A 57671-nucleotide genomic window follows, 5' to 3' on the forward strand; every position below is an offset into this window, starting at 1 on the left:
AGTGTACACCTTCACCACTTGACGAGGATGGTGAATTTGCGTTGACGATGTCAACGTGGTAGTCGGGCTGATGAGGTCGGCAGGCATGCGAGCAAGGGGCGACGGTTTGCGGCCATTGCGCAGGCGGATTCCGCACGGCCTTCCGGAATCCGCCACCCGGCGCGCGAGACCTTCCACCGAAGTCCCCCGTCCCGCACCCGTCCCGCCCCCGTCCCGCTCGGCGATCGCCGGGCACCGGGCTCGTCGTCCCGCACCGTCGTGGGCGCGGCCGGCGCGAACTCCCGGGCGTCCGGGAGGAGTTCAGGTGAAACAGTCCGGCGCGGGCGGCCGTCTACCGGCCGCCGTCCGCGAGCTGCTGCTCCAGTTTGCGGACCCGCTTCACCACAGCGGGCTTGACCCGGCGGCTCTCCAGGGTCCGGGCGAGACCTCTCACCAACCGCGTGGCGGGCTCGCTCTTGCCCTGCCGGTCCAGCGACCGGGCGATGTGCTCGATGTCGCGGGTCAGACGGATGTGGCCGAACGTCTCGGCGGCGGCGTCCAGATCCCCGTACGCCTGCTCGGTGCGCCGCCACCCCGACTTGAGGTCGGCCGTCGTGAGCTCCAGGCGCGGACTGCCGCCGTCGCCACCGTTCCGCACGACCTTGCCGGGGACGGTCTCCGCCAGCGCCAGGCAGGCGGCGGCGTGCCTGGCGACGGCCTCGTCGGGAATACGGTCCACGACGTCGCGCAGCACGTCGTTGGCTCCCCGCAGCACCCGGCTTCCGCCCAGCGCCAGCACGCGTCCCACGGCGTCCGTGCAGACGTCGTCCGCCAGCCGCTCCTGCTCACGGCCGGCCGGGCGCTCCACCCGGAGCCTGAGCGGCGCGGCCATGACCTGCCCCGTCGAGGCGCCGGCGGCGGCCGTGCGCAGCGCGGCGTACACGCGGTACGTGCCGGGTTCGGCCATCTGCCAGCCGCCGAGTCCGGAGCTGAGCACGATCTGCCCGTACAGTGCCTCACCGGGCTGCAGCACGACGGGTTCGGGGCGCATGCAGTACTTCATGTACGGCCGGTGCATCCGGGCTTCGGTCTCCCCCTCGCGCTGGATGACGACGCCGAGGTCGTCGCCCATCAGCTTGTTGCCGTCGACCATCACCGGGTCGGTGGAGGTGTTGGCCAGCTTCAGCTCCCCGATCACCGGCTCCAGCATGCCGTAGCGGTACGCGCCCTGGTGGTCGGGATCGCGGCCGGTGCGGAGCGAGAGCGTCAGGGGGCCGGGGACGGAGTACTGGCGGACCTGCTCGAAGGCGTGGTGGTCGAACCAGGGGATGCTGCCCATCTGCACGAACCGCTCGGGTGCGTGCCGCAGGAAGCGCAGCTCGTTCTCCGAGAAGAAGTACGAGAAGTCGCGGAAGAACGCCTGCTCCCCACCGTGGACCAGGAACGGGTAGTTCATGAAGCTCCGGGACTCGGGCTCGTCGACGAGGGGCATCCAGGGAGTCCCCTCCGCCTTGTCCCAGGCGTGCGCGAGGTTGAAGCAGTGCCCGATCTCGTGCACGGCCGTCCAGAAGCGCATCCGGCGGGCGAACGCTTCCGGCGCGGGGTCGTTCGGCGGGAGCTCGGAGATGAACGAGTCCGAGAAGATCGCGCAGCCCTGCCGCTGGGCGGTCCCGATGTCGTCGAACATGATCCCGCCGAGCTTTCGGCCCATGTCGTGCAGACCCGCGAACAGGGTCCACACCTGCCACTGGGCGACGCCCTGCCCACCGGGCCCCGGCCTCCACTCGGACCAGTGCTGCTGCATCGCGTCGTGCATCTCGATGTCGGACCACTTGTCGTCGACCGAGGCCGAGCGCGGGATCACGTTGCTGCCGCGGGTGCGGGTGACCTGGATGCCCTGGCGGGCGTAGGCGTCCTCCACCGTGAGGGTGATGTCGGGAAGGCCGGCGGGCCGGACCGGGTGGTCGTGCAGCGCGTACGCGTCCGTCTGCTCGGCCCCCTCGACGCGGTCGAACTCGATCCCCACCTCGCGGAACGCCGACCGCGCGAAGGTGTAACCGAGGACCAGGTCGGCCGCGCCCGGGCGGCTGAAGGTCACCTGCGCGGCGAGCGGTTGCAGTGGCGGGCGGCCGGAGAGCCGCACGCGGACCGAGGTGGCGGGGCGCAGGGAGGCGTTGCCGTCGCGGTAGCCGATCGGGCCGGCGTACGAGCCGTCCGGCTGCTCGGTCACCTTGGCGATCCAGGTGAGACCGCCGGTGACGAGCCGCCAGACGCGGCCCGAGACGGTCATCGTGGGGGCCGGCCCGTCCACGTCCACGCGGAGTTCCTCGAACAGGCCGAGGGCGGCGCCGGGCGGGATCGTCTCCGCCGGCGGCCGACCCGTCCGGGACCGCTCCACCGCGATCGCGCTCTCCTCGGGAAGAGCGCCCCCCGGCACCGCCGCACCGGTCGGCCGCATCTCCGGCGCGACGACCGCGACCACGCCGGACACCGGCGGTACGTTCTGCACGACCTGCGCGCCGTCGGGGACGGGGACGGGGACGACGGGCAGGTCGGTGCGGACGTACACGCCGCTGCGCTGGACCAGGAGGGCCGCGTCCCGCACTCCCGACTGAGCGCCGGCCGTCATGTCCCCGCGGTCCCGCACACCGTCGGCGTACGGTCCCGATCCGTACCCGGCCCGGGACCGGCCGTCACCGGCGAGGCGGGAGATCTCCTCGACGACGGCACGGACGAGTTCGTCGATACCGGTCGGCGGGCGGTGCTTCTGTGTGGTCATGCCGGCCTCTCCTCAGCCCGGGCTCCGTCGCCCGTGCGTGGTGGTGCAGCGGAAGGGGTGGGTGTCCGGCCGCTTCGGGGCGCGCGGCACGCGGCGCGCGGTCCGCGGTCTGCGGGCGTTCGGCCCGGCGGCACGGCCTGCCGCGTCAGGGCGGGGCGCCGCAACCGTCGGTATGTCCGAGCGGGACGCGGACGGCTGCCGAACCGGTCCGGAGCGCGCACCCCGTCCGGTGGTGCCGCCGAGCGCACACCCCTGCCGTGGGAAGGCCGGACCGCCGTGGGAAGGCCGGACCCTTCAAGTGGAAGTCCGACCACGCCGGGTCGCAATTCGACCGCACCCGATCGAGCCCGTCCGCGGAGCGCCTCGCCCGGCGGACGTGCCGGTCACACGTAACCGGGGAGGTCTCCTCGCGCGCGGAGGGTGAGGCCGTCGTCGGCGCCGAGGCCGACCAGCACCGCCTTGGTGACGGTGGTGTCGATCTCCACGCTCTCACGTGGCCCTCCCCGGACCGAGACCTCCACCGTGACCCCGCCGTCCCGTACCGGAACCTCGAGGAGGCGGGCCAGGCCGATCTGCCGTCTGGTGCGCACCGAGGGGTCGTCCAGGACGACGGTTCCGTCCACGGCGACCACGACGTGCTCGCCCTGGAAGTCCTCCTGCAGTGCGATGTGGAGCACGCTCATGGCATCCGCCTCACGTCGTCCCCCCGACAGGCTTCCGGCACCCCGACGATACGGCGGCCGGCCCCGTACGGCGCCACGACGCCGACCGGCCCGGCGACGGGAAGCCCCGCGACCACGCGAAAGCATCCTCCGGCGTGTCCGTGGTGTGGTGAGCCGATGTCGCGTCGGCCCCGGCGATGAACGGTCAACCGCGGAGCGTGTCCCAGTGGACGGTGCGGTCGCACCAGCGGTCCAGGAGGGTGCGGTCGTGGCCGACGGCGAGCAGGCCCGCGCCGGTGGTGCGGCGGTAGTCCTCGACGGCCGTCACGAGTGCGGCGGTGGTGGAGGCGTCGAGCATGGCGGTCATCTCGTCGCAGACGAGCCAACGGGGGCGCAGGACGAGGGCGCGGGCGAGGCAGGCGCGTTGGAGCTGGCCGTCGCTGACTTCGTGGGGGCGTCTGGCGAGCAGGTCCGGGGTCAGGCCGACGGTCGCCGCGAGCTCGGTGACCCGCTCGGGCCGTCGCGCGTCGTGGTGGCCGGTGGCGCGCAGGGGTTCGGCGATCAGGTCGGTGAGCTTCAGCCGGGGATCCGCGGAGAGCCTGGGCTGCTGGAAGACGACGCCGAAGGCGGTGCGTTGTTCGCGTGGGGCGCGGTGGCGCCAGTGGCGTACCGGTGTGCCGTCGAGGTGGACGGTTCCGGAATCGGGGCGGTGCAGGAGGGCGGCGACGCGGGCCAGGGTGGATTTGCCGCAGCCGCTGGGACCGAGCAGGCCGACGGCTTCGCCCGGCTCGACGGTGAGGGAGGCGCCTCGGACGACGGGGGCGTTCCTGTCGTATCCGGCGGTGATGGCGTGCAGTTCAAGCACGGGCGTCCTCCGTGACGTGCGGGTGGTGACAGGCGACGGCGTCGGTCAGCGCAGGGACGGTGGTGCAGGTGTCGGTGGCGCGGTCGCAGCGTGGGGCGAAGGCGCAGCCGTCGGGGAGGTCGCCGAGTTCCGGGGGCATGCCGGGGACGGGTGTGAAGGCGCGGTCGGGCAGGGCGTCGAGCAGGCCCCGGCTGTAGGGGTGGCGAGGGCCGGGAACGCCGAAGAAGGCGGCCGCGTCGGTGATCTCGACGATGCGGCCGGCGTACATGACGGCGACGCGGTCGGCGATGTGCGCGGCGGCGGCGAGGTCGTGGGTGATCATCAGCAGGGCCCGGTCGGCGTCGTCGATGTGACGTCGCAGCTCGTCGACCGTGTACCTCACCAGGTCGCGGTCGAGTCCGGTGGTCGGTTCGTCGGCCAGCAGGAGAGGCGCGTCGCCGACGAGGGCGAGGGCGGTGGCGGCCCGCTGGGCGAGACCGCCGGAGAGTTCGTGGGGGTGGCGGTCGAGGTGGTCGGCGGGGAACGCCGTACGCTCCGCCGCGGCCTCGGCGGCTTCGCGTACGGCCGCGCGGCCTCGTACGCCCGTCAGCGCGGCGACCGTCTCCTCCAGTTGTGAGCGGATGGTGCGCACGGGGGTGAGGTGCGCGGCCGGGCTCTGGGGGACGAGGCCGATGCGGCGGCCCCGGACGGTACGGGCGAGGGTGCGCTCGTCGGCGGTGAGGAGTTCGAGGTCGCCGAGGCGGGCCCGGCCGGCGGTCTGGGCGTTGGCGGGGAGCAGGCCGAGGAGGGCGGAGACCAGGACGGACTTGCCGCAGCCGCTTTCTCCGATCAGGGCCAGGCACTCGCCCGGCGCGACGTCGAAGCGGGCGTCGGTGACGGCGGCGATGCGCCGGCCGCCGGGCATCAGGAAACGCACCGACAGGCCGCGGACCGACAGGACTGGAGGCCGTTCGGTGGAAGTCACAGCATCAGCTCCGATCGGCGGCGGGGGTTGATCCGTTCCCGCCAGGCTCCGGCGAGGCCGGCGACGGCGAGGGTGGGGACGATGATGAACAGGCCGGGGAAGAGGGTCGGCCACCACTGCCCGGCCAGCAGTGAGCCGCGCGCGCTCTGGACGAGGTTGCCGAGGCTGGCCATGTGGGTGGGCAGGCCGAGTCCCAGGAAGGACAGGGCGGACTCGTGCCACATGGCGTGCGGCACCATCAGGACGGCGGCGAGCGCGGCCTGGGGCAGCACACCGGGCAGCAGGTGCCGTACCGCGACCCGCCACCGGGAGGCACCGCCGGAGACGGCGGCGTCGATGTACGGCCGGGAGCGCAGGGAGAGCACTTCGGCGCGCACGATGCGGGCGGTCGACAACCAGTGGGTGAGCGCGACGGAGACCACGACCGGCCAGACGCCGGGCCGGAACATCGCGACGATGAAGATGCCGAGCAGCAGGTGGGGAACGGAGGAGAAGGTGTCGACGAGCCGCATGAGGGCCCGGTCGGCCCACCCTCCCAGCGCCCCTGCGGTGGCCCCGACGGCCGTGCCGATCACGGTCGCGGTGAGGGCCGCGGCCACCCCGACGAGCAGGGAGACCCTGAGGCCGTAGACGCAGCGCAGCAGCAGGTCCCGGCCCACGTCGTCGGTGCCGAAGGGGTGCGCCCAGGAGGGCGGCAGCAGCTTGGCGGACAGGTCGACGGCCTGCTGGTCGAGGTGGACCAGCGGCGGTACGAGCAGCACGGCGAGCGCGGTCGTCGTCACCAGGACGACCGAGGTGCGCACGCGCAGGGTGCGGGTCGAGCGGCGGTTCGTGCCGGGGGAGCGCCACACGGTCCCGGGAGGCTTTTCGGTCTCGATCGTGGCCTCAGCCATGGGAGTCACATTTCACTGAGTTCCACCCTCGGGTCGAACAGTCCGTAGAGGAGGTCGGCGAGCAGGTTGCCGACGAGGACGGCGGCGGTGGCCAGGGTGGTGAGGGCGGCGAGCAGGGGGAAGTCGACGGCGGTGGCCGCCTCGACGGTGGCCGCCGCGATGCCGGGCCAGCTGAAGACACTCTCCACCAGCAGGGCGCCGGTGATGAGTTCGGGGACACGGGAGCCGATCAGGGTGAGGACCGGGAGGAGTCCGGAGCGCAGGGCGTGCCCCAGCAGGACGGTGCTCTCGCTCAGTCCCCGTGCGCGGGCTCCGCGCACCGGGTCCTCCGCCAGGGCGTCGCCGACCCCCTGGCGCACGTAGAGGGTGAACCAGGGGATCTGGGAGACGGCGAGCACGCCGGCGGGCAGGACGAGGTGGCTCGCGACCTGCCCCGCGGTGACCCGCTCGCTCGCGGTGTCGGTGAGACCGCCCGCCGGGAGGACGTCCCACTGGAGCGCGAACAGCCAGACGGCCAGCAGGGCGATCCAGAAGACCGGCGCCGCCTCCAGGGTGTAGGCGAGCGAGCTGACGATCCGGTCGAGCCACGATCCGGGGCGGCGGGCGGCCAGCACCCCCAGCACGGTGCCTGCCAGCACGGCCGCGACGAACGCGACCGCGCACAACAGCGAGGACCACACCAGGCGTTCACCGATGACCTGCGTCACCGGCTGCCGTAGCACGCTGGACTGGCCCAGGTCGCCGCTGAGAGCGGAGGTCAGCCACTCCCACCAGCGGGCGGTGAAGGGCCGGTCCGCGCCCAGGTTGTCCCGCAGCCGGTCCAGGGTCTCCTGGTCGGCGCCGAGGGCGGCCGTGCCCGCGTAGGCCTTGACGGGGTCGAAGGGGGAGGCGGCGGCGATGGCGAACACGCCGAAGGTGACGACGAGGAGGAGGGGGACGGCGAACAGCGCCCGCCGCCCCGCCAGGCGCGCCATCGCCCCCCAGGGCAGGGACCTGGTGCTCACTTCTTCGGCTGCCAGTCCTCGATGTTCCACCAGGGGCCGCTGGCGAAGCCGTGCTCGTGCGGTTCGAGCTGCGTGGTCAGACCGCTCCAGCGGTCGGCGAGCACGTAGAGGTGGTCGATGTGGGTGAGGAAGGTGTAACCGGGGTTCTTCACCAACTCGCGCTGGAGCGTCTCGTAGGCGGCCTTCCGGGTCGCCGCGTCCGAGCTGCGGCGGCCGGTGTCGAGGGCCTTGTCCACGACCGCGTCGTCGTAGCGGGCCATGTTGTTGAAGCCGTCGCCGGCGAGGGAGGAGTGCAGCAGGGTGTGGAGCCCGAAGTCGGGGTCGCCGGTGCTGCCGAAGCCGGCGAGGACGGCGTCGTCCTTCATCCGGGGCTCGATGACCTCCCAGGTGGCGCTCTCCACCGTCACGTCGATGCCGGCCTTCCCGGCGTCGGAGGCGTAGGCGAGGGCGTGGTCCTGGCGGACCTTGTCGCCGGAGGGGTAGAGCAGGGTGAACGCCGCCCGCCGTCCGTCCTTGGCGCGGACGCCGCCCTCGCCGGTCTTCCAGCCGGCCTGATCCAGGATCCGCTCGGCCTTGGTGAGGTCCTGTCCGCGCTCGATGCCCTTCGCGTACCACGGGTCGTCGACCGGCAGCGGCCCGTAGGCCGGTCGGCCGGCGCCGTCGAGGATCTTGTCGACCATGGCCTCGCGGTCCACGGCGGCGTCGAGGGCCTGCCGTATCGCACGGTCGCCCGTGACCTCGCCCGCGGTGGGGAGGGTGACGGCGCGGAAGTCGTAGGACTTCGCGTCGTACGTCTTCCTGCCGTTGTCGCTCTTGAAGGTGGCGGCCAGGTTGGGCGGGAGGACGGCGCCGTCGAGGTCACCCGAGCGCAGCCGGGTGGCGCGCACGTTGTCGTCCGCGATGACGGCCATGGTGAACGTCTTCACCTTCGGTTCGCCGCCCCAGTAGTGCGGGTTGGCCTTGAAGGTGAGCTTCTCGCCCTTGCGCCAGGCGGAGAGCGTGTACGGGCCGGTGCCGACCGGTTCGGTGTTGAAGGATCCGGTGTTGGGGTCCTGCTTGCCGGCGATGTGCTCGGGGACGATCGGCAGGACGGTGCGTCCGGCGAACGGGGCGTAGGGGTACTCGAGGGTGAAGACCACCTTGTCGTCGCCGTCCGCGCGCACGTCCTTGACGGCGTCCAGTTCGCTCCGGGCGGTGTTGTTGGTCTCGGCGTCGAGGATCGTGTCGTAGGTGAAGACCACGTCGGCGGCGGTGAGCGGCTTGCCGTCGCTGAACTTCACGCCGTCGCGGAGGGTGTAGGTGTAGGTGAGCCCGTCGGCGGCCACCTCGGGAAGGTCCTTCGCCAGGGCCGGTCTCAGCTTCAGGTGGGCGTCCCGGGCGAGGAGGCCGTCGAAGATCTTCGAGTTGCCGTCCTTGCCGTAGCCCAGCAGGGGGCTGAGGGTGTCGGGCTCCGAGGCCACCCCGATCACGACCGAGTCGGTGGAGTCGCCGCCGCTTTCGTCATCGCTGGGCGCGGAGCAGGCGGTGACCCCGGCCACCATCGCCGCCACCGTGACGGCGGCACCTCGTATCCGACGGGTCGTCATGAGCCTCACACCCTTGTTGCTTGTGAATCGTTGTTGCACATTATGTGCGATTGAAGGACTGCCCGGGCACGCCGCGCATCAGTCCGTCACCGATGAAGCCCGGGCGGACGTCTTGCCGGCGGCAGGCGGAGTTCCGGGGTGGTCATAAGGACAGCGCGGCAGCCGTACGGGCCGGATGATCCGGGCCTAGGAAGACCGCGATGCCATTGCCCCGCGGAGAGGGATGGGTGGCCTGGGCCCAGCCCTGGCGGCGGTAGAAGGAGGTGGCCCGGGGCGCCCCGACCGAGGTGAGAAGCCAGCTGCGGCCTTCGGGGGCGTCGGCGGTGACGGCCTCGAGGAGCGTCGTGGTGAGGCGGGTGCCCTGGGCGGAGGGGCGGACGGCGAGTTCGTCGACCTCGAGGGCGCCGCACAGCCAGTCGAGGGTGCGCTCGGTGCCGAGTCCGGCGGCGGCCTGCGGGTGGCAGCGGTCATCGGGGAAGGGTGTGGGGGTGGTCCAGGCCGTGGCGAAGCCGAGCACCTCCCCGTGGCTCACCGCGGTGACGGCCGTGAAGCCCGGACGCCGTACGTTCACCGGCAGCCGCCCGACGAACTCGACGGCCTTCTCCTCGTCCTCGTTCCACGGCGGGGCGAGGAAGGCGTCGACGTACACGGAGCGCAGGGCCTCGACGTGCGCGAGCAACTCGGCGTCCTTGAAGACGCGGATGTCCATCAGGCCGCCACCGGCCAGGGTCTCCGCACCGTAATCGGCGCAGGCCGCCACCGCCCACGCCACCCATGCCCCGGCAGCCGCCCGTCGCGGATCAGCCCGGCGCCGGTCTCGTCACAGGAGGACTCGATGCCGGGAACGATCGGAGGACCCATCTCCGCCCTTCCTGCAATCGAAAAGCTATTGCAAGTATTGCGCAATAACTCGGCACTGATGTGTACCCCCTCAGGGGCGCGCAGGTCACCGCCGTGAACGTGCGGGTCCGTTGACGGCACCCGAACGCCCAGGCGCCGAGCGGTGACCCCCATGCGCCCCGTCCCGCCCGGCGCTGCGCCCGCCGCCGCCGCGACCGCCGCTGCGACCGTCGTCGGGGCCGGCCCGAACGCCGGACGCGGTGTTCATCGACGGGCGTCTCGCCGCCCCTGGCCTTCCTCGCGCCTGGTGGGAGGCGCTGCTCGCCGATGCCCACCGGCGCCATGAAGGCCCGATGGATCGCGGGTCTCTCGCGCCGGTGGGAACGCCCCCCGGGTCCACGACGCGACCGCGGTCCTGGGGCCTGTGCCTGATCGGCAATCAGTCTCATCTGCTGCTAACGTGCAACTGCGCATCGGTTGCAATTATGGCGGAGGACGTTGGACATGGCGGTTTACACGCTCCCGGAGCTTCCCTACGACTACGCGGCGCTCGAACCGGTCATCAATCCGCAGATCGTCGAGCTGCACCACGACAAGCACCACGCGGCCTACGTCAAGGGCGCGAACGACACACTGGAGCAGCTGGCGGAGGCCCGGGACAAGGAGCAGTGGGGCTCGATCAACGGCCTGGAGAAGAACCTGGCCTTCCACCTCTCCGGGCACATCCTGCACTCCATCTACTGGCACAACATGACCGGCGACGGCGGTGGCGAGCCGCTGGCCGCCGACGGTGTCGGTGACCTCGCCGACGCGATCGCCGAGTCCTTCGGCTCCTTCGCCGGCTTCAAGACGCAGCTCACCAAGGCCGCCGCGACGACCCAGGGTTCGGGTTGGGGCGTGCTGGCGTACGAGCCGCTGAGCGGCCGGCTGATCGTCGAGCAGGTCTACGACCACCAGGGCAACGTCGGGCAGGGCTCCACCCCGATCCTGGTCTTCGACGCCTGGGAGCACGCCTTCTACCTCCAGTACAAGAACCAGAAGGTCGACTTCATCGACGCCATGTGGGCCGTCGTCAACTGGCAGGACGTGGCCAAGCGCTACGCCGCCGCCAAGGAGCGCGGCGACAGCCTGCTGCTCGCGCCGTGACGCCGTGACAGCGTCCGCACAGACGTCCTGCTCGTGATCGTCTTCTCAACCTTCACTTGCAGGCGGTGATACGAAGGGCTCCCGCGAGGACGTGACTCGCGGGAGCCCTTCGGGTTCCGTGCCGGAGCGGAAGCTGTCCGACGAGACGGGCGGGTGCAGCCGGAAGGTGGACGCCCTGACCGGCCGGCGACGATGCGCCCCATCCGAATGAAGCGGCCTCCGGCCGCGGGCCGAAAGCCGCTGAGACGGATGTGGCCTGGAGCGCACGTTCCCACCCTCCGAGCCCGGCCCTAGACTGCGACCGCTCCGAAACCGGCGATCTTCGGGAGGGTGTGCAGGATGAACCGAGCACTCATGACCGCATTGGCGGCATTGGCGTTGGTCACGTCCGGGGGCGGTACCGCCTCCGCTTCCGATGCCCCGCCGCGAACCACACACGGCCCCTGCCGGTACGCCCAGACCCCGGACGAGCCGGCAGCGCGGCCGGTTCCCCTGCCGCCCGACCCGCGACACACCCCCAGCCGCGGTGCGGTCGACATGGCTGTCCCGACCAGCCAGGGCCCGCTCCCGCTGCACCTGGACCGGGCGAAGGCGCCGTGCACGGTCCAGAGCTTCGTGCACCTGGCGCAGCACCGCTTCTACGACCGTACGGTGTGTCATCGGCTGACGGCGTACCCGACGCTGAAGGTCCTGCAGTGCGGCGATCCGACCGGCACCGGCGAGGGCGGGCCGGGGTACAAGTACAAGGACGAGCTGCCGGTGGACCTGCCGCCGGCGCCGAGCGACCCGACCGGCGTCCGTCGCCTCTACGGACGCGGCCTGCTGGCGATGGCCAACGCCGGTCCGGACACGAACGGTTCGCAGTTCTTCGTCGTCTACGGCGACTCCGCGTTGCGACCGAACTACACGGTGTTCGGCACGGTCGGCGCCACCGGTCTGGAGACGCTCGACAAGATCGCAGCCGGCGGTATCGAGCCGACCGCGCAGGACCCGGCGCCTGTCGACGGCACGCCCGTGCTGCGGCCCCAGCTGCGCAGCGTCCGGCCGTCCTGCCGCCCCTGACGAACCGTGGCGCGGTCAGCGCGGTCCGGCCACGTGACTGGTCGTGCCACGGTGAGGCCGGACACGGTGACAAGGGCGTCGGCGGTGGCGGGCCACGGGCCGCGAAGGAGGGAACGACCGGCCGGAAGCACGCCCCGAGCGGTCCTGCGCTCGCTGTGTCTCGGCCTGCTCGAAGCCCACACGCTGTCCGGTTCACATGGGCCTCGCCCTCGGCACCGGCGTCCTTCTCGATACCGAGAGCGATGCCGCAGCGACTCCACCGAGGCGACCTCCGCATGACCTGCTGTGTCATGATCGCCTGCGTCCGCGAGCCAGGTTGGTCCTGGGAGGGCAGGGCAGCTGGCTGCTGCGCCACCTGGAAGGGCTGCAAGGGTGGGCCACATGATGCGCTATGCGCCCACCGGGTGAGGTGTCCGAGGGGGCGGGCGGCGCCCGCCCCGTACGTATGACGGGGGCAGCATCCGTCATGCCGCCGCCTCCCGGCAGTAATACTGGACGTATGGATGCGACGATCACCGTCGCCCGCGCCGAGGTACTGCGGGACCGCTACCGCAGCCGACTGCCCGAGCGCTTGCAGGAGCTGGCCGGCCCCGTCGAGGGCAGCGTGGACCTGCCGCTCCACATCGTCTGGTCCGGGCGGACGAGCTACAGCCTGGACCGTCCGAAGTCCCGCATGACGCTCTACCGGACCGTCCTGGCCGAAGGACTGAGTGAGGACCTGGTGGCCCTCCTGCACCACCGGCTGCTCGCCGAGCAGTGGCCCGTGCTGCGGCGCTTGATCAGTCCCTACATTCGCGAGGTCTGGGAGGACGCCTTCCCCGAGCTGCTCCGCACCGCTCCGGCCGGCGCGACCGCCGCGTGAAGCTCACTCCGCTCCACGAGTCTCCTCGCCGACATCCTCGACCTCGGCTCCCCCTACCCTCTGGTCCTCACCGGCGGATACGCCGTGCAGGCCCACGGCCTGGTCGAACGCTTCAGCCGTGACCTCGACGTCGCCACCGAGAACCCCGCTCCGATGCAGGAGATCGTCGCCTCCCTCACAGCGGGTCTCAGCGCGCGCGGATGGCGGACCACGCACGTCCAGACCGATCCGCTTAGCGGCCGTTTCCTCGTCACCGAGCCGGACACCGATGAGGAGTGCGAGGTCGACGTCCTCAAGGAGGCGTTCTGGGCCCCTCCCGCTCAGACCCCCTACGGCCCTGTTCTTTCCCTCGATGACGTAATCGGCACCAAGGTCCGTGCCCTCGCCGACCGCGGCACCGTCCGTGACCTCATCGACGTCCAGGCTGCCTCCCGTCACCGCTCCACCGCCGACCTCGAATCCCTGGGCCGCCGTCGCGCCCACGACGAGTTCAGCCTCGAAGACCTCCGGGACCGGCTCGTCGGCGCGGACTGGTACGAGGATGAGGACTACACCGCGTACGGGCTCACCTCCCGGCAGACCGAAGAACTCAAGGCGTGGGCGCTGGAGTGGGCAGAGGATCTGGGTGCGCGGATCCATGACGAGAACGCCTGAGATGCGGTCACGGGTCCATCCCCTTTACGGCCGTTGCAACGAGAGGATGCGGTGTAGCCGGCAGGTGCCCACCCGGAGCCATCCACGGTGGCGGCTGCCTTGCACGGCGGATGTGCAGGGCGGCTGAGCTTGCCCGCTGTGGAACATCTACGAGGCGTTCGCGGTATCCGGCCGCATCCATGTCCAGATCGCCGAAATGCCCGATGGTCAGCGCTACCTGTGGACCGCGAGAGCCGTCACCCGGCACCGCGGCGGCTGAGGCGAACCCGGCAAGACCTTCGCCAGTTCCACGACGTCCCCATACTTTCCGCCTCGGTTCACGGAAACTGAATGCCGTCATGCTGATCATGGCCGAGCGTTCTCTGGACGAGTTGTACACCGGCGGGTGGTCCCGCGGGAACAGGTCGTGAGTCCGCGAGGAGGCGACTGTTGTCGCGCCGGTGACCGTGAGCATTCGGTAGTAGTCAATTCCATGGTGAACTCGGGATTCATCTGGAGGCGGCTGCTGCTGACGTTCGGCCGCCGAGCAGGCCGCTGGCGGGATCGAATGGATCGACCGCGACAAGTCTGGATCGAAGGCCCACCTGATAGCAGACCGGAACAACAGCCTCGGTTTGGATGAGCGGCTCCGTCGGAGAGGTGGCCGTCGCCACCTCGCCCACAAGGGCATCGAGTCGTCCCAGTGACTCTGCCGTCACCGCTGAATGGTCGAGAGGGCCGTTTCCTGGCCGGCTGGCGAAAAACATTCTCCCCGGATCATCTATTCATTTTTTATTCGAGTGACGTTAATTCATGAGTCGTTATTTGTTTTGAATTAAAAGCTTCGTGGGCATGCCTGTGAGTGCCTGGTCAAAAATTCTCCTCACTCTCTTCACGATCTTCTTGTCATGTCCCAAGAAGTTGATGTTGTATGTGACGGCTCCTGGAATTGGGCAACGGAGCGTGACACGAGGGGACGGGGTGGGGGCGAATGCGTGTGCGTTCTCGAAGACGCGCTTGGTTCTGCGGTGGGTTACCGACGTTGACGGCTGCCGCGTTGTTGCTCGGACTCACGCCTGCGGTGGCGCAGGTGACCGTACAAGCCGACACCACCGTCGCCGCTGAGGCCACTCCCGCGCGGAATGAGGCGGTGCAGGCGCTGGCGGAGGCCGGGGAAACGGGTGAGCGCGTCGAGGTGGTGGGGGAGCGGTCGCAGGACACGACCGTGTACGCCAACCCCGATGGTGAGACGTTCACACTGGAGCAGTCGGCGGTTCCGGTGCGGGTGGCGACGGCCGGCGGGGGCTGGCGGACCCCGGACGCCACACTGGTACGCAGGTCGGACGGGTCGGTGGTGCCCGAGGCGGCCGCCGTGGACATGAAGTTCTCCGGTGGCGGCGCCGATGATCCACTGGTGCGCATCAAAAAGGGCGGGCGTTCTCTCGCCTTGGGCTGGCTCGACGCGCTGCCCGAGCCGGAACTGGACGGAACCAGCGCCCTGTACCGCGACGTCCTGAAGGACGTTGATCTCAAGGTGACGGCTTCCGCCGAAGGCTTCCGGCACGTGCTGGTCGTCAAGACCCCGGAAGCGGCCGCACAGCCCGAGCTGGAGCAGATCGAGTACTCCCTGCAAACGTCCGAGCTGAGCGTCGTCGAGAACGGCAGCGGCGGTTACAACGCCGTCGACGCCGACGGCAACTGGGTGTTCCGCGCCCCGAGGGCACAGATGTGGGACTCGGCGGGTTCCGGAGCGGCAGGGCCGACGGCGGCCACGTCATCGCTGGGCACAGCGGGCACGGCGACGGACCCGGGTGAAGGAGCCGACGGCGGTGAGCCCGGCGCCGAGCCGATGGCCGGTGACACGGTGAAGACGATGGCCGTGCGGATCGACGACGACTCGCTCACCGTCACGCCCGATCCGAACCTGCTGGCAGGCACTGACGCCCGGCATTTCCCGCTCTACATCGATCCCACCGTGACCTGGGGCGAGGCGGAGCGGACCCTGCTGCGCTCGGACGGCTACGAGTCGTACGGCTGGGGCAACGGGGACGACAACCTGGGCAAGGGTGTCGGCAAGTGCGGTACCTGGAGCGGCTATTACTGTGGCCCGGGCTATACACAGCGCTTGTACTTCGAGTTCTCCCCGGCCAGTCTCAAGGGCAAGCGGGTGCTGGACGCCACCTTCCGGGTGACCGAGCCGTGGGCGTTCCAGTGCGACCCCAGATGGGTCCAGTTGTACCGGACCGACAACATCTCCTCGTCGACGACCTGGGCCTCCCGTCCCACTCCGCTGGATCTGGTGGGTGACCGCAACGTCTCCGCGGGCCGTGGTTCCTCGTGCGATCCGGACACTCCGGCAGCACCGATCGAGTTCAACGACGACCCCAAGGAGAGCTACGAGAACCTCACACCGACGGTGAAGAGCTTCGCAGACGGCAAGTTCTCGCGACTGACCCTGATGCTCAAGGCCAAGGACGAGACGGACCCGTCGGCATGGAAGCGGTTCCGGAACGACGCCGTACTGGCCGTCACCTATGTGGGCCTGCCCGCAGTACCGACCAGCCCGACGGCCGCGTCCTCGTGCGAGACGAACGCGGCCGATCCGGCGTGGATCTCCGATCCGACACCGAGGTTCAGTGCCCGGGTGCAGGCGGCCTCGGGAGGTGAGAGTGAGGCCAGTCTGCGAGCCCGCTTCTACGTGCAGCGCAAGACGGCCGACGGATGGACGGCGGTGGCGACCGAGCCGATCCGCCCGTCCAGCGGTTACGTGGGGGACAACGCCACGGTGACCGTGGACTCCCCGGTCACGCTGGCGCAGAACACCTCCTACCGGATGGCCGTGTTCACCCGCTCCTACTACAACAGCGGTGACAGCGCGATCGAGAGCCACAGCACCGTGACGACGAAGGGCTGGTGCTACTTCACGATCGACTCGACTCGTCCCAAGGCACCGACGGTCACCGTGCCCACGGGAGCGGTGTACGCGGTGTGCCCGGAAGACGGCGACGGCTGCGGCGCTGCGACCGGCGGTCCCGGCGTCGCGGGGCAGTTCGTCTTCACCAAGAACTCCGCCGACTCCAACATCGTCGCCTTCGAGTACAAGCTCGCCACCGACAAAGCCTGGACGAAGGTGACGGCGACGAGCACGCTCACCCGCTCGGTCAAGCCGGCGCTCTCGGGCGTGCAGGTGCTGTACGTGCGGGCGGTGGACAGCGTCGGCACCGGCCAGTCGGGGGAAACCACCGCGGTTCGGTTCAACGTCGCGGAGGGTGAGGGACCCTCGGGGCTGTGGCACTTCGACGACTTTGCGCCGGGGTCGACGCAGACGAACGCCGCCGACACGGGAACGACACCGGGCAGTCGGCACAACCTGACGCTGCGCAGTTCGGGGGCGGGTTGGTCGTCGTTCGCCCGGAACGGAGAGGGCGGACGCTCGCTGTGGCTGAACGACACCACGAACACCGCCCAGCAGAACGGGTACGCGGACTCTTCCGGCCCCGTAGTGAACTCGCAGTCCTCGTTCACGGTGTCGGCCTGGGCCTACCCGACGGACGACACGGCCTTCCGCACGGTGTTGTCCCAGACGGGCAGTGACAACAAGGGGTTCTCGCTGTACTACTCACCGGGCGTCGGCCGTTGGGTGTTCCTGATGCACTGGTGGGAGAACGGCACCCGTAAGTACATCGGGGCGAACGCCGACGTGACACCAGGCATCACCTTGAAGACCTGGACGCACCTGGCCGGAGTCTACGACGGTGACGCCCACACCCTGAGCCTCTTCGTGAACGGGCAGCGCCAGGGCGATCCGGTCCCCGTCCCCGAGGCAGGCCGGGCGTCCGTGGTGGACGGCAACTTCCAGGTCGGCCGTGCCGGCGGCTACAACGCCACGTACAACAACTACTGGAAGGGACGGGTCGACGAAGTCGCCGCCTACCAGACCGCTCTGCCGGACGCCGAGGTCGCCAAGGCGGCCAAACTGCTGAACGCTGACGCGACCGGCCGCGCGGTGGAGCTCGTGGCGGCGTGGCAACCGCATGGCAACACGGGCACCGTCGCCCTCACCGACACCGTCAGCGGCTACGGCCGCGCACTGCAGATGAACGGGGGCGCCGCCGTCACCGATGACGCGATCGTGCTGGACGGCGTCAACGACTCGATCACCACGCCGGGGCCGGTCGTCGACGACCGGGAATCCTTCACGGTGACCACCGAGGTCGCATTGAACCAAGAAGCCCTGAACGCCAAGGCGAACGGTTACACGGCCCAGATCCTGGGTCAGCGCACCGCCGACGGGTCGGCCTGGGGGCTGTGGTACCAGCGCACCGGTACCGAGGAGTACATCGACGACGAGACGGGTGATCTGCTGACCCGCCCCATCGGGTTCTGGAGCTTCGGCCGCCTCAACGATGACGGCTCGTTCATCGCGGTCGACTCCAATGAGGCGGCGGCCGGCGGCGCGGTGCGCCTGACCGGGGTCTATGACGCCCAGGAGGGGACGATCCGCATGTACCTCGCCTCCACCCAGAACGGTGTGGACACCGCGTACACGGCGGTGGTCGGTGCCGGGGAACTCGCCGGCGGCAAGGGCTTCGTCGGTGGGACCTGGGGCCATCACCTGCCCGGCCGGATCACGGACATCAGGATCTGGGCTGGTGCGGCAGCCGACGAAAACCAGGTCGGCGACATGGTGGGCGTCGCACAGGACGACCAGAAGGACGACGTGTCCGGCTGACCGGCTGATCCCCTCGAGACGGCCCGCCCCGTACCCGGGCGGCCGTCTCGGCGGGGCCTTCCGTTGCCTGCCCTGCCCGTACGTCGCTGTGCCCGCGTGCACGGCCGCTTGCCCATGCTCAGTTCACCCGTGACCCTGATGGGGGTTGTTCGTGTTCGGAAGACGGATGCCTCGTAGCAGTCGTTGGCCCACTCGCGCCAAGAACATGCTGCTTCTGGCGACAACGGTAGCGGTGACCGGCGGTGGTTTAGCGCCCGTCGCACAGGCCGCAGGACCCTCGGCCGATCTGAAACCGCTCTGGGAGCGGCAGGTCACCAGTACCGAGGAGGTGACGGGGCTCGGCGCCAAGGCGCAACGCGCGGTGGTGTCCACCGGGCGGAAGAAGAACGCGGTCCAGGCCACGGATGCCAAGGCCGAGCAGCGCGCCACCTGGCCGCAGAGCGGCACCGCCCGGATAGCCGTGGCCGCTGCGGGCAAGGCCAAGACGGCCGAGGTGGGCGGGCTGCCCCTCGCCGTGACGACTCCCCGGGCGGCGAAGTCACCCGCCGGCGGAACCGTGCGCGTGAAGGTACTGGGCCACCGGGCCGCAACCGAAGCGGGCGTCAGAGGAGTCCTGCTGTCCGCCGAAGCCACGGAGGACGGCGGCAGCGCGGACATCAGCGTGGACTACGGCCGGTTCGCCTCCGCGTACGGCGGCGGCTGGTCGGGCCGTCTGGGCCTGGTCCGGTTGCCGGAGTGCGCACTCACCACACCGGAGAAAACCGAGTGCCGCACCACCACCGAGGTGGCGTCGGCCAACGACATCTCCCGCCGGACCGTCACCGGCACGGTCGCCCTGTCGGCCGCCGCTCCCACCGTGCTGGCCCTCGCCGCGACGACATCCGGGGAATCCGCGTCCGGCTCCGGCACCTATGCGGCGACCCAGCTGTCCCCCTCGGCCACCTGGGAGGCCGGAGGCTCCTCCGGCGCGTTCACCTGGTCCCACCCCATGCAGGTCCCGCCCGCACCCGGCCCCTCCCCCGACCTCTCCCTCAGCTACGACTCCGGATCGGTCGACGGCAGGACGGCGTCGACGAACAACCAGGCCACCCAGGTCGGCGAGGGGTTCACCACCTCCGCCAACTCCTACATCGAGCGCACCTACGGCTCGTGCGACGAGGACGGACAGAAGGACAAGTTCGACCTGTGCTGGAAGTTCGACAACGCCAGCCTGGTCCTGAACGGCAAGTCCTCCGAACTGGTCAAGGACGACACCACGGGCAAGTGGCGGCTGAAGAACGACGACGCCTCCACGGTGACCCTGTCCACCGGCGCCGACAACGGTGACGACAACGGCGAGCACTGGACCGTCACCACCGGCGACGGCACCCGGTACGTCTTCGGCCTGAACAAGCTCACCGGGGCCGGCACCGAGCGCACCAACTCCACATGGACCGTACCGGTGTTCGGCGACGACTCCGGGGAGCCCGGCTACAGCCAGGGCAGCGCCTTCGCCGACCGAGCCGTCACCCAGGCATGGCGGTGGAACCTCGACTACGTCGAGGACCTGCACGACAACGCCATGTCCTACTGGTACGGCAAGGAGACCAACTCCTACGCCAAGAACGGCGCGAGCACCGCCACCGCCTCCTACACCCGCGGCGGCCACCTCACCAAGATCCTCTACGGGCAGCGTGCCGACGCCCTGTTCACCGGGATCACCTCGGGCAAGGTCGAGTTCGGGTACGCCGAGCGCTGCACCGCCGCGGACTGCTCGGAGCTGAAGGACTCCACCGCCCCCAACTGGCCCGACGTCCCCTTCGACTCGATCTGCGCCTCGGGCGAGGACTGCCCCGCGACCGGCCCGTCGTTCTTCACCCGCAAGCGGCTCACCAGGATCGACACCTCGGTCTGGTCCGCCACCACCGGCGCCTTCGCGGCCGTCGACACCTGGGAGCTGGAACAGCAGTACCTCGACGGCGGGGACATCGGTGACACCACCGACCAGACCCTGACGCTCAAGAGCGTGAAGCGCACCGGTAAGAACGGCACGGCGATCGGTCTCAACCCGGTCACCTTCACCTATGACATGCGGCCCAACCGGGTGGACGGCGACCGGGACGACATCCTGCCGCTGACCCGGCCCCGGGTCCGCACCGTCACCTCGGAGACCGGCGCCATCACCGATGTCACCCTCTCCGGCCAGGAATGCGTCCGGGGCAGCGCCATGCCCACCGCGGAGGACAAGAACACCAAGTCCTGCTACCCGCAGTACTGGCACATCAACGGCGCCGAGGAAGCCTCCGTCGACTGGTTCCACAAGTACCGCGTCACCGACGTGGTCACCAGCGACCCCACCGGCCACGGCGCCACCATGGAGAGCCACTACGCCTACGACATCCCCGCCTGGCACTACAACGACTCGCCGTTCACCCCGGCCGACGAACGCACCTGGTCGATCTGGCGCGGCTACCGCACCGTCACCGTCACCCAGGGCTCCGGCTCCGCCCTGTCGAAGAAGACCTCGGTCTACCTCCAGGGCATGCACGGAGACCGGCTCCTGGCCGCCGACGGCACCCTGGACCCGGACACCCGCCGCACCGCGAGCGTGCCCGGCAAGGACCTCAACGGCCTGGACGTGCCCGACCGGACCGACAGCGAGGAGTACGCCGGCTTCCTCCGCCAGGAGATCACCTACAACGGCGCGACCCCCCTCTCGGTCACGGTGAGCGACCCCTGGTCGAAGAGGACCGCCACCCAGCACAAGTCGTACGCCGACACCGAGGCGTACTACGTCCGCACCGGCCGGACCACCGGCCACACCTACCTGACGGCCACCCAGTCCTGGCGCTCCACCGCCTCCGCCACCACCTACGACGACTACGGCATGGCCATCAGGGCCGAAAGCACCGGGGACACCGCCAAGAGCGGCGACGAGACCTGCACCCGCACCTGGTACGCCCGCAACGACAGCCTGGGCATCAACTCCCTCACCTCGCGCACCCGCACGGTGGGCAGAGCATGCTCCGTCGCGGAGGCGGACCTGTCCTTGCCGACCAGCGTGGCGACCGCCGGCGACGTCGTCTCCGACACGGCCACCGTCTACGACACAGCGGGCGCCACGGCCTGGACCGCGACGCAGACCCCCACCAAGGGGGAGCCGACGTGGAACGGCCGTGCCTCGGCCTACCCGGCCGGCGTGACCGGCGGCGAGCGGGCCCCGTCGTCCTGGCAGTCCGTCAGCCGCATCACCTACGACACCCTCGGCCGCCCCGCCACCACCACGGATCCCGCCGGCAACCCGACGACCGTCACCTACACCCCCGCCGGCACGGGACCGCTCACCCGCATCCAGACCAAGGACGCCAAGCTCTACAGCACCTACGCCTACGTCGACCCCGCGCGAGGCCAGACCACCAAGACCTTCGACCCGAACAACCGGATCACGGAAACGGCCTACGACGCGCTGGGCCGCACCACATCGGTATGGCTGCCCAACCGCAGCCGCGCCGGCCAGCAGAGCGCCAGCTACGTCTTCGACTACTCCATCTCCAACACCGCACCGTCCTGGACCTCCACCGGCACACTCAAGGCCGACGGCAACACCTACTCCACCTCCTACACGATCTACGACTCGCTCCTGCGCACCCTCCAGACCCAGACCCCCGGCGCCACCAGCGGACGGATCCTCACCGACACCCGCTACGACAGCCGGGGCCTGGCCTACGAGACGTACGCCGACATCTTCGACAACGCCGCACCGTCCGGGACGTACGCGCAGACCGAGTACGGCGAAGCACCCAGCCTGACCAAGACCGGGTTCGACGCCGCGGGACGCCCGACCACGACGACCTTCCTGGTCGGCGGTGTACAGAAGTGGCAGACCACCACCACCTACACCGGTGACTCCACCGCCACCAGCGCCGTCACCGGCGGCTCGGCCACCCGAACGATCACCGACGCGTTCGGCCGCACGGTCGAGACCCGCCAGTACGCGAGCACCTCGTTCGCGGACAGCGAGTACGCCGGAGGCGTGGGCGCGGCCTACGCCAGGACCCGGTTCTCCTACACGCCCGCCGACAAGCAGAAGACGGTCACGGGGCCGGACGGTGCGCTCTGGTCGTACACGTACGACCTGTACGGCCGTGAGATCTCCGCGGCCGACCCGGACAAGGGCACCACGACCACCGGATACACGGCACTCGACCAGGTGGCCTGGGCCAAGGCTTCCAGCGGGCAGGCGGTGATCTCGGCCTACGACGTGCTCGGCCGGGTCACCGACACCTGGAAGTCGGCCGTCAACGCCGACCTGACCGACGCGTCGGTGCTCGCGGCCCAGAAGACGGACGCCAACAAGCTCACCCACTTCACCTACGACACCGTGACCTCGGGCAAGGGCAAGGCCGCCACGTCCACGCGGTACATCGGCGGAGCCACGGGCAAGGCGTACACCCAGGCCGTCACCGAGTACGACAGCCGCTACCACGTCACCGGATCGAAGCTCACCCTCCCCACGGACGAACCCATGGTGACGTCGAAGGCCCTGCCCTCGAACGTGCTGGACTTCACCGCCTACTACAAGATCGACGGCACCCTGCAGCAGACCACCGAGCCCGGGGCCGGCGGACTCGCGGCGGAGACCGTCGGGTACGGCTACTCCGCGCAAGGTCTGCCCACCACCCTCAGCGCCGGCGGCAAGGGCATCGTCCTGGGCACCACCTACACCGACCTGGGCCAGGTCTCCACCCTCCGCCTCGGCGTCTCGGACGCGACCGGAACGAACAAGGTCGACGTCACCCACGGTTACGAGGACGGCACCCACCGACTCCTCCAGACCCAGGTGCGTGCGCAGACCCACGCCTACGACGCGCTGAACCTGCACTACACCTACGACGACGCCGGCAACGTCACCAAGATCGCCGACACCACCACCCTCGCGGGCACCGGCAAGACCGACACCCAGTGCTTCGACCACGACGGCTACCAGCGCCTGACCGAAGCGTGGACGCCGGCCACCGGGGACTGCGCGGCCGACGGCCGCACCACCGCGAACCTGGGCGGCGCGGCCCCCTACTGGACGAGCTACACCTACGACACCGCCGGCCTGCGCACGACCGAGACCACCCACGGCAGCGACGGCTCGAAGACCACCACCTACTGCTACAAGGAAGGCACCACCCAGCCCCACACCCTCCTCGCCACCACCGGCACCGGCACCGGCACCTGCACCAGCGCCACCGCCCAGTACGCCTACGACGCCGACGGCAACACCACCAAGCGCCCCGACGGCACCACCACACAGAAACTCGACTGGGACAGCGAGGGCAATCTCGCGCGCCTGACCGAGGACCCGAACGGCGCGGCACGTGCCACGGACTACCTCTACGGAGCCGACGGCGGCCTGCTCATCCGCCGCAACGCCTCCAGCAACGGGGAGACCGTCCTCTACCTCGGTGCCACCGAGGTACACCTCAAGGGAGGAAAGGCGTGGGCCAACCGCTACTACAGCCACGCCGGCGCCACCGTCGCCCTGCGCAGCAACCAGTCCGGCACGGAGAAGATCACCCACCTCACCGGTGACCAGCACCACACCAACACGGTGGCGATCGAGTCCGACACCCAGGCACTGACGAAGCGGTATCTGACCCCCTTCGGCTCCGAGCGGGGCAGCGGCGCCGCCAACTGGCCCGACGACAAGGGATTCCTCGGCAAACCCACCGACAACGACACCGGCCTCACCCATGTCGGCGCACGCGAGTACGACCCGTCCATCGGCCAGTTCATCAGCGTCGACCCGCTCCTGCAGACCGACCTCCCCCAGACCCTCAACGGCTACAGCTACGCCGCGCAGAACCCCGTCAGCCAGGCGGACCCGAGCGGCATGGGTCTCGCCTGCGGCGGCCGAGGCGACGACGTCGCCTGCCCGACCCGCCCCGACGGAAGACCGGGGAACGGCCGGCCGGGCGAAGCAGTCAAGCCCGTGGTCGCCTGCCCGAGCCTGATCAACCCGCAGTGCCCGGAGTACACGGGAGGCACCGCGGGCGGCGGTGGAGGAGGCCATGGCGGCGGGGGAAGCACCGGCTCCTCCGGCGGCGGTGGCGGCGACTCCTCGCAGCAGAAGGCCGTCCACGTCGACGACGGCTGCAAGGACTGGGGCCTCCTTTCCGGCGCCTGCCGTAGCGTCGGAGAGGTCTTCTACGGCGCCGTCAGCAACGTCCCGCACGCCGTCGAGTACGCCGGCTGGATCTGGGACGAAGACTGCTGGGGGGGTGGTCCTGGAACCGAGGGCTGTGACTACGGGGCCCAGTTCGATGCCTGGGTCGCCGAGCACGGTTACGACATCTCCGGCGATGAATACCAGGTACCTTCTGCATTGGCAGCGATCTTCGCGCACAACGGTGTGCGCAAGCCCAAGCCGTCCAGTGGCGTGGGCCCAGGGTGGTTCCCGTACGGCAGCGGGAAAATTCCCGGCGGGTGGAGTGGTCCCAACATGACCAAGAAGTACAGGAAAGACTTGAACAAGCCCGGTTTCGTCTGGCGTGCCCCCAAGGGCCAGGACAGCGTGCGCATCGATAAAGGTGATCCCAATTCCGTGCATGCCACTCAGCAGGTGGATCACGTGGTAATCAACTCTGGTGGCAGGATCGTGGGACGAGATGGTGTGCTGCTGCCGCCCAACGCCAAAATTCAGGACTACCCGGTCGAAGCTCACATCCCGCTGAGCGAGTGGCAGACATGGAGAAGCTGGAATGCCCCGTGATGATGCGGAATTGCAAACACCCTGGTTGCGCGATCAATTGATCGACTGGCTTCTGGAAATTTCGGACAGGGATCGGCTGCAGGAGGATTTGGCTTCCTCCGGGGGGGCGGCCATGGACCGTATGCTGGACTTCTTCGACGATACTGGGGTATTGGACGAACCTGTCGGCAGGGTCGGTTTCATTCTCCGTGACGAAGGAGAAGTGGAAGTCATGCGGAAGCTCAACTCTGCAATCGATCAAGCCATCCAGGAAAGTTCTGGGAGTGATGTCGGAATGATTCACTCGCGATCTTGGGAATCGGTGATGACCGCTGCTCGGGAAGCCCTGAGGGTAATGGCGGTGGATGGTCCGCGAAACGGCTGATTCACGAAGCGGATCGCGTCGCGGCGGTGTCCGAGCCGGAAAGGGTCAATCGGCTCGGACAACTGCTCCCTTCCATGGCGTTGAGTCTTCCCTGGAAGTTCGGCAGGAGGGAGGCGGCGTCGATTCCGTGCGCCGGGGTGTCGATCTATCTGGGGCAATTCCTTGACCTTCATGAGCATGGATACGCACAGGGTGCGACATGCTCGGTGCCAGTTCTCTGCACGACTTCCAACCGATGGGGAACAGGGCAACACGAGGATTCGGCCTTACGGGCGCAGACCGGCCTTCGGGTTCGTTCTGTCAGGTCTCGTCGCACTCTCCTGCTGGGGGTGCGGCGCCGCAAGTGTGGAGGCGAGTGCCGGGCCCGCAGGGCAGAACGGCGCACGGATGTACGACGGTTGCACCGGCGGGCGAAGCCTTGAGGAAATTCAGCGGGTCTACGGCTTTACCGTCCCTGCCGCAGCAGAGAACTTGCGCCACTGCGAACAGGAGAGTTGGTCGGGCAGTGAGGGGGAGTTGCAGTTCGACACGTCCAGAGACGGACTGCAGAAGTTCCTAGCCGGGTCCGGGCAGGCGGACCTCAGGCTCGTCAAGGGCGAGGCGGGCGGCACGGGGAGGGATTGGCAGAAGATCCCGCCGGGGGTGCAGGTCGAAAGCGGCACCTACGTGAACAGGATCGGCGGATGCGACAACGCCGTCATGCTTGACGTCCAGGAACTGCGTGCCGGTGAGGTACGGGTCTACCTCACCGTGATCTACGCCTCGTGACCAGCTTGGTACACAGGAACCGTACGGGGCGATCGCTCGGTACTGCGTCGAGAGGTGAGGGCTCACTGGTGCTGTCGGGGCCCTCACCCCGGTCTGGTGCCCCTTCCGATGAACTGCCCTGCTCTCAACTCCGAACGCGAATTCGAGGTCGAGGCAGACATCTGCGGGGCCGCCTCATAAGAACCGGAAGGACACGTCCCATGCCTGACGGCAGGCGGTGGAAGCTCGGCCGCGCATCGGCCGTTGCCGTGGGTCTGTTGACCCTGGTTCTCGGTGTCGGTGCCTGCTCGCCGGCACCTGAGTCGATCGTCGCGGTCGAGGCGGCAGGGAAAGGCGGGATGCGCGTACTGACCATGACGTGCGCGGAGTTCTCGCCGGACGACTTCGGTGTCTATCGTGAGGGCGGACCCGACGAGTTGCAGACGTGGGCCATCGCTCCACGGAGCTGGAACGGCCCTGCTCCGAGCGCGGTGGAAGTGTTCCGGGTGCCGGAGGGATGGAAGACCTACGGGTCGGACATCCGAAGTCTTCTGCCGGATGCGACCTATGTGGCCGACGTCCACGGTGACGTCAACCGGTGGGGCATCTCGGGCGAGGTCCGATTCGACACGAAGCGCCTGGCGAAGCTGGGCAAGGGCGAAGTGCTGACGCGGAACGAGGACCACGAAACGATCGCCGCCAGCAAGAAGAAGTTCCTCGACCAGGCCGACGCCCGTTGCCGGGAACTCACTCAGAAGAAGGCGCCCCCTCGCAACTGAGGCAGCGCGGGTGTGCGGGTGCCGTACGAGGCCGGACGGCACCCGCACCAGCCGAGAGCGGCGGCATGTTCGATGAGGCGCTGGCGGTAGCCGCCGTCGCCCCGCACCTTGCGGATGCCGGGATGGTCGGCGGCGACCTGGTCCAGCAACCGGGCGCCGGCGGCGGAGTCCTGCACACTTGCCCCCAGCGGCCAGCACGGCAAGTAAAAGTCCAAGGGTGTCGGTGACGATGTTCCGCTTTCTGCCCACGATCTTCTTCCCGGCGTCGATGCCCTGGCCGGCGGCGGGCACGCTGGTGGGGATCTTGAAGCTCTGCGTGTCGATCACACAGGCTGACGGCTCGGCGTCCCGTCATCCCCTCTACCGGAGCAGACCGTTGAGCTGGGCGAACATGTCTTCGTCCGCCCACTTGGCGAAGGCGCCCGTAGACGGTGTTCCCGTGAAGGAGGCAGTGCCACTGGAGCTCGGTGCGGTCCACGTACAAGATCACGTCCATGATGTCGCGCAGGTCGTGTTCCGGTGGTCGGCCGAAGTGCAGGGCCCTGCCGCGGCGCTCGAGCCGCCAGGCGGAGAGCACCGGCTCGATCAACTCCCAGCGGGCATCGGACAGATCACTCGGATACGGGTTCCGCGTCCGCATGCTTCCGGCGTAGCGTCGCGGACCGAGTGCGCCCAGACGCACAGCGACAACAATGGAAGCACACGTCCGCGAAGGCAGGGCGTCCGGGGATGGGACAGGCGCAAGCCGCTTCCCGCTCCACCTGTCACCCCATCTGACCAGCAGGAATCAACCCGCATCTCCAGCAGCGCGAGCATCACGACCTGGCAGTCTGAAAAACGCTGGATACACGGCCAGGCCCGTTGAAAACAATCTTTCAGAGAGGGCGTTGCCGGGGATTTCTGAATTCTTTTGGAGGTACATCGAGAGCCCCTGCCGAGTCGGTACTCGGCGTGGCTCCTTGCCATTTGACGGCAATGCCAGCAGGCGAGCGCTGCGGCAGATGGATCATCGAGGGCTCCTCGGTGCCGTTCGGGGCGTTGTTGCGGCAGTCGATGGCTTGGCGTTGAAGGCGCAGTCTGATACGGCCGGAGATACCGATGGTGACGCCGATGTGAGCGTGGCCGAGTCACTCGTTCCGTACCTCTCACGTTCCTGATGTTTCGTCAGGTAAGTCAGCATCTGATCAGCATCAGTCCCCGAACTGTCCGAGATGGCTACCCGGACAAGCGCCTGGTCTGCGGCTTCACCACAGCCTGGCCCGCACACAAGCGCAGGCGGGAAGCCTGCTTGGTGTGGTGCACGATGTTCTGCAAGGTCTTCGACCGGGAGGCGTGCCCGTGTACAGTGAAGACCGCCCTTGACCTGCACAAAGCAGGCAGGGAGCCGTCCTCCAGGAGTCCAAAGTGCTGCGTACTCTGTTCAAGTCCAAGATCCACCGTGCCACCGTCACCCAGGCCGACCTGCACTACGTGGGATCGGTGACCATCGACGCGGACCTGTTGGACGCCGCCGATCTGCTGCCGGGGGAGCTGGTGCACATCGTCGACGTCACCAACGGGGCGCGGCTGGAGACGTACGTCATCGAGGGGGAGCGCGGCTCGGGGGTCGTCGGGATCAACGGGGCCGCCGCCCATCTCGTGCACCCCGGGGACCTGGTGATCATCATCAGTTACGCTCAGGTCACCGACGCCGAGGCGCGAGAACTGGAGCCCCGCGTCGTGCACGTGGACCGCGACAACCGGATCGTGGCCCTGGGCGCCGATCCGGCGGAACCGGTGCCGGGGTCGGACCAGGAGCGCAGCCCGCAGGCCGTGTCCGCCTGACCACCGCACCAGCAGCCCCAGGAGCGTCCATGAGTGACATCGGCATCCGCGACGACCGGCCGGCCGGCCGCCTCGAGGCCCTCGGCGAGGGCGGCGAAGTCGTCGGCCGCATCGAGTACTTCGTGCTGGAGTCGCCCGCGCCCGCCCTGGTCCCGGTGCACACGATCGTCGAGCCCGCCCACGAGGGCAAGGGCATCGCGGGCTCCCTGGCCCGCGAGCTGTACGCCCTCTCCGGGCGCGAGGGCGTCCCCGTGGCCCCGCTCTGCCCGTACGTCGTGAAGTGGGCCGCGCGTCACCCCGAGGAGGCTCCGGCGGCCGACCCCGCGCTGCTGACCGCCGCCAAGGAGTGGCTGCGGGCCCACCCCGGCCGGTTCTGAGCGGTCCCGGTGCTCGCCCTCCTGCACACCTCGCCCGTCCACGTGCCCGTGTTCGACGCCCTGCGCGACCGGGCCCACCCCGGCCTGGAACTGCGGCACCTCGTCGACGAGGACCTGCTGGTCCGGGCGCGGGAGCGGGGACCCGACGCGGTCGCCGCCGACGTACGGGCCGTGCTCGCGCGTGCCGTCGCCGGCGGGGCGCGGGCGGTGCTGTGCACCTGCTCCACGCTCGGCGCGGTCGCCGAGTCGGCCGCGCCGGGAGTCCCCGTGCTGCGCGTCGACCGGCCGATGGCCGCCGCCGCGGTCGCCGCGGGCCCGCGGGTCGTCGTCCTGGCGGCCCTGGAGAGCACCCTCGGTCCGACCGCGGCGCTGGTGGCGGAGGAGGCGGCCCGCGCGGGTCGTCCCGTCGCCGTGCGCACGCTGCTCGTCGACGGCGCCTGGGACCGTTTCGAGGCCGGTGACGCCGAGGGGTACGTCCGTCTCGTCGCCGCCGGCGCCGACGCGGTCACCGGTGCCGACGCGGACGCGATCGTGCTGGCCCAGGCCTCCATGGCCCCCGCTCAGCAGCTCACCACCACCTTGGTACCGGTGTTCAGCAGTCCCGGGCCGGGGCTGGCCGCGGGCGCGCGGGCGGCGCGCCGCGGCTGACTGCACGCGGCCGCTCCCGTGCCTTTGACCCCGTGCCGCCGGCCCCGCGCGCCCGACTGCACGCCGCTGCCCCCGCACGGCGGGGGACCCGGCCGGGCGCACCGTGTGCCACCACCGGGTGACTGCGTGCGCCGCCGTCGGGTAGGCGGGGGAGGAGTCCAGAGCCAAGCCCGTTCCCCGGCCCGGAGGACACCATGACGAACCCGTACCCCGACCCCGTCCAGCCGCCGCCGACGCCGGTCCCCGACCCGTACCCCAGCCCGGTCCCGAACCCCGAACCGCCGCCGGGGCCGGAGCCCGTCCCGCCCGTTCCCGGCCCGGATCCGCAGCCGGGCCCGCAGCCGACTCCGCCGGCCCCGCCGCATCCGGGACCGCCGGACCCGGACCCGTCCCCGATCCCGCCGGGCCCGGAGCCGGTCCCGAACCCGGAGCCGGGCCCTCCGCTCAGCTGAAGCCTCCGCTCGGCTGAAGCCGGGACGGGGCCCGACGGCCGCGCCGGGGCCCCGCCCCGGCACTTCGGTGCGACTTCGGTGCGACTTCGGTGCGACTTCGGTACGGGGTTTCGGCCCGGTGCTCGGACCTGGCGCTTCGGCCCGGCACTTCGGCCCGCGTGGCCGCCCGAGCGGAGACCGCCGCCGGCCCCGGCAAGGACCGTGACCGCCCCCAGCAAGGACCGTGGCCGGCCACGAGGCAGAGCCTCGCGACCGGCCACGTGCGGCGGCCGCCGTTGCGGCACCCGGCCGCGGCCGCCGTGCGGCACCCGGCCACGGCCGCCGTGCGGCACCCGGCCACGGCCGCCGTGCGGCACCCGGCCACGGCCGTCGTGCGGCACCCGGTGGGCAGCCCGGCAGGGTCCCGCCCCTACGCCGAGACCTCCGACCGGTCCCCGCCCCACAGCGTGTGGAACGATCCGTCCCGGTCCACCCGGCGGTAGGTGTGGGCGCCGAAGAAGTCCCGCTGGCCCTGGGTCAGGGCGGCGGGCAGCCGCTCGGCGCGCAGGGCGTCGTAGTAGGCGAGCGCCGCCGCGAAGCCCGGGGTCGGCACGCCCTGGAGCGTCGCGGCGACCAGCACCTCGCGCCACGCGTCCTGCGCGGCCCCGATCTCCGCGGCGAACGTCTCGTCGGACAGCAGGCTCGGCAGGTCCGGCCGGGCGTCGTAGGCGGCGCGGATGCGGTCGAGGAAGGCCGCCCGGATGATGCAGCCGCCCCGCCAGATCGCCGAGACGGCACCGAGGTCGATGTCCCAGCCGTATTCCGCGCCGCCCGCCGCGATCTCGTGGAAGCCCTGCGTGTACGAGACGATCTTGGAGGCGTACAGTGCCTGCTCGACCCGGTCCGCGAAGGCCTGCGCCTCGGCCCGGTCCAGCGGTGCCGCCTTCGGCCCGGACAGGCCGCGCGAGGCCTCCCGCAGCGCCGCGTGGCCCGACAGCGACCTGGCGAAGACGGCCTCCGCGATGCCCGACACCGGCACCCCGAGGTCCAGCGCGATCTGCACGGTCCAGCGGCCGGTGCCCTTCTGCTCGGCCTGGTCCACCACCACGTCCACGAACGGCTCGCCCGTCGCCGCGTCCACGTGCGACAGCACCTCGGCCGTGATCTCGATCAGGTACGAGTCCAGCCGGCCCGTGTTCCAGGTGCGGAAGATGTCCGCGATCTCGGCGGGGGAGTACCCGGCGACGTCCCGCAGCAGCTGGTACGCCTCGCCGATCAGCTGCATGTCGGCGTACTCGATGCCGTTGTGGACCATCTTCACGAAGTGCCCGGCGCCGTCCGGACCGACGTGCGTCACACAGGGCGCCCCGTCGGCCGCCTTGGCGGAGATCTTCTCCAGCATGGGCCCCAGCGACCCGTACGACTCGGGCGAGCCGCCCGGCATGATGCTGGGGCCGTGCAGCGCGCCCTCCTCGCCGCCGGAGATGCCCGTGCCGACGAAGTGGATGCCCTGCTCCCGCAGCTCGCGCTCACGGCGCCGGGTGTCGGCGAAGTGCGCGTTGCCACCGTCGATGATCATGTCGCCGGCTTCCAGCAGCGGCGCGAACTCCTGGATCACCGCGTCGGTCGGCTCCCCGGCCTTCACCATGATCACCAGACGGCGGGGGCGCTCCAGCGCCGCCACGAACTCCTTGGCGGTCTCGGCCGCGATGAACTCGCCCTCGTCGCCGAACTCCTCCACGAGGGCGTGCGTGCGCGCCGCCGTCCGGTTGTGCAGGGCGACCGTGTAGCCGTTGCGGGCGAAGTTGCGAGCGAGGTTGCGGCCCATGACCGCGAGTCCCGTGACGCCGATCTGGGCTGAGTTGGTCATGCGGTTGGCTCCTTGAGAAATCCGTGAAAAACCGTGGTCGTCCGGCCGCGGCCCGCGCGCGACCCGTGCTCGTCGCCGCCGGTCCCGGCCCGTGTACATCCTGTCGCGTCCGTACACCCCTCGCACGTGCTGGACACGCCAAGTCGCCCACCGGAATACGGACACGAGGCTCCGTTCGTCTCAGAGGGAACGCAACAAGCCCGCCATCCGCCGCAGTTGAGCCAGTGCGGCCGATTGTCGTCTTGTCACGGCCAGTGAGCGGACCGTACTTTTGCCGCTCCTGACGCATGTCGAGGGGGATCTCCATGGCCGCACGCGGCCGGCACCGCCGGTATCAGCCGAACAGGATCAACCGGGCCTCGCTCACCGTCACGGCGGGCGGCGCCGGCATGGCGATCCCGCTCATCGGCGCCGGAGCCGCCGAGGCGGCGGACGTGGACACCTGGGACAAGGTGGCCGCCTGCGAGTCGACCAACGACTGGAACATCAACACGGGCAACGGCTACTACGGCGGCCTGCAGTTCACCCGATCCACCTGGGAGGCGTACGGCGGCACCCGGTACGCGCCGCGCGCCGACCTGGCCACCAAGGACCAGCAGATCGCCGTGGCGGAGAGGGTGCTGGACGGGCAGGGGCCGGGCGCCTGGCCCACCTGCTCGGTGCGGGCGGGGCTGACCGCCGGCGGCGACGCCCCCGACATCGAGCCGACCGGCGCGCCCGCGAGGACCGCCGCCCGGCCGGCGGCCGGCCTCAAGGACGTCCAGCCGCAGACCACGCCGCAGTCGCGGGCCGGCACCGCCCGGATGTACACGGTCGTGCGCGGCGACACCCTCTCGGAGATCGCCGACGCCGAGGACGTCCGGGGCGGTTGGCAGCGGCTGTACGCCGCCAACCGGACGACGATCGGCACGGATCCCGACCTCATCGTGCCCGGCCAGCGGCTGGACCTGCGAGGCCGGGCCGCGGCGGCCGGGGCGGAACGCGGCGCACCGGAGCGGGAGCGCGCCACCGGGAAGAAGTCGGCCGGGAACAAGTCGACGGGGAAGAAGACCGCGGAGGACGGGGCCACGGGCAGGAAGTCCGCCGGCAAGAAGGCCACGAGCGGGAAACCGGCCACGGAGAAGCCGGCCGGCCGCTCCCTCGTCGCCCCCGTCGACGCCGGGCTCGGCACGCCGTACCACGCGACGGGTTCCTCCTGGTCGAAGGGCTACCACACCGGCGTCGACTTCCCCGTGCCCACCGGCACGTCCGTGAAGTCCGTCGCCCCGGGCACGGTGGTCAGCGCGGGCTGGGGCGGTTCCTTCGGCTACCAGGTGGTCGTCCGGCACTCCGACGGCCGCTACTCGCAGTACGCCCACCTGTCCGCGATCTCGGTGCGGGACGGGCAGTCCGTGGGCGCCGGCCAGCGCCTCGGCCGCTCCGGTTCCACCGGCAACAGCACGGGCCCGCATCTGCACTTCGAGGTGCGGACGGGGCCCGGATTCGGGTCGGACGTCGATCCCCTGGCCTATCTGCGGGCCGGCGGCGTCAGGATCTGACGCGCACCAGGTGCCGGTCGAGGACCGGCATCGGGACGTACGGGCCGCCGTAGAACGGCCCGCACAGCGGCAGGGGGACAGGCGCGGGAGCCGGCACCGCCGGCTCCCCGAGGCCCCCCGGCTCCTCGGCAACCACCGGCTCCCCGGGAGCCCCCGGCCGCTCCGAAGCCTTCCGGGCCGGTACGTCGCCGGTCACCCGCGCGGAGGCTTCCGCGGGCGCCGGGACGCCGGCCGAGCCGGCCGTGCCGATCGACAGTTCCGGGAACGCGAGAGCCATCCGCTCCGCGGCGTACGCCGCGGCGGACTCGGCGCCCCCTTCGAGGGGCCGCGCCGTGACAGCGCCGTCAGCAGGCTCCGGAAACACGACGAGGAGGTCGGCCACGGGCGCCGTGACTCCCGTGGGGACCGTCCGCGTCTCCTCGTGCCGCGGGCCGTCGGTCTGCTGCGAGGTGTCCGTCAGCCGCTCGGTCGTCAGCAGGATCAGGCCACCCGCCGCCACCACGCCACAGCTCAGGGCGAGCGCGGTGCCGGTGGTGCCGTAACGGAAGGTCTCGCCGAACATCGTGATGCCGACGGCCGCAGCCACCACGGGGTTGACCACGGTGAGCGTGGCCAGCGGGGCCGCGAGCCCCGCGCCGCGGTAGGAGGCCTGCGACAGCAGCATGCCGGCCGTGGCCAGGACGCCGATCACGGCCAGGGAGGGCAGGTCGGCCGCCGAGACGCCGTCGGTCCAGTCGACCGCGACGGTCTTGGTGAACACCGACGACATGCCGAACGCGATGCCGGAACCGGTCGCCAGCAGCATGCTGCGCACCGCCGGGTGCCGGTGAGCGGCCCGGCCCGCGACCATCAGCGCCGCGACGGCGCCGCCCGTGACGAGCGCCGCGCCCACCCGCTGCGGGGTGCTGAGCGACTGCGCGTCGGCCGCGCCGACCAGGGAGAGCAGGCCGGCCAGACCGACGGTCGCCATGACGGCGCCCCGCCAGGCCGTCGCCCCGGCCCTGCGGCCCACGAACAGCGCGGCCATCGGCAGCGCGAAGACGATGGTGAGCGCGCCGAGCGGCTGGACCAGACTGAGAGGACCGTACGCGAGCGCCACGACGTGCAGCAGGCCACCGAGGCCGTTCAGCCCGACCGCCGCCCACCAGCCGGGCCGCCGCAGCGGGGCGTAGTGCTCGTCGGGGGAGGACACCGCGACCTGCTCCTGCACGATCGCCCCGGCCGCGTACGCCACCGCGGAGACGAGCGACAGGACCACGGACAACGCGAGGGCGCTCATGAGCTGCTCCTCTGCGTGAGGCGGGGGCCCGGGGCCCGGCGCGGCGAACGGTCGGCTCTCATGGCAAACACGATGCCTTGTCGATCTGTTCCCGTCGTCGTCCCTGAGCACCCAATGTGTCCTACTACCGATGGAGTACGAAGCGCCCCCACTCCTCCCCAGGGTGGGCGATACGCCAGGGATCTCCCCGACGGCGACCCCCGGCCCGTCCACGGCGGCCCCGCGCACTCCCCTTCCGCGGCCCGCCCCGCGACGGTCCCCCTCCGCCGGCGGTCCCTTCCGCGGCGGTCCCCCCGACGGCGGCCCCGGCTCGTCCTGGTAGTACTGCACGTCGTGGACCTCGACCCCCGACTGACGGCACTGCGCGCCCTGGGCGGCTTCTTCACCCTGCGCACGGCACCGCCCGCCGCCCCGCACGGAGCACCGGCCCGGCCCCTGCCAACGCTCGCGCAGGCCTACTCCGCCGCACCCGTCGGCACCCCTGCGGACGCACCCGTCGGCACCCCCACCCCCACCCCCACCCCCACCCCCGCGCCCGCCGGCGCCCATGACGACCCCCTGGCCCGCCGCGTCGCCAAGGTGACCCGCGCCCTGCGCGCCCCCGAACCGCGCGTCGCCGCCTCCGTCGCCCAGCAGGGCCTCGCGGCCCGGCTCTGGTCGGTGGCGCTCGGCTGCGCCGTCCTCCACGACGGGCAGCCCGACCTGGCGCCGGAGCTGCTGCGCTGGGATCCGGACGGCAGCGCCCCGGACGACCTGTGGCTGACGGAGGTCCGCGCCCGGCCCGGCGACGCGCGGACCCTGGCGGCGACGGTCCTGCACGGCCACCTCGAACCGCTGGCGGCGGCCCTGCGCGCCCGCCACCGCCTCGCCCCCGGTCTGCTGCGCGGCAACGCCGCCTCGGCGCTGACCGGCGCGGCCCGGCAGCTCGAGGGCTGGGCGCGGGCGAACGGCCGCCCCGACGCCGCCGCCCACTCCCGCGCCCTCACCGCCGAACTCCTCGCCCACCCCCTCCTGGCCGGCACCGGAACCCTCACCGCGACCCCTGCCGGCACGGCCTTCCGCCGCCGCAGCTGCTGCCTCTACTACCGGGTGCCCGGCGGCGGGGTCTGCGGGGACTGCTGCTTCCCCCGGCCCCCGCGCCCTTTCCTCCGCGGCCCGTCTGGGTGACCATGAAGGGGACCGGCTTTCACGTGCGAATCCAGGGGGTTGCCGGGTGCGAGTGGGACTGCTGACCCGGGAGTACCCCCCGGACGTGTACGGCGGGGCGGGTGTCCATGTCGAGTTCCTCGCCCGGGAGCTGCGCGCGCTGGTCGACCTGGAGGTGCACTGCTGGGGCGAGGGCCGCGCCGACGGCGTCCGGCGCCACCGCTCCTGGTCCGCCCTCGACGGCGCCAACGACGCCCTGCGCACGTTCTCCGTGGACCTCGCCATGGCCGCCGCGCTGGAGGGCCGCGACCTGGTCCACTCCCACACCTGGTACGCCAACCTCGCCGGCCACCTCGCCAAGGAGCTGTACGGCGTCCCGCACGTGCTGACCGCGCACTCGCTGGAGCCCCTGCGGCCCTGGAAGGCCGAGCAGCTGGGCGGCGGGTACCGCCTCTCCGGCTGGGCCGAGCGGACCGCCGTGGAGGCCGCCGACGCGGTGATCGCGGTGTCCGCGGCGATGCGCGAGGACGTCCTCGCCTGCTACCCGGCGCTGGACCCGGCCCGGGTCCACGTCGTCCACAACGGCATCGACACCGCCCTGTACCGGCCCGACCACGGCACGGACGCCCTCCACCGGCTCGGCGTCGACCCGGCCCGCCCGTACGTGCTGTTCGTCGGCCGCATCACCCGCCAGAAGGGCGTCCCGCACCTGCTGCGCGCCGTCCGGGACATCGACCCGGCGGTCCAGGTCGTGCTGTGCGCGGGCGCGCCCGACACCCCCGCGATCGACCGCGAGTTCCGTGAGCTGTTCGCGGAGCTGAGCCGGGCCCGGGACGGCGTGCACTGGATCCCGCGCATGCTGCCGCGGCCGGAGGTCGTCCAGCTCCTCACCCACGCCGCCGTCTTCGTCTGCCCCTCGGTGTACGAGCCGCTCGGCATCGTCAACCTGGAGGCGATGGCCTGCGGCACCCCCGTCGTGGCCTCCCGGGTCGGCGGCATCCCGGAGGTCGTCGAGGACGGCGCGACCGGGGTGCTGGTCCCCCCGGCGGACGGGGACGAGGGGGCCGCCGCCTTCGAGGCGGGTCTCGCGCGGGCCCTGGACTCCGTACTGGGCGATCCGGCGGCGGCCCGCCGCATGGGCGAGGCCGGGCGGGCGCGCGCGGTGGAGGAGTTCGGCTGGGACGCGATCGCCCGGCGCACCGTCCGTCTCTACGAGGACACCCTCGAACAGGCGTAGTGAGCCCCCCGCGGGGGCAGCATCGGATCAAGTCAGGGTGAGGGGAGCGGCCATGCGTCGTGGTGGACCTTCGGTCCTCGGGATCGTGCTGGCGGGCGGTGAGGGCAAACGCCTGATGCCTCTCACGGCGGACCGCGCCAAGCCCGCGGTCACCTTCGGCGGGACGTACCGGCTCGTCGACTTCGTGCTGTCCAACCTCGTCAACGCCGACATCCTGCGCATCTGCGTCCTGACCCAGTACAAGTCCCACTCGCTGGACCGGCACATCACCACCACCTGGCGGATGTCGAGCCTGCTCGGCAACTACGTCACCCCGGTCCCGGCCCAGCAGCGCCTCGGCCCGCGCTGGTACCTGGGCAGCGCCGACGCCATCCTGCAGTCGCTGAACCTGGTCCACGACGAGCGCCCCGAGTACGTGGCGGTGTTCGGCGCCGACCACGTGTACCGCATGGACCCGCGCCAGATGCTCGCCCAGCACATCGACAGCGGCGCGGGCGTGACGGTGGCCGGCATCCGGGTGCCGCGCACCCAGTCCGCGTCCTTCGGCGTGATCACGCCGGGCTCGGACGGCCAGACGGTGAAGCGGTTCCTGGAGAAGCCCGCCGACCCGCCGGGCCTCGCGGACGACCCGGAGTCCGTGTTCGCCTCCATGGGCAACTACGTCTTCACCACCAAGGCCCTCATCGACGCGCTCCAGCGCGACGCCGAGGACGAGCACTCGGTGCACGACATGGGCGGGTCGATCCTGCCCCAGCTCACCGAGCGCGGCGAGGCCGGGCTGTACGACTTCAGCGAGAACCACGTACCGGGCGAGACCACCCGCGACCAGGGCTACTGGCGGGACGTGGGCACGCTCGACGCGTACTACGACGCCCACATGGACCTGATCGCCGAACGGCCCGCGTTCAACCTGTACAACCGCAGCTGGCCGATCTACACCCACTCGGGCCAGCTGTCCCCGGCCCGTTTCAACGCGGGCGGCATCGCCAGCGAGTCGATCATCAGCGCGGGCTGCCTGGTCCGGGGACAGGTCAGCCGCTCGGTGCTGTCGCCGGGCGTCCTGGTCGACCCGGGGGCGGTCGTCCAGGGCTCGATCCTGCACGACAACGTCCACATCGGACGGGGAGCGGTGGTGCGCGGGGCGATCCTGGACAAGAACGTCGAGGTGCCGCCCGGTGCGACGATCGGCGTGAACCCGGAGCGGGACGCGGAGCTGTACTCGGTGTCGAGGGCGGGCGTCATCGCCCTCGGCAAGGGGCAGCGAGTGCCGTGAGCGGAGACCGCGCGAAGCGCGCAGCGTGGTGAGCGGCGAGCGGCGAGCGGGGCAAGGGGGAGCGCCGTCTGCCGGGCCCGTCGAGCGCGCTTTCGAGACCGATGCTCCTTTTGACGCACAGGACACGAGTTCTTAACTGTACGTAGCCCGATCATGCTTGACCGTAATCGTACGAGGGCGATTGACTACGGGTTCCCTCCCCGTAGACGCGAGGCAAGCCCGTGACCGCTCATCCGCTCGCACCCCTCGACCTGGCGTTCTGGAACATCGAGACCCCCGGCAACCCGATGCACCTGGGCGCGCTGGGCGTCTTCGCGGCGCCCTCGGCCACCGCCGCCGCCCACGCCGCCGACCTGCTCGCCGGCCGGGCCGCCGCCGTCCCCGGACTGCGCATGCGGATCCGGGACGTGTGGGGACCGCTCACCGCGCCGTTCTCCCTGGGCGGCGCCGTCCGCGAGCCCGACCCGGACTTCGACCCGCTGCGCCACGTGCACCTGCACGCGCCCACCACCGACTTCCAGGCGGCGTCCGGGCGGCTCATGGAGCACCCGCTGGACCGCGGCCGGCCCCCGTGGGAGGCGCACGTCCTGCCGGGCGCGGCGGGCGACGGCTTCGCCGTCCTGTTCAAGTTCCACCACGCCCTCGCCGACGGCCTGCGCGCACTGACCCTCGCCGCCGCCGTCCTGGACCCCATGGACCTGCCCGCCCCCCGGCCCCGCCCGGCGGCGCCGGCCCGCGGCCTGCCCGAGGTGCGCGAACTGCCCGGCCTGCTGCGCGGCGCCCTGTCCGGAGCCCTGTCCGACGTGGGCCGCGCCCTCGACATCGGTGCCTCCGTCGCCGTCCACACCCTCGGCGTGCGCTCCACCGCCGCCCTCACCGCCGGGCCCACCGGCACCCGCCGCACCGGCGGCGTGGCCGTCGACCTCGACGACGTGCACCGGGTGCGCAAGGTCGTCGGCGGCACCGTCAACGACGTACTGATCGCGGTCGTCGCGGGGGCGCTGCGCACCTGGCTGGACGAACGCGGCGACGGCAGCGCCGGCGTGACCCCGCGCGCCCTCATCCCCGTCTCCCAGCGCCGTCCGCGCACCGCCCACCCGCAGGGCAACCGGCTCTCCGGTTACCTGATGAGGCTGCCCGTCGACGATCCCGACCCGCTCGGCCGGCTCGGCGCGGTCCGCGCCGCCATGGACCGCAACAAGGACGCCGGACCCGGGCGCGGCGCGGGCGCCGTCGCCCTGCTCGCCGACCACGTCCCCGCCCTCGGACACCGCCTCGGCGGCCCCCTGGTCGGCCAGGCCGCCCGGCTCTGGTTCGACATCCTCGTCACCAGCGTGCCGCTGCCGGGCATCGGCCTGAGACTCGCCGGGAACCCGGTGACCGAGGTCTACCCCTACGCCCCGCTCGCCCGCGGCCAGTCCCTGGCGGTGGCGATCTCGACGTACCGGGGCCTCGTCCACTTCGGTCTGGTCGCGGACGCCGAGGCGGTCCCCGATCTCGACCGGTTCGCGCGGGCGCTGACCGCGGAGGTGGAGACGCTCATCACGGCCTGCGGCTCTTGACCCGCGCGGGTTTGGAGGGGCGGCCCGGCGCTCCGTAGAATTCCCTGCTCGAAAGCGGGCGCGGTCGGAGCGCCGCACGGGGCAGCAGGGAAACGGCAGCGCGATGACGGTGACACAGGACGGCCCGGCGGCCATGGACGAGGCCGTGCACGGGAACGAGGCCGGCCCCGGGGAGGGGACCGGGTACGGGCCCGGCATCGACCCGGAGCGGCTGGCGGTCTGCCTCGCCGTGCTGGAGGAGCTCGACGACCTCGACGTCGACCACCCCGACGCGATCACCGTGCGCCGGGCCACCGCCGGCATCTACCGCTCGGTCAAGCAGCGCCGCCGCCAGGAGCGCCGGGCCGCCAAGACCGCCCACGACCGGGCCGTCACCGAGGCCACCGCGACCGGCTCCGCCCAGCGCATCGACGACGAGACCGAGGGCATCCTGCCCTCCTCCCGCACGGAGGAGGGCACGATCGCGGGGATACTCCAGCGCCCCCGCTCCTGCTACACCTGCAAGGCGCGCTACGTCGAGGTCGACTACTTCTACCACCAGCTCTGCCCGGAGTGCGCCGCCGAGAACCGCGCCCGCCGCGACGCCCGCGCCGACCTCACCGGCAAGCGCGCGCTGCTCACCGGCGGCCGCGCCAAGATCGGCATGTACATCGCGCTCCGGCTGCTGCGCGACGGGGCGCACACCACGATCACGACCCGCTTCCCGAAGGACGCGATCCGCCGCTTCAAGGCGATGGACGACGCCGCCGACTGGATCCACCGCCTGGAGGTCGTCGGCATCGACCTGCGCGACCCGGCGCAGGTCGTGGCGCTGGCCGACCGGGTCGCCGAGCAGGGCCCGCTCGACATCCTGATCAACAACGCGACGCAGACCGTGCGCCGGCTGCCCTCCGCCTACGCCGCCCTGGTCGACGGCGAGGGCGCCCCGCTGCCCGCCGGCGAGCTGCCCGCCCACCACGTCATCGGCGCCTTCAACTCCGGTGCGGTCGACGGCATCGCCGCGCTGCCCCTCGGCACCAGCGGCCTCGACGCGCAGCGGGTCGCCGACCTCGCTCTGGTCGCCGGCAACGCCAGCGTCGCCCGGCACCTGGACGGCACCGCCATCGACGCGGGCGGTCTGGTCCCCGACGTCGTCGACACCAACACCTGGGTGCAGACCATCGAGCAGATCTCCCCGGTGGAGCTGCTCGAGACCCAGCTGTGCAACTACACGGCGCCCTTCATCCTGATCAGCAAGCTCCGCCCGGCCATGGCCGAGGCGGCGCGCCGGGCCTCCGCCGAGCGCGCCTACGTGGTCAACGTCTCGGCCATGGAAGGCGTCTTCGGCCGCGGCTACAAGGGCGCCGGCCACCCCAACACCAATGCCGCCAAGGCCGCGATGAACATGGTCACGCGGACCAGCGCCCAGGAGATGTTCCAGACCGACGGCATCCTGATGACCTCGGTCGACACCGGCTGGATCACCGACGAGCGCCCGCACTACGACAAGCTGCGCCTGGCCGAGGAGGGCTTCCACGCCCCGCTCGACCTGGTCGACGGCGCGGCCCGCGTCTACGACCCCATCGTGCGCGGCGAGTCGGGCGAGGACCTGTACGGCGTCTTCCTCAAGGACTACGCCCCCGGCAAGTGGTGACGACGGCACCCGGCCCGCGCCGCGCGACGGGCCCTCAGCCGACCGCCCCCGGCCGCGGGTCGGCCGGCGGCGCGCGGTCCGGGGCGTCCGGCAGGGTGCGGCCGGGGCGTCCGGCGGCGCGCCGCTGAGGACGGCCGACGGTCCGCGGCCGGAGCTGCCGACCGCGTACGGTCCTCGGCCCGGGTCAGTCGACGGCGCGCAGCTGTGAGGCGCGGGCCGCCACCAGTTCCAGCACGGTCCGCCAGTCCTCCAGCACGCCCGCGTCGAACCCGGCGGCCCGGCCGTCCTCGTCGGCCTGCCGCAGCAGTGCCAGGTCGTCGCCGACGGCCGGCCCGCCCCACCCGTCCCACCCGTCCCAGGGATGCCGCCGCACCAGCCCCGCCACCCGCTCGCCGAGCAGCGCCCGTACGGCGTCGGCGGCGCGCCCGGCCCGGCCCGCCCGGTCGTGCGGCGCCAGCAGCAGGCCGATGGGGTGCACCAGCCCGGTCACCTGGAGCTCCTTGTCCGCGGGGCGGGCACGGCGCAGCAGCGCGGCGGTCTGCAGCGCGTGGTCGTGCACGTCGACGCCCCGCACGCCGGTGCCCCGGACCCCGCGCCCGGTGTGCAGCAGGTCCATCAGCTCCTCGACGCCGCGCAGTTCCATGCGTAGGTCCTCCCGCGAGACAGCCGTAGCGGTACGCCAGCAGAGCACGGCGAGTTTGCGACCCGGCCAACGGGACCTGAACCGTGCGACGGTGAGGGCACGCCTGTGCGTCCGCGTACGCCGTACGGGTGAAGGCCGAAGGGTGCTTCCGGGGAGGAAAGGGTTCAATCATCTGCGGGGACACATGGGTGACTTGCCATGGTTACCCCAAATTTTCAGCCCGATCGAGCGCCGTCGCGCTCATCTGGTTACTCTGTAGCCGACGGACAGCAGGACGGAGTGCCACCCCACACCCACCGTCCGTCATGGGACAAGCCGGTTCACAGCGGCCTGCTCCTCCTGGAGTTTCCCGGCGCCACCGCGTCAGAACTGCCCTTGAGCCAGAACCGAGGGGCGCCGGCCACCGGATCCGCAGACCGACCGGCACGCCCCGAGGGTGACCGACACATAAGGAGTGCGCGGTGACACCGGAGAAGACGAAGAGCGAGCAACGCCCCGAGGAACGCACCCAGCGTGCGGCCCGCCGGCCCGGAGAGATCGGCAGCCTCGACGTGTGGGCCCGTTCCGCCCCGATCCGGCTGGCGGGGTACGAGGACGACCTCAACGAACCCCACATCCTGCCCAGCGTCGACTGACGCCGGCGGCCCTCACGACCGCCGGGCGCATGGGCGTGCGCACGGCACGCCCATGCGACACGAGACCCGGCGGCGCCGCGCCCCCGGACCCCGGCCGCTCATCGGCCGAGCGGCGCCGTCCGCCGCCACGGCCGGAGTTCCTCCAGCCGCCCGGCCACCCGCAGCAGCCGCGCCTCCGTGCCGGGCGGCCCCACCAGCTGCACCGCGGCGGGAGCACCCGACGGCAGCGTGCCGACCGGGACCGCCATCGCCGGCCAGCCGGTCAGGTTCCACGGGGGCGTCATCGGCGAGTAGTTCGTGTTCGCCAGCACATTGCGCAGCCAGCCCCGCTCGTGCCACGGTGCCGACTTCGGCGACCGCCGCGCCAGCGCCGGGGTGAGCAGCACGTCGTACTCCGCGAAGAACGGTTCCAGGCGCCGGCGCAGCTCCTCGCGCGCCGTGCCGCCGCGCACCCCGTCCAGGAACCGCCGCCCCAGCGCCGCGTGCACACGGGTGCGGCGGGCCAGCAGACGCGGGTCCAGCGACCGCGCGTCGACCGCCGTACCGGCCGTCCAGTGCGCGAGCGAGGTGACGCCCAGCGTCAGCGGGTACGGCGGATCGGCCCGCCGCACCCGCCAGCCCGCCCGCGCCAGCGCCCCGGCCGCCTCGCGCGCCGCCGCCACGTACGGCCCGCTCACCCGCACCCCGGCCAGCGGGCTGCGCACCGACACCGCGATCCGCAACGCACCCGGCCCCTCCGCGGACTCCGGCCCCGCGGTGGGCTCCGGTTCCGCGGCCCCGGTGCCGGCGAGGACCGACAGCATCAGACGGGCGTCCGCCACCGTCGTCGCCAGCGGACCGTTCTCCGACATCCCGAACCAGTCACCGTCGCCGATCCCCGCCGGGACCACGCCGTGGCCCGGCTTGACGGTGACCAGGCCGCAGTTGGCCGCCGGTATGCGCAGGGAGCCCATGCCGTCGTTGCCGAGGGCGAGCGGCACCATCCCGGCCGCGACCGCCGCCGCGCTGCCGCCGGACGAACCGCCCGCCGTGCGCGAGGTGTCCCACGGGTTGCGGGCGGTGCCGTGCACGCCCTCCGTGGTGCCGAAGACGCACAGTTCCGGCACGTTCGTCAGGCCCACCACCACCGCGCCGGCCGCACGCAGCCGGGCCACGGTGACGTGGTCGGCGCCGGCCGGCGTGGCGGGGGTCGCGGCCGAACCGACCCGGCTCGACTCGCCCCGCACGGCGAGGTTGTCCTTGACCGCCACCGGTACGCCCGCCAGCGGCAGCCGGTCACGGTCGGCGCGGGCCGCCACCTCGTCGGCCTCGGCGAGCGCCGCCTCCGCGCGCACCGCCCGGAACGCGCCGATCCGCCCGTCCAGCCGCGCGATCCGCTCCAGATGCTCCGCCACCACCGCCCGCGGCTCGGCCCGCCTCTCGCGTACGGCGGCGGCGATCTCCACGGCGGTCCGGCCGACCCACTCGGTCACAGGCGCTCCTCGGTGTGCGGACGTGCGGGGCACCGCCGGCGAGCACGTGCCGCCGGCGCGTACGTGCTGGTGGCGAGTACGTGCTGCCGGCGCGTACGTGCTGGTGGCGAGTACGTGCTGCCGACGCGTACGTGCTGGTGGCGAGTACTGGGAGAACTGTGCCCCGCCGAGCGCCTCACGTCGAGAGGTCCCCGGCGTCCGCCCGGTCCCGCAGCCACTGTTCGACCCCGGCCACGTGGGCGGCCGCCGCCGCCCGCGCCGCCTCCGGGTCGCGGGCCGCCAGGGCGCGGTGGATCGCGGCGTGCTCGCGGCGGGTGCGGGCGAAGGCACCCTCCTCCCCGTGGCCCCGCCGGACGCGGGCGCGCAGGGTGCGTGAGGACAGTCCCTCCAGCATCGCCGCCATCGTCTCGTTGCCGGCCGCCGCGGCGATCTCGCGGTGGAAGGCGAGGTCGTGGGCGAGGATCTCCTCCGGGTCGTCGGCGGCGTCCATCGCCGCCAGGTGGCCCTCGACCACGGCCAGTCGGTCGGGGGTGATGCGGGCGGCCGCCAGGGCGGCGGCCGCCGACTCCAGGACGCGCCGCACCTCCAGCAGCTCCACCAGGCGCGGGCCCGGCGAGAGGCCGGCCACCACGCCGAACGTCTCCAGCAGGTCGCCGGCCCGCAGCTGGGTGACGTAGATGCCCGAACCGTGCCGGGCCTCCAGCACGCCCATGACCGTGAGCGCCCGGATCGCCTCCCGCACCGAACTGCGGGAGATGCCCAGCTCCGCCGCGAGGTCGCGCTCGGTCGGCAGCCGCCGGCCCGGCTCCAGCCGGCCCTCGCCGATCATCGCCTTGATCCGTTCGATGGCGCGTCGCGTCACCGTGCCCTTCGGGGCGGCGGGCGGCCCGCCGGGCGGGGACTCGTTCACGTCACCTCTCCTGTCGCCGGTGCGCGCAGTCTAGCCATCGAGGTGGTCCGACCACTTCGACGGTGACGGCGCGATCATCGCGTTCAGGGGGTGCCCAGGGCGGCAAGTGGTCTGATAAGTATGCGGCATGGCGCCCCCGAACCCCGCCCGCGTCATTGCGGTCGACACCCACGACATCCGTTTCCCCACCTCCCGCGAGCTCGACGGCTCCGACGCGATGAACCCGGACCCCGACTACTCGGCGGCCTACGTCGTCCTGCGCACCGACGCGGCCGACGGCCACGAGGGCCACGGCTTCGCCTTCACCATCGGCCGGGGCAACGACGTCCAGGTCGCCGCGATCGACGCCCTGCGCGAGCACGTCGTCGGCCGGTCCGTCGACGGCCTCTGCGCCGACCCGGGCACCCTCAGCCGCGACCTCGTCGGCGACAGCCAGCTCCGCTGGCTCGGCCCCGAGAAGGGCGTGATGCACATGGCGATCGGCGCCGTCGTCAACGCCGTCTGGGACCTCGCGGCCAAGCGCGCCGGCACACCCCTGTGGCGGCTGCTGGCCGACGCCGACCCCGAGTGGCTGGTGCGGCAGATCGACTTCCGCTACCTCACCGACGCCCTCACCCCCGACGAGGCCCTCGCCCTGCTGCGCCGCGGCCGGCAGGGCGCCGACGCCCGCCGCACCCACCTGCTCGCCCGCGGCTACCCCGCCTACACCACCTCCGCCGGCTGGCTCGGCTACGACGACGACAAGCTCACCCGCCTCGCCGCCGGCGCCGTCGCCGACGGCTTCCGGCAGATCAAGCTGAAGGTCGGCACGGACCTCGACGACGACATCCGGCGCTGCCGCGCCGCCCGCGCCGCCGTGGGCCCCGACATCCGGATCGCCGTCGACGCCAACCAGCGCTGGGACGTCGACGAGGCCATCCGCTGGACCCGCGCCCTCGCCGAGTTCGACCCCTACTGGATCGAGGAGCCCACCAGCCCCGACGACATCCTCGGCCACGCCGCGGTGCGCGCGGCCGTCGCCCCGGTGAAGGTCGCCACCGGCGAACACGTCCACAACCGCGTCGTGTTCAAACAGCTCCTCCAGGCGGGCGCCCTCGACGTCCTCCAGCTCGACGCGGCCCGCGTCGCGGGCGTCAACGAGAACCTCGCGATCCTGCTGCTCGCCGCCAAGTTCGGCGTCCCCGTCTGCCCGCACGCCGGCGGCGTCGGCCTGTGCGAACTCGTCCAGCACCTGTCGATGTTCGACTACGTCGCCCTGACCGGCACCACCGAGGACCGCGTCATCGAGTACGTCGACCACCTGCACGACCACTTCCTCGACCCGGTCGTGATCAGGGACGGCCACTACGCGGCACCCACCGCTCCGGGCTTCTCCGCCGCCCTGCGTCCGGAGTCGATCGCGCGGTACACCTACCCCGGCGGAGCCTTCTGGGCCGCCGACCCCACCGGACGGAAGGAGCAGACGGCGTGAACGACTTCGAGGGGCTGACCGCCCTGGTGACCGGCGGCGCCTCCGGCATCGGCCGGGCCACCGCGGAACTGCTGGCCGAGCGCGGCGCCACCGTCGCCGTCCTCGACCTGGATCCGGCGGGCGTCGGCGCGCCCCTGCTCGCCCACCGCGCCGACGTCCGCGACGACGCCTCCGTGCGCGCGGCCGTCGCGGCCGCCGTCGCCGCCCTGGGCGGCCTGGACGTCCTGGTCAACAACGCGGGCATCGGCGCCCAGGGCACCGTCGAGGACAACGACGACGCCGAATGGCACCACGTCCTGGACGTCAACGTCGTCGGCATGGTCCGCACGGCCCGCGCCGCACTGCCCCACCTGCGGGCCTCCGCGCACGCCGCGATCGTCAACACGTGCTCCGTCGCGGCCACCGCCGGCCTGCCGCGGCGCGCGCTGTACAGCGCGACCAAGGGCGCCGTGCACGCCCTCACCCTCGCCATGGCCGCCGACCACGTCCGCGAGGGCATCCGCGTCAACTGCGTCAACCCGGGCACCGCCGACACCCCGTGGATCGGCCGACTGCTCGACGCCGCCGACGATCCGGCCGCCGAACGCGCCGCCCTCGAGGCCCGCCAGCCCAGCGGCCGCCTCGTCAGCGCCGCCGAGGTCGCGGGCGCCATCGCCTACCTGGCCAGCCCTCTGTCCGGCGCCACCACCGGCACCGCCCTCGCCGTCGACGGCGGCATGCAGGGCCTGCGACCGCGTCCGGCGGCCTCGTGAACACCCTCGGCCGCAGCGGCGTGCGGGTCACCGCGCTCGGCCTGGGCGCCGCACCCCTGGCCAACCTGTACACCGAGGTCGACGACGAACAGGCCCACGCCACCGTGACCGCCGCCTGGCGGCGCGGCGTGCGCCACTTCGACACCGCGCCCCACTACGGCCTCGGCCTGTCCGAACGCCGCCTGGGCGCCGCACTGCGCGAGCACCCGCGCGCCGACTACACGGTCTCCACGAAGGTCGGCCGCCGGCTGGAGCCCTCGACGGCGGGCGGCGACGACCTCGCCCACGGCTTCGCCGTCCCCGCCACCCACCGCCGGGTCTGGGACTTCACCGCCGACGGGATCCGCCGCACCCTGGAGGACTCCCTCACCCGCCTCGGCCTCGACCGCGTCGACGTCGTCTACCTGCACGACCCCGACGACCACGCCGAGACGGCCTTCCGCGAGGGCTACCCCGCACTGGAGAGGCTGCGCTCCGAGGGCGTCGTCGGGGCGATCGGCGCCGGCATGAACCGGACCGCCCTGCTCACCCGGTTCGTCCGCGACACCGACGTCGACGTGGTGCTGTGCGCCGGGCGCTACACCCTCCTCGACCAGAGCGCGCTCGCCGATCTGCTGCCCGCGGCCCGGGAGCGCGGCACGTCCGTCGTGATCGGCGGCGCCTTCAACTCCGGCCTGCTGGCCGACCCGGAACCGGCCGCCACCTACGACTACGCCCCGGCACCCGGGGAACTGATCGACCGCGCCCGGCGCCTCAGGACGGTCGCCGAGCGCCACGGCAGCACCCTGCGCGCCGCCGCCCTCGCCTTCTGCGCCGCCCACCCGGCCGTCGCGAGCGTCCTGGTCGGCGCCCGCTCCGCCGCCGAGGCCGACGACTGCGCCGACCAGTTCGGGGCCACGGTCCCCCCGGCGCTCTGGCGGGAGCTGCGGGAGACCGGCCTCCTGCCGCCCGACGCCCCGGTCCCGGACACCGCGGCCCCCGGCACCCCGATCCCCGACGCCCCGGCCTCCGGCACCCCGGCCCCCGGCGGGAAGACACCGCGCACCCCGGCACGGGAGCCGTCGTGACCGTCGACGCCCACCACCACGTGTGGGACCTGTCCGTGCGCGACCAGGACTGGCTCGGCGGCCCCGGACTCCGGCCGCTGCGGCGCGACTTCACCCTCGCCGACCTCGCACCCCTGGCCCGTGCCGCCGGCGTCGACCGCACCGTCCTGGTGCAGACGGTCACCGTGGACGGGGAGACCCCCGAACTCCTCGCCCTCGCCGCCGCGCACGACCTGGTCGCGGGCGTGGTCGGCTGGACCGACCTGACCCGCCCCGACGTCGGCGACGCGCTGGCCCGGCTGCGGGAGCTCCCCGGCGGCCACCGCCTCAAGGGCGTCCGCCACCAGGTCCAGGGCGAACCCGACCCCGAGTGGCTGCTGCGCCCGGACGTGCGCCGGGGACTCGCCGCCGTCGCCGACGCCGGCCTGGTGTACGACCTGGTCGTGCTTCCCCGCCAGCTCCCCGCCTGCGTACGGGCCGCCGCCCGGCACCCCGGTCTCACCTTCGTCCTGGACCACCTCGGCAAACCACCCGTCGCCTCCGGCACCCGCGCGCCCTGGGAGGCGGACCTGCGGGCGCTGGCCGCCCTGCCCAACACGGTCGCCAAGCTCTCCGGCCTGGTCACCGAGGCCGACCCCGCCACCTGGACCGCCGCCGACCTGCGGCCGTACGCCGACGCCGCCCTGGACGCCTTCGGACCGCACCGTCTGATGTTCGGCTCGGACTGGCCGGTGTGCACGCTCGCGGCCTCCTACGGACAGGTCCTGGACACGGCCGGGCAGCTGACCGGGCACCTGAGCGCCGAGGAGAGCCGGCAGGTCTTCGAGACCACCGCCACCCGCGTCTACGGCCTCTGAACCGGCCCCGCCAGCCGCGTCGGCGGCAGGTACTCCCGCACGTACGTCCGCTTCCAGCACGCCCCCGTCCCCCGCAGCTCCCGCGGGCTCGTGTACCGGTAGCGGAAGAGGCGGGCGCGGATGTGCCGCGGGGGCTCGCCGGGCGGGAACGGGGAGCGGCGCAGCAGACGGAGCGTGGCCCGGTCGCCCTCCAGCAGCCGTTCCACCAGCGCGCCGAACCAGGGCCCGGCGTAGGCGGGGGAGAGCGCGGCGAACCACATCATCCAGTCCAGCCGCAGGTGGTAGGGGGCGAACTGGCGCGGCCAGTGCCGTGGATCGCCGGGCTTGCCCCGGAACTCGTACTCCCGCCAGTCGGAGTCCTCCCGCGGCACCTCGTCGAGGGTGCCCTCGATCACCACCTCGTGGCGCACCCGGCTCACGCTGCCGAACGCGCCGTAGGTGTTGACCAGGTGCAGCGGGTCGAAGGAGCGGTTCATCACCTGCCCGCGCGAGAGCATGTTGAGCACCGGCCGGTGGCTGAGGAACAGCAGGAAGGCGGCCACCGCCAGGACCACCACCACGTACCACAGCGGGGCGTCCGGCACCGCCGGCGGGTCGGAGGGGAGGCCGAGCGCGGGGACGGCCAGCACGATCGTGAGCCAGTTCAGCCAGGCGAAGTTGCCCGAGAGCACCAGCCACAGCTGGGTGAGGATCATCAGGGACGCGGCGGCCGTCGCGACCGGCCGCGGGGTGAACAGCAGGAACGGCACGAGCAGCTGGGTGACGTGGTTGGCGGCCACCTCCACCCGGTGCAGCGGCTTCGGCAGGTGGTGGAAGAACCAGCTCAGCGGGCCGGGCATCGGCTGCGTCTCGTGGTGGTGGTCCAGACAGGTGAGCCTGCGCCAGCAGGGATCACCCCGCATCTTGATCAGGCCCGCGCCGAACTCGACGCGGAACAGCAGCCACCGCAGCAGGAACAGCACCACGAACGGCGGCGCCACCTCGTCGTTGCCGAGGAACACGGCGAGGAACCCGGCCTCCAGCAGCAGCGACTCCCAGCCGAAGCCGTACCAGGTCTGGCCGACGTTGACGATCGACACGTACAGGGCCCACGGCACCAGCCACAGCAGCATCGCCGCCCACAGCGGCAGCAGCGCGTCCACGCCGGCGACCAGCGCCGCCGAGACCGCGCAGCCCGCCCAGGCGCACCCGGCGAAGAAACGGTCCGAACAGCGCAGGTGGAACACGCTCGGCGCCCGCCGGAACGGCACCCGCTCCACGAACCGGGCGGCCGGCAGCATCCCGCGCTCGCCGAGCAGCGCCCGGAACTGGAGCGCCGCCGTGCCGAAGGCGACCACGTACACGCAGGCCAGAGCCCGCTGGAAGACCGTGCGGCTCAGCCAGTAGTCGGGTGCGGTGAACCACTCCACGAACGCCCGCTCCTCTCCCGTGCCCCCACCCCTGACACCCCCCGGGTTCCACGCCGGGCGGCATCACGCACGTGTTCCCCTCCCCTCCCCTTCCCCTCCCGGTCGAAGAATCGGGCGAATCCTGGCAAGGTGGGCCCATGGTCGATCGGGGAGCGAGCGCGCTGTCCCTCCCGGAGGACTGGCCCGCCCACCCGGAGCCGATCCTGGCGCTCAACCGCATGGGCGGCTTCGAATGGGACCTGGACACCGGTCTGTTCGCCATGGACGCCCGCGCCCACGAGATCTTCGACCTCACCCCCGACGAGTACGACGGCCGCCCCGAGAGCCTCGCCCCGCGCGTCCCCCCGGCCGAGGGCCTGCGCCTGGACACCCTGGTGACCCAGGCGATCAAGGACGGCAGCGAGAACTACGGCGCCTACTTCCGCGTCCGCCGCCGCGACGGCGAGCTGCGCTGGACCCACACCCAGGGCTACATACGGCGCGACGGCACGGGCCGGCCCCGCCGGATCATCGGCATCGTCCGGGACGCGACCGACGAACTGCGCGACCTCGCCGCCCACCGCGAGGCGGCCGCCCTCGACGACGTGCGCCGCGAGCAGACCAACGTCGTCCAGCTCACCACCGCCGCCCTGGCGCACGCCCGCACCGTGAAGGACGTCATCGACGTCCTCAAGGACACCCACGGCCTCATCCACCTGGGCGCCACCAGCCTGGTCGTCGGCCTGGTCGAGGCCGGCCGGATCCGGCTGATCGCCGAGGGCCCCGAGGGCAGCTTCGTGCCCGGCACCCTCGTCACCCGGATCGACGAGCCGTACCCGATGAGCGAGGTGGTGCGCACCCTGACCCCGCGCTTCATCGAGTCCTCCGACGAGTTCGCGGCCGACTACCCCGTGCTGTGGCCGCACATCACCGGTCTGAAGATCACCTCGGCCGCCTACCTCCCGCTCATCGTCCAGACCCGCCCGATCGGCGCCATGGGCCTGCTCTACAGCGACCGGCGCGGCTTCACCCCCGAGGAACGCAACATCCTCGTCGCCCTCGGCAGCAGCATCGCCCAGTCCCTGCAACGAGCCATGTTCTACGAGCAGGAGAAGGACATCGCCCAGGGCCTCCAGCAGGCCATGCTGCCGCGCACCATCCCCAGCGTGCCCGGCGCCGACGTCGCCGTCCGCTACCGCGCCGCCACCATCGGCGGCTCCCACGGCCGCGACATCGGCGGCGACTGGTACGACCTGATCCCGCTGCCCGGGGGCACCCCCTCCGGGGGAGCCCGGGTCGGCGCCGTCATCGGCGACGTCCAGGGCCACGACACGCACGCCGCCGCCGTCATGGGCCAGCTGCGCATCGTCCTGCGGGCGTACGCGTCCGAAGGACACCCCCCGGCCACCGTGATGGCCCGCGCCTCCGTCTTCCTCGACGAACTCGACACCGACCGCTTCGCCACCTGCCTCTACGCCGAGGCCGACCTGTCCACCGGCGTCGTCCAGATGGTCCGGGCCGGCCACATCGACCCGCTGATGCGCGAGGCCGACGGCACCTGCCGGCGCCTCTCCGTCCCCGGCGGACTGCCGCTCGGCCTGTCCGCCGAGTTCGGCAGCCTCGACTATCCCGTCGCCACCCTCGAACTCGACCCCGGCCACACCCTGCTGCTGTGCACCGACGGGCTCGTCGAACAGCCCGGCGTCGACCTCGACGACGGCATGCGGACCCTCGCCGAGCTGATCGCCACCGGCCCCGACGACGTACGGCGACTCGCCGACCGGCTCATCGACGTCGCCGAGGAACGCGACGGCGACGACGACGCGGCCCTCCTCCTGCTCCACCGGCACGGCACGAACACCTCCCGGGCCGGCAGCCGGTTCCGGCAGCACGTGGCGCCCGGCGACCCCGAGGCCCTCACCCAGGCCCGGCACATGATCCGCGCCGCCGCCAGCTCCTGGGGCGCCCGGCAGCGCTCCGACGACATCGAACTCGTCGCCGACGAGCTGGTCACCAACGCCCTCGTGCACACCGAGGGCGCCGCCGTCGTCACCCTGCGCCTCCTGACCGGCGGCCCCCGGCTGCGCGTCGAGGTCGAGGACTCCTCCAGCGCCCTGCCGCGCCGCCGCGAGGCCGGGGACTCCGGCGTCTCCGGCCGCGGTCTGCTCCTGGTCGACCTGCTCTCCGACGCGTGGGGGGTGGAGGCCCGCGGCGGCGGCAAGTGCGTGTGGTGCGAGTTCGCCACCGCCGACACGGCTCACCAGTAGTGCGAGCCGATCAGGTACGCCAGTGTGATCAGCGCGGCCAGGACCAGCGCCGGGAGGGCCAGGCCCTTCGCGATCGCGGTGAAGGTTCCCGTGCCGCCCGCGGCCCTGGGGGAGTAGAGGTCGCGGCGGGTGCCCAGGTCGTGCCGGGCGAGGACGGTCAGCAGGAGCGCCAGGGCGGCGGTGGCCAGGGAGAAATTGAGCGGGGTGAACAGGTGCCCGTCGTGGGCGTAGTACTCGATATCGTCGGCCTTGCCCCACCGCCTTGACACGGCCGTCGCCGCCTTCTGCAGGCTCACGACAGCCGTGATCACCGCCGTGACCGCGAGCGCGAGGGCCGCGGCGGCGAGGGCGGGGGCCCAGCGTCGCTCGCGGGGCGCGGCCGGAACCCGCGGCGGCCGCCCCGGCGGCTCGGGGTGGACGACGACCGGGCCGGGCGGCTCCACCGGCGGATCGCCAAGGACGGGCCCCGGGTCCCCCGTGGGCCGTCCGTCACCGGGACCGGTGGGACCGGCGGAACCGGCGGGACCGGTGGGGTGCGTCCCGCTCCGCGTCCGCGGCCCGACGGTCGCCGTCACGTGGATCACCGCGTCGCCGGTGACCCCCTTCAGCACGATCTCCCCGGCCCACGGCCCCTCGGCCGACGGCCCCTCGGCCGACGGCTCGACGCTCACCTCCAGACCGCCCGTCCTGGTCGGTTCGACCCGCAGCCAGGGCCGGGTGGACTGGGCCACGCAGTGCCGGGCCAGCGGCGGGCCGGCCAGCTCCACGGTCCGCCGCGGCGGGGGCGAGTCCGGCGGCACCCGGCCGAAGTCCAGACGGTCGGGGGAGGGCGCGAGCCGGATCTCGCGCAGCGCCTGGTCGGCCTGGTCGGCGATCTGCCGGATGTCGTCGCGCGCGACGGCCTCCAGGTCCTGGCGCGCCCCCTCCGCGACGGGCAGCGAGTCGTCGTGCATCCGGGCGCGCAGTTCGTGGACGGCGCCCTGCCTCGTCAGCGGGTTGTCGCTGGCGATCGCGGCCAGCAGGTACGGCGGCGAAGGCACCTTCGTGATCGTCAGGCGGCCCCGCCGGTTGTTCGCCAGCTTCAGCTCGCCCTCCATCTCGACGTCCTTGCTGGGCGTCTGGTGGGGGTTCGCCTCCCGGACCCGGTCGTAGACGTAGTCGTACAGCTCGTCCAGGGTGACCACGCCGTCCCCGTTGCGGTCGGCGTCGCCGCTCTCCAGCCCCTGCACGACGGCGTGGGTGAACACCGACGGCCGCGGCCCGGAGTCCTCGGCGAGGTCGGGGCCCTCGAAGGCGTACTCCATGGAGTTGGACGCCGTGATGACCGCCCGGCCGCGCCCGCCGGGGGGCTTCTCGCCCCGGAAGGACTCCAGGACGTTGACCTCGCCGGTGGCGCGTACGGCGCCGGAACCGCGGGAGAAGGCGCCGCCGTAGCAGCAGTCCAGGAAGAGGACCGTGCTGCCGGCCCGGGTGCGGGACATGCAGCGGCGCACGAAGTGGGCGGGGACCGCGGTGGCGTCCAGCAGGCGCGGGTCGGTGTCGCTGGCGGCGAAGTAGAGCTCGCCGGACTCGCTCTTGAGGCCGTGGCAGGAGAAGTGCACGAGGAGGGTGTCGTCACGCCGCCGCTCGTTGAAGAACTGCTGGATGCGCCGGTTGGTGAGGTGGGCCGGCTCGTTGTGCACCACCTCGACCTCGAAGTCGCCGATCTCGGGATCGTGCAGGACAGCGGCGAGGGCCGCGGCGTCCTGGGCCGGTGCCCGGAGCTGCTTCAGTCCCTGGTCGTCGTACCGGTCGTTGGCGATGATCAACGCGTGCTTGGTGGTGGTCATGGCTCACGCCCCGACGTCGGAATGGCGGCGGACGAACAGGTCGAACGCCTCCGTCACCTGCTCCGGGGACGCCTCGGAGAGCTCCAGCACGTCGTCGTCCAGCGTCAGGCGCAGCGAGGGACGGGAATCCCGGCAGCGGGCCCGCCATTCGCGCACGGCGTCGAGCACCCGGGCCAGGGCGCCCATCGAACCGCTGAGGCCGACCAGCAGGCCGCCGACCGTGGCGGGGTCCACGGCGCGGGCGCCGGGCGGCGGTTCGGGGCCGGGGACCGAGGTCACGTCGTCCACGTCGAGCTGGAGCAGTTCCTCCCGGAGGTAGCCGGTCAGTTCGGCCACGCGGTCGGCTTCCGCCCCTTCTTCGGAGAGGAGGATCAGCATGTGCTGCGACACCGGCTCAGCCCCTTCGCTCGTGCCCCCAGGGGCGGCGCGGAGCGGGCCCCGCATGGGCGAACGGGCTCCACGTCGGTGCTTCCAGTCTCCGTCCGGGGCGGACGGACGGCAAATCAGCCGCGGCCCGCCCCGCTAGCGGGCTTCGAGGACGACGAGGGTCTCACCGGTCGTCGTCCGCACCTCGTAGCGCGCGATCCGGTCGGTCTGCAGGGTCGCGCCGCCCCGCATGGTGTTGGGGCGGGCGTCGTGGTCGGGGACCATCCAGCTGGTGGCGATCTCCTCCGAGCCGTCGTGGCCGACGACGACCAGATGGCAGGCGCGCGGGCCCGCGGCGTCCTTCACCTCGAGTTCGACCCGGCTGCCCCAGAGTTCGTCCTCGGACGTCACCTGCGCCCACACGCCCGACTTCTGGTCGGTCGCCGCGACGACCCGCGCCGGTTCCTCGCCGCCGGCGGCGGCGGTCAGGGCGAGCACCGGTCCCGCGACGGCGGCCACGGCGGCCGCGGCCACGGCGTACAGCAGCCGTCGGCCGACGGTCCGGCGCCGGACGGCGACCTCGCGCAGGAGGCGGTCGAGCAGCTGCGGTCCGGGGCCGGCGAAGGGGTGCACGGCGCGCGGCGTCGCCCTCCGGTACAGCATCAGCTGCCGGGTGGTGGCGCCGAACTCGGTGACCTCCGCCGCGCAGCGAGGACACTCCATGAGGTGGTCCTCGAAACGGAAGGCCTCCGCCTCGTCCAGCACACCCAGCGCGTACGCGCCGACGTCGCGATGCCTCTCCAGGGACCTCATGCCGAAACCTCGCGCCGTTGAGTGCCAGTGGGGTTACTCCTTGCTCCCACCGGTACGGACCAGGCATCGGAATCACTCAAGGCACGTACCGAATCGTGACCCAGATGTTCGGAGCGGTCCGGACCGCGGATTGGTCCGGACGCGAAAAAGCCGGAAAACTAGAAAAGGTGGATCGCGAGGTGCCCGAGGGGCAGACCGAGCCGCCAGGCGGGCGTCCAGACCTTGGGTCCCTCGTCCTCGCCGGCCGGCGCGCAGCCCGGTACCGCGTCGAGGTCGGGGGCGAGCAGTTCGGTCTCCTCCAGCCACCGCCAGGCCGCCGCCGCCAGCTCCAGATCGGGGTCGGGGCCCTCCGACTCGGCGGAGTCCGCCGTCAGTTGTGACATACGTCCGGCGACCCAGTCCTGCCAGGGCTGGTCGTACGCCGTGAGCGAGAGCCACGTCTCCAGCTGGGTGACCACCCGGATCCCGGGCAGTTCGCCGTCGGTGTCGGAGAGGAAGACGGTCAGCGCCAGGGCGTCCCGCCCGGCGCGGAACTCGAAGGACGTCGGCGGCATGAGATCGCCGGTCCGCAGCAGTTCGTCGGCGATGTACTCGGCGTACAACCAGGCCATGGGGACGGTGAGTTCACCGCCGTCGGTGCCGTCCGTGCTCTGATGACCTCTGTGCAGCATCCCTTCCTGCCTCCTCCGGTGCGTGCGCTTCGCCGGCCGCCGGGAAACCGGTGGCCGGGCCCCATCCGGAACACGGATAAGGACACCCGATTACTCAACCGGGGTCCACGGCAAGGCGCTTTACGGAGGTTTGACTCGACCGTGGGTTTCAGTCCAGGTCGGGAGCGTAACCGGGAAGCACTCGGCGCAGGGCGCGCAGCGCGTAGTACGCGCGGGACTTCACGGTACCGGGCGGGATGCCGAGCGTTTCGGCGGCCTCCGCCACGCTCGCCCCCCGGAAGTACACCAGCACCAGGACTTCGCGGTGTTCCGGTGTGAGGGTCTTCACGGCCTCGCGGACGTCGAGCGCCGCGGCGGCCCGGTCGGCGTGGTCGCCGCAGACCGGCGCGTTCTCCAGCACCGCGTCCCCGACCTCGGCCGGCCGTGCCTGCCGGGCCCGCCGCGCGTCGATCGCGAGCCGCCGGCCGACGGTGAGCAGCCAGGGCCGTACGGAGTCGAAGGCGTCGGCGCGCAGGGCCTCGGGATGCTGCCAGGCGCGCACCAGGGTCTCCTGGACGAGGTCCTCGGCGCGCTGGCGGTCACCGTCGCACAGCCTCAGCAGCAGCGCGAAGAGCGGCCGGCCGTGCTCACGCTGGAGCGCGGCGAGTTCGTGTTCGGCGGTCGTCGTCCGGGCGGCGAGGGTGGTTCCGGCGGTCATGCGCGTATGGCACCCCAGGGCGCCGTCCGGGGACAGGGTGCGCACAAGGATCTGCGGCGGACGGTCGATCGCGTCGACGAACGGTTCGACGAACGGTCGGGGCTACGCCGATCGCGCGCATCCGGTCCGACGGCGGGAGCGCCGGGGCGGTCCGGCTCCCCGCATCGATTAGTAGTAATACGTGCGTAAATATGACGATCCATGTGCAACGGAGTGATCCAGTGATCGCACGCAGACACCAGGTGGCCCTCGCCCTCACGGCCCTCCTCACGGCGGCCGCGGCCTGCCAGGCCCACGACCGCGAACCCGCCTCCGGACACCCCGCCCCCTCGGCGAGCCGCGGCTTCACCCTCGTGGCCACCGGCGACATCGTCCCGCACGCCTCGGTCGTCGACCGGGC

The 57671-nt window shown here is 72.1% G+C and carries 43 protein-coding genes and 3 pseudogenes (1 of these 46 cut by a window edge); 26 read left to right on the forward strand and 20 right to left on the reverse strand.

Going from position 1 to position 57671, the window contains the following annotated elements; genetic code table 11:
* Positions 1–331: 331 nt before the first annotated feature.
* The 8 genes from ACZ5FU_RS21785 to ACZ5FU_RS21820 all read right to left on the reverse strand — a co-directional run bounded on the left by ACZ5FU_RS21785 (position 332) and on the right by ACZ5FU_RS21820 (position 9441).
* Positions 332–2758, reverse strand: a complete 2427-nt coding sequence (locus tag ACZ5FU_RS21785) for a hypothetical protein (protein WP_469046319.1) — start codon at positions 2756–2758, stop codon at positions 332–334.
* A gap of 383 nt (positions 2759–3141) precedes the next feature.
* Positions 3142–3441: a hypothetical protein gene (locus ACZ5FU_RS21790; RefSeq protein WP_451531087.1), complete on the reverse strand. Its 300-nt coding sequence runs from the start codon at positions 3439–3441 to the stop codon at positions 3142–3144.
* Between the two features lie 184 nt (positions 3442–3625).
* The gene (locus tag ACZ5FU_RS21795) at positions 3626–4285 is read right to left on the reverse strand and encodes an ABC transporter ATP-binding protein (RefSeq protein WP_451531088.1); all 660 of its coding nucleotides are present in this window, start codon (positions 4283–4285) and stop codon (positions 3626–3628) included.
* Positions 4278–5189, reverse strand: coding sequence for an ABC transporter ATP-binding protein (locus ACZ5FU_RS21800; RefSeq protein ID WP_451531092.1), 912 nt, complete (start codon positions 5187–5189; stop codon positions 4278–4280). The genes ACZ5FU_RS21795 and ACZ5FU_RS21800 overlap by 8 nt, the downstream gene beginning before the upstream one ends.
* Positions 5190–5245: 56 nt before the next feature.
* Positions 5246–6142: an ABC transporter permease gene (locus ACZ5FU_RS21805; protein WP_469046320.1), complete on the reverse strand. Its 897-nt coding sequence runs from the start codon at positions 6140–6142 to the stop codon at positions 5246–5248.
* A gap of 5 nt (positions 6143–6147) precedes the next feature.
* Positions 6148–7116 (reverse strand): ABC transporter permease, encoded by a 969-nt coding sequence (locus tag ACZ5FU_RS21810; RefSeq protein ID WP_451531093.1) that lies wholly within the window; start codon positions 7114–7116, stop codon positions 6148–6150.
* Positions 7117–7142: 26 nt separating this feature from the next.
* Complete coding sequence (locus ACZ5FU_RS21815; protein WP_468641633.1) at positions 7143–8732, reverse strand: ABC transporter substrate-binding protein; 1590 nt, start codon at positions 8730–8732, stop codon at positions 7143–7145.
* 142 nt (positions 8733–8874) lie between these two features.
* The gene (locus ACZ5FU_RS21820) at positions 8875–9441 is read right to left on the reverse strand and encodes a GNAT family N-acetyltransferase (RefSeq protein ID WP_469046321.1); all 567 of its coding nucleotides are present in this window, start codon (positions 9439–9441) and stop codon (positions 8875–8877) included.
* Between the two features lie 635 nt (positions 9442–10076).
* On the opposite strand from ACZ5FU_RS21820, the gene ACZ5FU_RS21825 reads away from it, so the two are divergent.
* The 10 genes and pseudogenes from ACZ5FU_RS21825 (at position 10077) to ACZ5FU_RS21870 (ending at position 26636) form a co-directional block, all read left to right on the forward strand.
* Positions 10077–10718 (forward strand): superoxide dismutase, encoded by a 642-nt coding sequence (locus tag ACZ5FU_RS21825; RefSeq protein WP_451529613.1) that lies wholly within the window; start codon positions 10077–10079, stop codon positions 10716–10718.
* 537 nt (positions 10719–11255) lie between these two features.
* Positions 11256–11780, forward strand: a complete 525-nt coding sequence (locus ACZ5FU_RS21830) for a peptidylprolyl isomerase (protein ID WP_469046323.1) — start codon at positions 11256–11258, stop codon at positions 11778–11780.
* A 499-nt stretch (positions 11781–12279) separates the two neighbouring features.
* Entirely contained in the window at positions 12280–12642 is a 363-nt protein-coding gene (locus ACZ5FU_RS21835; RefSeq protein ID WP_451529615.1) for a hypothetical protein, read from the forward strand.
* Positions 12639–13296, forward strand: a pseudogene (locus ACZ5FU_RS21840) (nucleotidyl transferase AbiEii/AbiGii toxin family protein). The gene ACZ5FU_RS21835 and the pseudogene ACZ5FU_RS21840 overlap by 4 nt, the downstream one beginning before the upstream one ends.
* A 130-nt stretch (positions 13297–13426) precedes the next feature.
* Positions 13427–13552, forward strand: a pseudogene (locus tag ACZ5FU_RS21845) (short-chain fatty acyl-CoA regulator family protein); the annotation flags it as partial.
* An 813-nt stretch (positions 13553–14365) separates the two neighbouring features.
* A complete protein-coding gene (locus ACZ5FU_RS21850) occupies positions 14366–18007 on the forward strand; it encodes a LamG-like jellyroll fold domain-containing protein (RefSeq protein WP_469046325.1) in 3642 nt (1213 codons plus the stop codon).
* 166 nt (positions 18008–18173) lie between these two features.
* A complete protein-coding gene (locus ACZ5FU_RS21855; protein ID WP_468836984.1) occupies positions 18174–24746 on the forward strand; it encodes an RHS repeat-associated core domain-containing protein in 6573 nt (2190 codons plus the stop codon).
* Entirely contained in the window at positions 24736–25110 is a 375-nt protein-coding gene (locus ACZ5FU_RS21860) for an SCO4402 family protein (RefSeq protein ID WP_451529619.1), read from the forward strand. Before ACZ5FU_RS21855 ends, ACZ5FU_RS21860 begins: the two co-directional genes overlap by 11 nt.
* Before the next feature lie 516 nt (positions 25111–25626).
* Positions 25627–25878 carry a hypothetical protein gene (locus ACZ5FU_RS21865; protein ID WP_469046326.1) on the forward strand — a complete coding sequence of 84 codons (252 nt, stop codon included), beginning with the start codon at positions 25627–25629 and terminating at the stop codon, positions 25876–25878.
* 200 nt (positions 25879–26078) lie between these two features.
* Positions 26079–26636: a hypothetical protein gene (locus ACZ5FU_RS21870; RefSeq protein WP_451529621.1), complete on the forward strand. Its 558-nt coding sequence runs from the start codon at positions 26079–26081 to the stop codon at positions 26634–26636.
* Positions 26637–26686: 50 nt separating this feature from the next.
* Here ACZ5FU_RS21870 and ACZ5FU_RS21875 read toward each other — a convergent pair.
* Positions 26687–27276 (reverse strand): annotated as a pseudogene (locus ACZ5FU_RS21875) (transposase); the annotation flags it as partial.
* 764 nt (positions 27277–28040) lie between these two features.
* Here ACZ5FU_RS21875 and panD point away from each other — a divergent pair.
* From panD to ACZ5FU_RS21890, 3 genes are read left to right on the forward strand one after another with little or no spacing between them, the layout of a single operon-like run.
* On the forward strand, positions 28041–28460 hold the full coding sequence (panD, locus tag ACZ5FU_RS21880; RefSeq protein WP_451529622.1) for an aspartate 1-decarboxylase: 420 nt from the start codon (positions 28041–28043) through the stop codon (positions 28458–28460).
* Between the two features lie 29 nt (positions 28461–28489).
* On the forward strand, positions 28490–28837 hold the full coding sequence (locus tag ACZ5FU_RS21885) for a GNAT family N-acetyltransferase (RefSeq protein WP_451529623.1): 348 nt from the start codon (positions 28490–28492) through the stop codon (positions 28835–28837).
* A 9-nt stretch (positions 28838–28846) separates the two neighbouring features.
* A complete protein-coding gene (locus tag ACZ5FU_RS21890) occupies positions 28847–29485 on the forward strand; it encodes an aspartate/glutamate racemase family protein (RefSeq protein ID WP_451780758.1) in 639 nt (212 codons plus the stop codon).
* A gap of 861 nt (positions 29486–30346) precedes the next feature.
* Here the strand turns inward: ACZ5FU_RS21890 and gndA are convergent.
* Positions 30347–31786 (reverse strand): NADP-dependent phosphogluconate dehydrogenase, encoded by a 1440-nt coding sequence (gene gndA, locus ACZ5FU_RS21895; RefSeq protein WP_451529625.1) that lies wholly within the window; start codon positions 31784–31786, stop codon positions 30347–30349.
* A 305-nt stretch (positions 31787–32091) separates the two neighbouring features.
* On the opposite strand from gndA, the gene ACZ5FU_RS21900 reads away from it, so the two are divergent.
* Positions 32092–33324 (forward strand): transglycosylase family protein, encoded by a 1233-nt coding sequence (locus ACZ5FU_RS21900; protein ID WP_451529626.1) that lies wholly within the window; start codon positions 32092–32094, stop codon positions 33322–33324.
* Here the strand turns inward: ACZ5FU_RS21900 and ACZ5FU_RS21905 are convergent.
* Positions 33314–34603, reverse strand: coding sequence for a DMT family transporter (locus ACZ5FU_RS21905; protein ID WP_451529627.1), 1290 nt, complete (start codon positions 34601–34603; stop codon positions 33314–33316). The genes ACZ5FU_RS21900 and ACZ5FU_RS21905 overlap by 11 nt on opposite strands.
* A 333-nt stretch (positions 34604–34936) precedes the next feature.
* Between ACZ5FU_RS21905 and ACZ5FU_RS21910 the strand changes: the two genes are divergently transcribed.
* The 5 genes from ACZ5FU_RS21910 (at position 34937) to ACZ5FU_RS21930 (ending at position 41454) form a co-directional block, all read left to right on the forward strand.
* Positions 34937–35770 carry a (2Fe-2S)-binding protein gene (locus ACZ5FU_RS21910; RefSeq protein WP_469046327.1) on the forward strand — a complete coding sequence of 278 codons (834 nt, stop codon included), beginning with the start codon at positions 34937–34939 and terminating at the stop codon, positions 35768–35770.
* Between the two features lie 46 nt (positions 35771–35816).
* Positions 35817–36986, forward strand: a complete 1170-nt coding sequence (glgA, locus tag ACZ5FU_RS21915) for a glycogen synthase (protein ID WP_451529629.1) — start codon at positions 35817–35819, stop codon at positions 36984–36986.
* Positions 36987–37038: 52 nt separating this feature from the next.
* Positions 37039–38259, forward strand: a complete 1221-nt coding sequence (gene glgC / locus ACZ5FU_RS21920) for a glucose-1-phosphate adenylyltransferase (protein WP_451529630.1) — start codon at positions 37039–37041, stop codon at positions 38257–38259.
* A gap of 221 nt (positions 38260–38480) precedes the next feature.
* Positions 38481–39821, forward strand: a complete 1341-nt coding sequence (locus tag ACZ5FU_RS21925) for a wax ester/triacylglycerol synthase family O-acyltransferase (protein ID WP_469046346.1) — start codon at positions 38481–38483, stop codon at positions 39819–39821.
* Between the two features lie 103 nt (positions 39822–39924).
* Complete coding sequence (locus ACZ5FU_RS21930; RefSeq protein ID WP_451529632.1) at positions 39925–41454, forward strand: SDR family NAD(P)-dependent oxidoreductase; 1530 nt, start codon at positions 39925–39927, stop codon at positions 41452–41454.
* A 184-nt stretch (positions 41455–41638) separates the two neighbouring features.
* On the opposite strand, the gene ACZ5FU_RS21935 is transcribed toward ACZ5FU_RS21930, so the two are convergent.
* Positions 41639–42097: a hypothetical protein gene (locus tag ACZ5FU_RS21935; RefSeq protein ID WP_451529633.1), complete on the reverse strand. Its 459-nt coding sequence runs from the start codon at positions 42095–42097 to the stop codon at positions 41639–41641.
* 461 nt (positions 42098–42558) lie between these two features.
* On the opposite strand from ACZ5FU_RS21935, the gene ACZ5FU_RS21940 reads away from it, so the two are divergent.
* Complete coding sequence (locus tag ACZ5FU_RS21940) at positions 42559–42732, forward strand: hypothetical protein (protein WP_451529634.1); 174 nt, start codon at positions 42559–42561, stop codon at positions 42730–42732.
* A gap of 98 nt (positions 42733–42830) precedes the next feature.
* On the opposite strand, the gene ACZ5FU_RS21945 is transcribed toward ACZ5FU_RS21940, so the two are convergent.
* Together ACZ5FU_RS21945 and ACZ5FU_RS21950 are read right to left on the reverse strand one after the other, a co-directional pair.
* Complete coding sequence (locus ACZ5FU_RS21945; protein WP_451529635.1) at positions 42831–44204, reverse strand: amidase; 1374 nt, start codon at positions 44202–44204, stop codon at positions 42831–42833.
* 175 nt (positions 44205–44379) lie between these two features.
* Complete coding sequence (locus ACZ5FU_RS21950) at positions 44380–45114, reverse strand: FadR/GntR family transcriptional regulator (protein ID WP_451529636.1); 735 nt, start codon at positions 45112–45114, stop codon at positions 44380–44382.
* 127 nt (positions 45115–45241) lie between these two features.
* On the opposite strand from ACZ5FU_RS21950, the gene ACZ5FU_RS21955 reads away from it, so the two are divergent.
* From ACZ5FU_RS21955 to ACZ5FU_RS21970, 4 genes are read left to right on the forward strand one after another with little or no spacing between them, the layout of a single operon-like run.
* Positions 45242–46585: an enolase C-terminal domain-like protein gene (locus ACZ5FU_RS21955; protein WP_451529637.1), complete on the forward strand. Its 1344-nt coding sequence runs from the start codon at positions 45242–45244 to the stop codon at positions 46583–46585.
* A complete protein-coding gene (locus tag ACZ5FU_RS21960; RefSeq protein ID WP_451529638.1) occupies positions 46582–47337 on the forward strand; it encodes an SDR family NAD(P)-dependent oxidoreductase in 756 nt (251 codons plus the stop codon). The genes ACZ5FU_RS21955 and ACZ5FU_RS21960 overlap by 4 nt, the downstream gene beginning before the upstream one ends.
* Entirely contained in the window at positions 47334–48404 is a 1071-nt protein-coding gene (locus ACZ5FU_RS21965) for an aldo/keto reductase (protein WP_451780766.1), read from the forward strand. The genes ACZ5FU_RS21960 and ACZ5FU_RS21965 overlap by 4 nt, the downstream gene beginning before the upstream one ends.
* The gene (locus ACZ5FU_RS21970) at positions 48401–49240 is read left to right on the forward strand and encodes an amidohydrolase family protein (RefSeq protein ID WP_469046349.1); all 840 of its coding nucleotides are present in this window, start codon (positions 48401–48403) and stop codon (positions 49238–49240) included. Before ACZ5FU_RS21965 ends, ACZ5FU_RS21970 begins: the two co-directional genes overlap by 4 nt.
* On the opposite strand, the gene ACZ5FU_RS21975 is transcribed toward ACZ5FU_RS21970, so the two are convergent.
* The gene (locus ACZ5FU_RS21975; protein WP_468837010.1) at positions 49228–50649 is read right to left on the reverse strand and encodes a lipase maturation factor family protein; all 1422 of its coding nucleotides are present in this window, start codon (positions 50647–50649) and stop codon (positions 49228–49230) included. The genes ACZ5FU_RS21970 and ACZ5FU_RS21975 overlap by 13 nt on opposite strands.
* A gap of 137 nt (positions 50650–50786) precedes the next feature.
* Here ACZ5FU_RS21975 and ACZ5FU_RS21980 point away from each other — a divergent pair, with 137 nt between their 5' ends.
* Complete coding sequence (locus ACZ5FU_RS21980) at positions 50787–52895, forward strand: SpoIIE family protein phosphatase (protein ID WP_469046350.1); 2109 nt, start codon at positions 50787–50789, stop codon at positions 52893–52895.
* On the opposite strand, the gene ACZ5FU_RS21985 is transcribed toward ACZ5FU_RS21980, so the two are convergent.
* The 5 genes from ACZ5FU_RS21985 to ACZ5FU_RS22005 form a co-directional block, all read right to left on the reverse strand.
* Entirely contained in the window at positions 52886–54724 is a 1839-nt protein-coding gene (locus tag ACZ5FU_RS21985; RefSeq protein WP_451780772.1) for a caspase family protein, read from the reverse strand. The genes ACZ5FU_RS21980 and ACZ5FU_RS21985 overlap by 10 nt on opposite strands.
* A 3-nt stretch (positions 54725–54727) precedes the next feature.
* Complete coding sequence (locus ACZ5FU_RS21990; protein WP_451529644.1) at positions 54728–55114, reverse strand: effector-associated constant component EACC1; 387 nt, start codon at positions 55112–55114, stop codon at positions 54728–54730.
* A gap of 132 nt (positions 55115–55246) precedes the next feature.
* Entirely contained in the window at positions 55247–55903 is a 657-nt protein-coding gene (locus ACZ5FU_RS21995) for a zf-HC2 domain-containing protein (protein ID WP_451780773.1), read from the reverse strand.
* Between the two features lie 158 nt (positions 55904–56061).
* Positions 56062–56574, reverse strand: a complete 513-nt coding sequence (locus ACZ5FU_RS22000; protein WP_451529646.1) for a hypothetical protein — start codon at positions 56572–56574, stop codon at positions 56062–56064.
* Positions 56575–56722: 148 nt separating this feature from the next.
* The gene (locus tag ACZ5FU_RS22005; protein WP_451529647.1) at positions 56723–57271 is read right to left on the reverse strand and encodes a sigma-70 family RNA polymerase sigma factor; all 549 of its coding nucleotides are present in this window, start codon (positions 57269–57271) and stop codon (positions 56723–56725) included.
* A gap of 221 nt (positions 57272–57492) precedes the next feature.
* Here ACZ5FU_RS22005 and ACZ5FU_RS22010 point away from each other — a divergent pair, with 221 nt between their 5' ends.
* A protein-coding gene (locus tag ACZ5FU_RS22010) for a CapA family protein (RefSeq protein WP_451780775.1) crosses the window boundary here: on the forward strand, positions 57493–57671 show its 5' end (the start). It continues 952 nt past the right edge of the window; only the first 179 of its 1131 coding nucleotides appear in the window; the start codon lies at positions 57493–57495; the stop codon falls past the right edge of the window.

The organism is Streptomyces sp. NPDC031554 (assembly GCF_055580685.1).

Bases quoted from the DNA above. Each gene is read 5' to 3' on its own strand.
- ACZ5FU_RS21785 (WP_469046319.1), bottom strand. From the start codon at position 2,758: ATGACCACACAGAAGCACCGCCCGCCGACCGGTATCGACGAACTCGTC.
- ACZ5FU_RS21790 (WP_451531087.1), bottom strand. From the start codon at position 3,441: ATGAGCGTGCTCCACATCGCACTGCAGGAGGACTTCCAGGGCGAGCAC.
- ACZ5FU_RS21800 (WP_451531092.1), bottom strand. From the start codon at position 5,189: ATGCCCGGCGGCCGGCGCATCGCCGCCGTCACCGACGCCCGCTTCGAC.
- ACZ5FU_RS21805 (WP_469046320.1), bottom strand. From the start codon at position 6,142: ATGGCTGAGGCCACGATCGAGACCGAAAAGCCTCCCGGGACCGTGTGG.
- ACZ5FU_RS21810 (WP_451531093.1), bottom strand. From the start codon at position 7,116: ATGGCGCGCCTGGCGGGGCGGCGGGCGCTGTTCGCCGTCCCCCTCCTC.
- ACZ5FU_RS21815 (WP_468641633.1), bottom strand. From the start codon at position 8,732: ATGACGACCCGTCGGATACGAGGTGCCGCCGTCACGGTGGCGGCGATG.
- ACZ5FU_RS21820 (WP_469046321.1), bottom strand. From the start codon at position 9,441: ATGGACATCCGCGTCTTCAAGGACGCCGAGTTGCTCGCGCACGTCGAG.
- ACZ5FU_RS21825 (WP_451529613.1), top strand. From the start codon at position 10,077: ATGGCGGTTTACACGCTCCCGGAGCTTCCCTACGACTACGCGGCGCTC.
- ACZ5FU_RS21830 (WP_469046323.1), top strand. From the start codon at position 11,256: ATGGCTGTCCCGACCAGCCAGGGCCCGCTCCCGCTGCACCTGGACCGG.
- ACZ5FU_RS21835 (WP_451529615.1), top strand. From the start codon at position 12,280: ATGGATGCGACGATCACCGTCGCCCGCGCCGAGGTACTGCGGGACCGC.
- ACZ5FU_RS21855 (WP_468836984.1), top strand. From the start codon at position 18,174: ATGCCTCGTAGCAGTCGTTGGCCCACTCGCGCCAAGAACATGCTGCTT.
- ACZ5FU_RS21860 (WP_451529619.1), top strand. From the start codon at position 24,736: ATGCCCCGTGATGATGCGGAATTGCAAACACCCTGGTTGCGCGATCAA.
- ACZ5FU_RS21870 (WP_451529621.1), top strand. From the start codon at position 26,079: ATGCCTGACGGCAGGCGGTGGAAGCTCGGCCGCGCATCGGCCGTTGCC.
- ACZ5FU_RS21885 (WP_451529623.1), top strand. From the start codon at position 28,490: ATGAGTGACATCGGCATCCGCGACGACCGGCCGGCCGGCCGCCTCGAG.
- gndA (WP_451529625.1), bottom strand. From the start codon at position 31,786: ATGACCAACTCAGCCCAGATCGGCGTCACGGGACTCGCGGTCATGGGC.
- ACZ5FU_RS21900 (WP_451529626.1), top strand. From the start codon at position 32,092: ATGGCCGCACGCGGCCGGCACCGCCGGTATCAGCCGAACAGGATCAAC.
- ACZ5FU_RS21905 (WP_451529627.1), bottom strand. From the start codon at position 34,603: ATGAGCGCCCTCGCGTTGTCCGTGGTCCTGTCGCTCGTCTCCGCGGTG.
- glgC (WP_451529630.1), top strand. From the start codon at position 37,039: ATGCGTCGTGGTGGACCTTCGGTCCTCGGGATCGTGCTGGCGGGCGGT.
- ACZ5FU_RS21930 (WP_451529632.1), top strand. From the start codon at position 39,925: ATGACGGTGACACAGGACGGCCCGGCGGCCATGGACGAGGCCGTGCAC.
- ACZ5FU_RS21935 (WP_451529633.1), bottom strand. From the start codon at position 42,097: ATGGAACTGCGCGGCGTCGAGGAGCTGATGGACCTGCTGCACACCGGG.
- ACZ5FU_RS21955 (WP_451529637.1), top strand. From the start codon at position 45,242: ATGGCGCCCCCGAACCCCGCCCGCGTCATTGCGGTCGACACCCACGAC.
- ACZ5FU_RS21980 (WP_469046350.1), top strand. From the start codon at position 50,787: ATGGTCGATCGGGGAGCGAGCGCGCTGTCCCTCCCGGAGGACTGGCCC.
- ACZ5FU_RS21985 (WP_451780772.1), bottom strand. From the start codon at position 54,724: ATGACCACCACCAAGCACGCGTTGATCATCGCCAACGACCGGTACGAC.
- ACZ5FU_RS21995 (WP_451780773.1), bottom strand. From the start codon at position 55,903: ATGAGGTCCCTGGAGAGGCATCGCGACGTCGGCGCGTACGCGCTGGGT.
- ACZ5FU_RS22000 (WP_451529646.1), bottom strand. From the start codon at position 56,574: ATGCTGCACAGAGGTCATCAGAGCACGGACGGCACCGACGGCGGTGAA.
- ACZ5FU_RS22005 (WP_451529647.1), bottom strand. From the start codon at position 57,271: ATGACCGCCGGAACCACCCTCGCCGCCCGGACGACGACCGCCGAACAC.